Origin of the sequence: Bradyrhizobium sp. 149 (genome assembly GCF_023073915.1) — a bacterium.
Taxonomy (GTDB): domain Bacteria; phylum Pseudomonadota; class Alphaproteobacteria; order Rhizobiales; family Xanthobacteraceae; genus Bradyrhizobium.
In genome coordinates this window covers 1-57080 of record NZ_JADPKK010000004.1, presented here as the reverse complement: position 1 = coordinate 57080, position 57080 = coordinate 1, and the positions used below count along the sequence as shown (strand labels likewise).

50 protein-coding genes, 1 tRNA gene and 1 pseudogene (1 of these 52 running past the window's edge) are annotated in these 57080 nt (G+C 64.0%); 30 read left to right on the top strand and 22 right to left on the bottom strand.

The window, feature by feature from the left end:
* Nucleotides 1-2054 carry the 3' portion of a [protein-PII] uridylyltransferase gene (locus IVA88_RS00600; RefSeq protein WP_247495359.1) on the top strand. The gene continues 736 nt to the left of window position 1, outside the view, so only the last 2054 of its 2790 coding nucleotides appear in the window; its start codon lies beyond the left edge, outside the window; its stop codon occupies nucleotides 2052-2054.
* 9 nt (nucleotides 2055-2063) lie between these two features.
* On the opposite strand, the gene IVA88_RS00595 is transcribed toward IVA88_RS00600, so the two are convergent.
* Nucleotides 2064-2594: a methylated-DNA--[protein]-cysteine S-methyltransferase gene (locus IVA88_RS00595; protein WP_247495358.1), complete on the bottom strand. Its 531-nt coding sequence runs from the start codon at nucleotides 2592-2594 to the stop codon at nucleotides 2064-2066.
* Between the two features lie 72 nt (nucleotides 2595-2666).
* On the opposite strand from IVA88_RS00595, the gene IVA88_RS00590 reads away from it, so the two are divergent.
* Nucleotides 2667-3047, top strand: coding sequence for a DUF1304 domain-containing protein (locus IVA88_RS00590; protein ID WP_247495485.1), 381 nt, complete (start codon nucleotides 2667-2669; stop codon nucleotides 3045-3047).
* A gap of 135 nt (nucleotides 3048-3182) precedes the next feature.
* Nucleotides 3183-4424, top strand: coding sequence for an ABC transporter substrate-binding protein (locus IVA88_RS00585; RefSeq protein ID WP_247495357.1), 1242 nt, complete (start codon nucleotides 3183-3185; stop codon nucleotides 4422-4424).
* 72 nt (nucleotides 4425-4496) lie between these two features.
* On the opposite strand, the gene IVA88_RS00580 is transcribed toward IVA88_RS00585, so the two are convergent.
* Nucleotides 4497-4922, bottom strand: a complete 426-nt coding sequence (locus tag IVA88_RS00580; protein ID WP_247495356.1) for a DUF1330 domain-containing protein — start codon at nucleotides 4920-4922, stop codon at nucleotides 4497-4499.
* Nucleotides 4923-5090: 168 nt separating this feature from the next.
* Between IVA88_RS00580 and IVA88_RS00575 the strand changes: the two genes are divergently transcribed.
* Nucleotides 5091-7304, top strand: a complete 2214-nt coding sequence (locus IVA88_RS00575) for a penicillin-binding protein 1A (RefSeq protein ID WP_247495355.1) — start codon at nucleotides 5091-5093, stop codon at nucleotides 7302-7304.
* A 362-nt stretch (nucleotides 7305-7666) separates the two neighbouring features.
* Entirely contained in the window at nucleotides 7667-8332 is a 666-nt protein-coding gene (locus tag IVA88_RS00570; RefSeq protein WP_247495354.1) for a hypothetical protein, read from the top strand.
* A gap of 192 nt (nucleotides 8333-8524) precedes the next feature.
* Here IVA88_RS00570 and IVA88_RS00565 read toward each other — a convergent pair whose 3' ends face one another.
* The 4 genes from IVA88_RS00565 to IVA88_RS00550 all read right to left on the bottom strand — a co-directional run bounded on the left by IVA88_RS00565 (nucleotide 8525) and on the right by IVA88_RS00550 (nucleotide 12786).
* Complete coding sequence (locus tag IVA88_RS00565; RefSeq protein ID WP_247495484.1) at nucleotides 8525-9364, bottom strand: SprT family zinc-dependent metalloprotease; 840 nt, start codon at nucleotides 9362-9364, stop codon at nucleotides 8525-8527.
* A gap of 217 nt (nucleotides 9365-9581) precedes the next feature.
* Entirely contained in the window at nucleotides 9582-10910 is a 1329-nt protein-coding gene (phaZ, locus tag IVA88_RS00560; RefSeq protein WP_247495353.1) for a polyhydroxyalkanoate depolymerase, read from the bottom strand.
* 121 nt (nucleotides 10911-11031) lie between these two features.
* Nucleotides 11032-11850 carry an ABC transporter permease gene (locus IVA88_RS00555; RefSeq protein WP_247495352.1) on the bottom strand — a complete coding sequence of 273 codons (819 nt, stop codon included), beginning with the start codon at nucleotides 11848-11850 and terminating at the stop codon, nucleotides 11032-11034.
* 132 nt (nucleotides 11851-11982) lie between these two features.
* Nucleotides 11983-12786 (bottom strand): ABC transporter ATP-binding protein, encoded by an 804-nt coding sequence (locus IVA88_RS00550; RefSeq protein ID WP_247495351.1) that lies wholly within the window; start codon nucleotides 12784-12786, stop codon nucleotides 11983-11985.
* Between the two features lie 105 nt (nucleotides 12787-12891).
* Between IVA88_RS00550 and IVA88_RS00545 the strand changes: the two genes are divergently transcribed.
* Nucleotides 12892-14202 (top strand): ActS/PrrB/RegB family redox-sensitive histidine kinase, encoded by a 1311-nt coding sequence (locus IVA88_RS00545; RefSeq protein WP_247495350.1) that lies wholly within the window; start codon nucleotides 12892-12894, stop codon nucleotides 14200-14202.
* Nucleotides 14203-14305: 103 nt separating this feature from the next.
* Nucleotides 14306-14860 carry an ActR/PrrA/RegA family redox response regulator transcription factor gene (locus tag IVA88_RS00540; RefSeq protein ID WP_247495349.1) on the top strand — a complete coding sequence of 185 codons (555 nt, stop codon included), beginning with the start codon at nucleotides 14306-14308 and terminating at the stop codon, nucleotides 14858-14860.
* Between the two features lie 99 nt (nucleotides 14861-14959).
* Here the strand turns inward: IVA88_RS00540 and IVA88_RS00535 are convergent, their stop codons facing one another.
* On the bottom strand, nucleotides 14960-15451 hold the full coding sequence (locus IVA88_RS00535; RefSeq protein ID WP_247495348.1) for an MmcB family DNA repair protein: 492 nt from the start codon (nucleotides 15449-15451) through the stop codon (nucleotides 14960-14962).
* 236 nt (nucleotides 15452-15687) lie between these two features.
* On the opposite strand from IVA88_RS00535, the gene IVA88_RS00530 reads away from it, so the two are divergent.
* Entirely contained in the window at nucleotides 15688-17385 is a 1698-nt protein-coding gene (locus IVA88_RS00530; protein ID WP_247495347.1) for an alpha-amylase family protein, read from the top strand.
* A gap of 18 nt (nucleotides 17386-17403) precedes the next feature.
* On the opposite strand, the gene IVA88_RS00525 is transcribed toward IVA88_RS00530, so the two are convergent.
* A complete protein-coding gene (locus IVA88_RS00525; protein WP_247495346.1) occupies nucleotides 17404-19005 on the bottom strand; it encodes an alpha-amylase family glycosyl hydrolase in 1602 nt (533 codons plus the stop codon).
* 172 nt (nucleotides 19006-19177) lie between these two features.
* Here IVA88_RS00525 and IVA88_RS00520 point away from each other — a divergent pair, with 172 nt between their 5' ends.
* On the top strand, nucleotides 19178-19858 hold the full coding sequence (locus IVA88_RS00520) for an MBL fold metallo-hydrolase (RefSeq protein WP_247495345.1): 681 nt from the start codon (nucleotides 19178-19180) through the stop codon (nucleotides 19856-19858).
* A 3-nt stretch (nucleotides 19859-19861) separates the two neighbouring features.
* Here IVA88_RS00520 and IVA88_RS00515 read toward each other — a convergent pair whose 3' ends face one another.
* On the bottom strand, nucleotides 19862-20179 hold the full coding sequence (locus tag IVA88_RS00515) for a helix-turn-helix domain-containing protein (RefSeq protein ID WP_247495344.1): 318 nt from the start codon (nucleotides 20177-20179) through the stop codon (nucleotides 19862-19864).
* Between the two features lie 195 nt (nucleotides 20180-20374).
* Between IVA88_RS00515 and IVA88_RS00510 the strand changes: the two genes are divergently transcribed.
* Nucleotides 20375-20677, top strand: coding sequence for an antibiotic biosynthesis monooxygenase (locus tag IVA88_RS00510; RefSeq protein WP_247495343.1), 303 nt, complete (start codon nucleotides 20375-20377; stop codon nucleotides 20675-20677).
* Between the two features lies 1 nt (nucleotide 20678).
* Here the strand turns inward: IVA88_RS00510 and IVA88_RS00505 are convergent, their stop codons facing one another.
* Nucleotides 20679-21839 (bottom strand): PHB depolymerase family esterase, encoded by a 1161-nt coding sequence (locus IVA88_RS00505; RefSeq protein WP_247495342.1) that lies wholly within the window; start codon nucleotides 21837-21839, stop codon nucleotides 20679-20681.
* Nucleotides 21840-21980: 141 nt separating this feature from the next.
* Entirely contained in the window at nucleotides 21981-23393 is a 1413-nt protein-coding gene (locus IVA88_RS00500; RefSeq protein WP_247495341.1) for an MFS transporter, read from the bottom strand.
* 230 nt (nucleotides 23394-23623) lie between these two features.
* Here IVA88_RS00500 and IVA88_RS00495 point away from each other — a divergent pair, with 230 nt between their 5' ends.
* Nucleotides 23624-24856, top strand: coding sequence for an LLM class flavin-dependent oxidoreductase (locus IVA88_RS00495; protein ID WP_247495340.1), 1233 nt, complete (start codon nucleotides 23624-23626; stop codon nucleotides 24854-24856).
* Between the two features lie 64 nt (nucleotides 24857-24920).
* The gene (locus tag IVA88_RS00490; RefSeq protein WP_247495339.1) at nucleotides 24921-26297 is read left to right on the top strand and encodes a cytochrome P450; all 1377 of its coding nucleotides are present in this window, start codon (nucleotides 24921-24923) and stop codon (nucleotides 26295-26297) included.
* A gap of 118 nt (nucleotides 26298-26415) precedes the next feature.
* Here the strand turns inward: IVA88_RS00490 and IVA88_RS00485 are convergent, their stop codons facing one another.
* Nucleotides 26416-27258, bottom strand: coding sequence for a glucose 1-dehydrogenase (locus tag IVA88_RS00485; RefSeq protein ID WP_247495338.1), 843 nt, complete (start codon nucleotides 27256-27258; stop codon nucleotides 26416-26418).
* Nucleotides 27259-27449: 191 nt separating this feature from the next.
* Between IVA88_RS00485 and IVA88_RS00480 the strand changes: the two genes are divergently transcribed.
* The 13 genes from IVA88_RS00480 to IVA88_RS00420 all read left to right on the top strand — a co-directional run bounded on the left by IVA88_RS00480 (nucleotide 27450) and on the right by IVA88_RS00420 (nucleotide 45097).
* The gene (locus IVA88_RS00480; protein ID WP_247495337.1) at nucleotides 27450-28415 is read left to right on the top strand and encodes a sensor histidine kinase; all 966 of its coding nucleotides are present in this window, start codon (nucleotides 27450-27452) and stop codon (nucleotides 28413-28415) included.
* Between the two features lie 201 nt (nucleotides 28416-28616).
* Entirely contained in the window at nucleotides 28617-30353 is a 1737-nt protein-coding gene (locus tag IVA88_RS00475; RefSeq protein WP_247495336.1) for an EAL domain-containing protein, read from the top strand.
* Between the two features lie 149 nt (nucleotides 30354-30502).
* Entirely contained in the window at nucleotides 30503-31945 is a 1443-nt protein-coding gene (locus IVA88_RS00470; protein WP_247495335.1) for a sigma 54-interacting transcriptional regulator, read from the top strand.
* A gap of 195 nt (nucleotides 31946-32140) precedes the next feature.
* Complete coding sequence (locus tag IVA88_RS00465) at nucleotides 32141-33451, top strand: MFS transporter (RefSeq protein WP_247495334.1); 1311 nt, start codon at nucleotides 32141-32143, stop codon at nucleotides 33449-33451.
* A 114-nt stretch (nucleotides 33452-33565) separates the two neighbouring features.
* Complete coding sequence (locus IVA88_RS00460; RefSeq protein WP_346657547.1) at nucleotides 33566-35602, top strand: acyl CoA:acetate/3-ketoacid CoA transferase; 2037 nt, start codon at nucleotides 33566-33568, stop codon at nucleotides 35600-35602.
* A 105-nt stretch (nucleotides 35603-35707) separates the two neighbouring features.
* Complete coding sequence (locus tag IVA88_RS00455; RefSeq protein WP_247495332.1) at nucleotides 35708-36892, top strand: substrate-binding domain-containing protein; 1185 nt, start codon at nucleotides 35708-35710, stop codon at nucleotides 36890-36892.
* A 165-nt stretch (nucleotides 36893-37057) separates the two neighbouring features.
* A complete protein-coding gene (locus IVA88_RS00450; protein WP_247495331.1) occupies nucleotides 37058-37849 on the top strand; it encodes an ABC transporter ATP-binding protein in 792 nt (263 codons plus the stop codon).
* Nucleotides 37846-38568, top strand: coding sequence for an ABC transporter ATP-binding protein (locus tag IVA88_RS00445; protein ID WP_247495330.1), 723 nt, complete (start codon nucleotides 37846-37848; stop codon nucleotides 38566-38568). The genes IVA88_RS00450 and IVA88_RS00445 overlap by 4 nt, the downstream gene beginning before the upstream one ends.
* Nucleotides 38565-39575: a branched-chain amino acid ABC transporter permease gene (locus IVA88_RS00440; RefSeq protein WP_247495329.1), complete on the top strand. Its 1011-nt coding sequence runs from the start codon at nucleotides 38565-38567 to the stop codon at nucleotides 39573-39575. Before IVA88_RS00445 ends, IVA88_RS00440 begins: the two co-directional genes overlap by 4 nt.
* A complete protein-coding gene (locus IVA88_RS00435; protein WP_247495328.1) occupies nucleotides 39572-40657 on the top strand; it encodes a branched-chain amino acid ABC transporter permease in 1086 nt (361 codons plus the stop codon). Before IVA88_RS00440 ends, IVA88_RS00435 begins: the two co-directional genes overlap by 4 nt.
* A 136-nt stretch (nucleotides 40658-40793) precedes the next feature.
* Nucleotides 40794-43904, top strand: coding sequence for an EAL domain-containing protein (locus tag IVA88_RS00430; protein ID WP_247495327.1), 3111 nt, complete (start codon nucleotides 40794-40796; stop codon nucleotides 43902-43904).
* Nucleotide 43905: 1 nt separating this feature from the next.
* Nucleotides 43906-44961, top strand: coding sequence for a diguanylate cyclase (locus IVA88_RS00425; RefSeq protein WP_247495326.1), 1056 nt, complete (start codon nucleotides 43906-43908; stop codon nucleotides 44959-44961).
* A gap of 59 nt (nucleotides 44962-45020) precedes the next feature.
* Nucleotides 45021-45097: transfer RNA gene (locus tag IVA88_RS00420), tRNA-Arg, on the top strand.
* Nucleotides 45098-45147: 50 nt separating this feature from the next.
* On the opposite strand, the gene IVA88_RS00415 is transcribed toward IVA88_RS00420, so the two are convergent.
* Nucleotides 45148-45357, bottom strand: a complete 210-nt coding sequence (locus IVA88_RS00415; protein WP_247495325.1) for a hypothetical protein — start codon at nucleotides 45355-45357, stop codon at nucleotides 45148-45150.
* A 123-nt stretch (nucleotides 45358-45480) separates the two neighbouring features.
* Here IVA88_RS00415 and dinB point away from each other — a divergent pair.
* Nucleotides 45481-46579 (top strand): annotated as a pseudogene (dinB, locus tag IVA88_RS00410) (DNA polymerase IV).
* Nucleotides 46580-46675: 96 nt separating this feature from the next.
* Here dinB and IVA88_RS00405 read toward each other — a convergent pair.
* Nucleotides 46676-46969 carry a hypothetical protein gene (locus IVA88_RS00405; protein WP_247495324.1) on the bottom strand — a complete coding sequence of 98 codons (294 nt, stop codon included), beginning with the start codon at nucleotides 46967-46969 and terminating at the stop codon, nucleotides 46676-46678.
* A gap of 211 nt (nucleotides 46970-47180) precedes the next feature.
* The gene (locus IVA88_RS00400; RefSeq protein WP_247495323.1) at nucleotides 47181-47867 is read right to left on the bottom strand and encodes a DNA-3-methyladenine glycosylase I; all 687 of its coding nucleotides are present in this window, start codon (nucleotides 47865-47867) and stop codon (nucleotides 47181-47183) included.
* Nucleotides 47868-48070: 203 nt separating this feature from the next.
* Here IVA88_RS00400 and IVA88_RS00395 point away from each other — a divergent pair, with 203 nt between their 5' ends.
* Entirely contained in the window at nucleotides 48071-48898 is an 828-nt protein-coding gene (locus tag IVA88_RS00395; protein WP_247495322.1) for a metallophosphoesterase, read from the top strand.
* On the opposite strand, the gene IVA88_RS00390 is transcribed toward IVA88_RS00395, so the two are convergent.
* From IVA88_RS00390 to IVA88_RS00370, 5 genes are all read right to left on the bottom strand, one after another.
* Complete coding sequence (locus IVA88_RS00390) at nucleotides 48837-49322, bottom strand: cyclic nucleotide-binding domain-containing protein (protein WP_247495321.1); 486 nt, start codon at nucleotides 49320-49322, stop codon at nucleotides 48837-48839. The genes IVA88_RS00395 and IVA88_RS00390 overlap by 62 nt on opposite strands.
* A gap of 58 nt (nucleotides 49323-49380) precedes the next feature.
* Nucleotides 49381-49929 (bottom strand): GNAT family N-acetyltransferase, encoded by a 549-nt coding sequence (locus IVA88_RS00385; RefSeq protein WP_247495483.1) that lies wholly within the window; start codon nucleotides 49927-49929, stop codon nucleotides 49381-49383.
* Between the two features lie 121 nt (nucleotides 49930-50050).
* Nucleotides 50051-50791 carry a di-trans,poly-cis-decaprenylcistransferase gene (locus IVA88_RS00380; protein ID WP_247495320.1) on the bottom strand — a complete coding sequence of 247 codons (741 nt, stop codon included), beginning with the start codon at nucleotides 50789-50791 and terminating at the stop codon, nucleotides 50051-50053.
* 27 nt (nucleotides 50792-50818) lie between these two features.
* Nucleotides 50819-51193 carry a transcriptional regulator gene (locus tag IVA88_RS00375; protein WP_247495319.1) on the bottom strand — a complete coding sequence of 125 codons (375 nt, stop codon included), beginning with the start codon at nucleotides 51191-51193 and terminating at the stop codon, nucleotides 50819-50821.
* A complete protein-coding gene (locus IVA88_RS00370; RefSeq protein WP_247495318.1) occupies nucleotides 51180-51797 on the bottom strand; it encodes a hypothetical protein in 618 nt (205 codons plus the stop codon). The genes IVA88_RS00375 and IVA88_RS00370 overlap by 14 nt, the downstream gene beginning before the upstream one ends.
* 199 nt (nucleotides 51798-51996) lie before the next feature.
* Here IVA88_RS00370 and IVA88_RS00365 point away from each other — a divergent pair, with 199 nt between their 5' ends.
* Nucleotides 51997-53250: a serine protease gene (locus IVA88_RS00365; protein WP_247495482.1), complete on the top strand. Its 1254-nt coding sequence runs from the start codon at nucleotides 51997-51999 to the stop codon at nucleotides 53248-53250.
* Nucleotides 53251-53326: 76 nt separating this feature from the next.
* Here the strand turns inward: IVA88_RS00365 and IVA88_RS00360 are convergent, their stop codons facing one another.
* Both IVA88_RS00360 and IVA88_RS00355 read right to left on the bottom strand, forming a co-directional pair.
* A complete protein-coding gene (locus IVA88_RS00360; protein ID WP_247495317.1) occupies nucleotides 53327-53605 on the bottom strand; it encodes a DUF3551 domain-containing protein in 279 nt (92 codons plus the stop codon).
* Nucleotides 53606-53753: 148 nt separating this feature from the next.
* Complete coding sequence (locus IVA88_RS00355) at nucleotides 53754-54728, bottom strand: tripartite tricarboxylate transporter substrate binding protein (RefSeq protein WP_247495316.1); 975 nt, start codon at nucleotides 54726-54728, stop codon at nucleotides 53754-53756.
* 125 nt (nucleotides 54729-54853) lie between these two features.
* On the opposite strand from IVA88_RS00355, the gene IVA88_RS00350 reads away from it, so the two are divergent.
* On the top strand, nucleotides 54854-55264 hold the full coding sequence (locus tag IVA88_RS00350) for a VOC family protein (RefSeq protein WP_247495315.1): 411 nt from the start codon (nucleotides 54854-54856) through the stop codon (nucleotides 55262-55264).
* A 98-nt stretch (nucleotides 55265-55362) separates the two neighbouring features.
* Complete coding sequence (locus tag IVA88_RS00345) at nucleotides 55363-56940, top strand: ATP-dependent acyl-CoA ligase (RefSeq protein ID WP_247495314.1); 1578 nt, start codon at nucleotides 55363-55365, stop codon at nucleotides 56938-56940.
* Nucleotides 56941-57080: the final 140 nt, after the last annotated feature.

Below are 57080 nucleotides of genomic sequence, written 5' to 3'. Positions count from 1 at the left end.
TGCGCGACCTGCACACGCTGTTCTGGATCGCGAAGTACGTCTACCGCGTGAGCGACACCGATGAGCTGGTCGAGCGCGGCGTGTTCGACGCGCAGGAATACCGCAGCTTCCGCCGCTGCGCCGACTTCCTCTGGTCGGTTCGCTGCAATCTGCACTTCTACTCTGGTCGTGCTGAAGAGCGCCTCTCCTTCGATCTTCAGCGCGAGATCGCGGTCCGGCTCGGCTACACCTCACATCCCGGCATGCAGGACGTCGAGCGCTTCATGAAGCACTACTTCCTGGTCGCCAAGGAAGTCGGCAACCTCACCGCCATCCTCTGCGCCAAGCTCGAGGACCAGCAGGCCAAGCCCGCGCCGGTGCTCAGCCGGATGATGGCGCGGCTGCGCCCCACCGCGGTGAAGCGGCGGGTGCCCGAGAGCGACGACTTCATCGTCGACAACAACCGCATCAACGTCGCCGCGCCCGACGTGTTCAAGCACGATCCGGTCAATTTGATCCGCATCTTCCGCCTGGCGCAGAAGAACAATCTCGCCTTCCACCCGGACGCGATGCGCGACGTAACGCGCTCGCTCAATCTGATCAACGCGCAGATGCGCGAGAATTCCGAGGCCAACCGGCTGTTCATGGAGATACTGACGTCCGACAACGCGGAAATCGTGTTGCGGCGGATGAACGAGACCGGCGTGCTCGGCCATTTCATCCGCGCCTTCGGCAAGATCGTCTCGATGATGCAGTTCAACATGTATCATCACTACACCGTCGACGAGCATCTGATCCGCTGCATCGGCTTCCTCCAGGACATCGAGCGTGGCGGCAGCGATGAGTTTACGCTCGCCAGCGACCTCATGCGCAAGAGCCGTCCCGAGCATCGGTCGGTGATCTACATCGCGACGCTGCTGCACGACGTCGCCAAGGGCCGGCCCGAGGATCACTCGATCGCCGGCGCCAAGGTGGCGCGACGGCTCTGCCCGCGGCTCGGCTTCAGCCCGGCCGACACCGAGCTCGTGGCCTGGCTGATCGAGGAGCATCTGACGATGTCCACGGTCGCGCAGTCGCGCGATCTCTCCGACCGCAAGACCATCGAGAATTTCGCCGCCGTGGTGCAGTCGGTCGAGCAGATGAAGCTCTTGACGATCCTCACCACCGCCGACATCCGCGGCGTCGGGCCCGGCGTGTGGAACGGCTGGAAGGCGCAGCTTTTGCGCTCGCTGTACTACGAGACCGAGCCGGTGCTGACCGGCGGCTTCTCGGAGGTCGATCGGGGAAAACGCCTCGCATCCGCACACGCCGAATTCCGCATCGCCTTCGCCGAATGGCCGACGGAGGAGCTCGACGCCTATATTGGCCGGCACTATCCGGCCTACTGGCTCAAGGTCGAGCTGCCGCGCAAGATCCGCCACGCCCGCTTCGTCCGCTCCAGCGAGCAGGCCGGCCACAAGCTCGCGATCAATGTCGGCTTCGATGAGGTGCGCGGCGTTACCGAACTCACTATCTTCGCGGCCGACCACCCCTGGCTGCTGTCGATCATCGCGGGCGCCTGTGCCTCGGCGGGCGCCAATATCGTCGACGCTCAGATCTACACCACGACCGACGGCCGCGCGCTCGACACGATCTCGATCTCCAGGGAATACGACCGCGACGAGGACGAAGGACGGCGCGCCACGCGCATCGGCGAGATGATCGAGGATGTGCTGGAAGGCAAGCTGCGTCTGCCCGAAGTGGTGGCGCGGCGCACGGTGCGCAGCAAGGCGCGGCCGTTCGTGATCGAGCCGGAAGTGACCATCAACAACCAATGGTCCGACCGCTACACCGTGATCGAGGTCTCCGGCCTCGACCGGCCGGGCCTGCTCTACGAGCTGACCACCGCGATCTCGAAGCTCAACCTCAACATCGCCTCGGCCCATGTCGCGACCTTCGGCGAGCGCGCCCGCGACGTGTTCTACGTCACCGATCTCCTGGGCGCACAGATCAGCGCGCCGACACGCCAGGCCGCAATCAAGAGCGCGCTGACCCACGTGATGGCCGGCGACAAGGCGGTTCAGCCTGCGGCGTGAGCGAGAGACCTAGACCGCCACCCCTTCATGCCGCAGCAGCCAGCGCTTGCGCTCGAGGCCGCCGCCATACTTCACCAGAGAACCGTCGGCGCCGATCAGGCGGTGGCACGGCAGCACCACGCTGATCGGATTGGAGCCGTTGGCATGGCCGACAGCGCGAATGGCTTTGGGCGTGTCGATCCTGGCGGCGAGCGCGCCATAGCTGAGTGTGGTGCCGACAGGGATTTGCACCAACGCGTTCCAGACCTTCTGCTGGAACGGCGTGCCGGCGATGCGCCATGCGATGCCTGAGAGCTGGCCGAGATCGCCGTCGAAATAGCCCGCCAGCGCAATTCGCAGGGCCGCAGGCGCGGGCTGGTCGCTCAGATCCACCGCACCGTAGTGCAGGCGCAAGAGCTCGCGCATGCGGTGCTCGTAGTCCTCCCAGTCGAGCGCGCGCAAGGCGCCCTCGGCGTCGGTGACCAGCAGCGCGATCCCGATCGGGGTCGCCAGGCGATCGAGGCCGAAGCGTACAGATGGTTTGGTCGGTCGCGCGGGCATTGCAGCACCATGGCATCGAAACACGCCATCGCACTTGCCACGCCTGCTGTGCTAACGTCCACCCGAAAGCTGATGCTGGGGGAGCTCAACTTGATCTGGATCGCGAATATCCTGGTGGCGCTGGTCGCCGCACTGCACGCTTACTTCCTGATCCTGGAGATGTTCCTCTGGGACAAGCCGCAGGGCTTGAAGGTTTTCCGCAACACGCCGGAGAAGGCCGAGATCACGAAGGTGCTGGCCGCCAACCAGGGGCTTTATAACGGCTTCCTGGCCGCCGGCCTGGTCTGGGGTCTGGTGCACGGCAATCCGGCCTTCGCGTTCCAGATCAAGGCGTTCTTCCTGCTCTGCGTGATCGTGGCCGGCGCCTATGGCGCGGCGACCGTCAGTACGCGCATCCTGATGGTGCAGGCCCTGCCGGCGGCGATCGCGCTGTTAGTCTTGTTCCTGACCTGAGACGCTAAAGCGCAGCGCCGCGATCCTTGCGCGTCGCCTGCCCTTCCTCCACAATCTCCGACAGCGATGGCGACCGTTGGCAATCAACGGAAAAAGACCGTCGGCCGGAAATTCCGTCAGGAGGAACAACCCCACATGAGCAATCGCACAGCCTTCATAGCTGCCACGGCGGCGCTCGCCTTCACGTTCTACACCAGCCAAGCCTTCGTCAGTGAAGCCCTCGCCCAGAAGAAGTACGACACCGGCGCGAGCGACACCGAAATCAAGATCGGCCAAACCGTGCCGTTCTCCGGCGCCTACTCCGTCTACGCCAACATCGGCAAGACCCAGGCCGCCTACTTCAAGATGATCAACGATCAGGGCGGCATCAACGGCCGCAAGATCAATCTGATCCAGTATGACGACGCCTATTCGCCGCCGAAGACGGTCGAACAGGTGCGCAAGCTGGTCGAAGGCGACGAGGTCCTGTTCACCTTCCAGATCATCGGCACCGCCGCGAACGCCGCCGTGCAAAAATATCTGAACGGCAAAAAGATCCCGCAGCTGCTGGCGTCCACGGGCGCCGCGCGCTTCAACGATCCGCAGAACTATCCCTGGACCATCGCCTATAATCCCAACTATGTGTCCGAGGGACGCATCTACGCCAAGTACATCCTCAAGGAGCATCCGAACGCCAAGATCGGCGTGCTCTACCAGAACGACGACATGGGCCGCGACTATCTCGCCGGCCTCAAGAGCGGCCTTGGCGACAAGGCCGCCGGCATGATCGTCGGCGAGGTGTCCTACGAGGTCACCGATCCGACTGTGGACTCGCAGGTGGTCAAGCTGAAGTCGCTGGGCGCCGATCTCTTCTACGATGCCTCGACGCCGAAGTTCGCGGCGCAGGCCATCAAGAAGGTGGCCGAACTCGGCTGGAACCCGGTGCACATCCTCGACATCAATGCGAGCCCGATCTCGGCGACGCTGAAGCCGGCCGGCCTCGACATCTCCAAGGGCATTATCTCGACCCAATACGGCAAGGAGCCCAGCGATCCGCAGTGGAAGGACGATCCGGGCGTGAAAGCATTCTTCGCCTTCATGGACAAGTATTTCCCCGAAGGCGACAAGCTCAACACGGTCAACACCTATGCTTATTCCGTCGCCGAGCTGCTGACGCAAGTGCTGAAGCAGTGCGGCGACGACCTGTCGCGTGAGAACGTCATGAAGCAGGTCGCCAACATCAAGGACTTCACGCCCAGCTTCGCGCTGCCCGGCATCAAGATCAACACCGGGCCGAACGACTACCGCGTCAACAAGCAGATGCAGATGATGCGGTTCAACGGCGAACGCTGGGAGCTGTTCGGCCCGATCATGGAGGATGCAGGTCCGGCGGGTTAGTTCTCCTCGCGAGGTGGGTTACGCTTGGCGGACTGCGCTTACGCGCAGCCGCAGGGCTAACCCACCCCATGCCTAAGCAGGTATCTCGCCAAAGTTCTTTCCCACCGGCAGCACCGCATGCCTGATCAGGCGTGAATCCTCCACTGCGGCCTGCCGGTGCTTCACCGCTTCGCGATAGACGGGATCGCGGATCATCTCGACGAAGGCGGCGACGCTTGGGTATTCGGCGATGAAGCAGTGGTCCCAGCGCTCAGTCTCGGGGCCGATCAGCATCAGCTCGAACTTGCCCTGCCAGACGATGCGGCCGCCGAGGCGTTCGAACACCGGGCCGCTCTCTCGGCCATAGGCCGCATAGGCTTCCGCGCCGCTCGCCTTGCGTCCGTCGGGATAGGCCGCCTCCCTGCGCAAGCGCACCAGGTTGAGCATGTGGATCGGGCCGGGGCGGTCATTGTCCCGGAACTGCGCGAAAATCTCCTTGGTCGGATCGATGTGGCCCATCTGAGTTCCCTGTTGTTTTATGCCGGCGATCCTAGCTCTGCTGTCCACCCAGCGGAACTGCGGGCAGCGAATGCCGCACCTCCTAATCGCGCGTTAAGCTCTGGGTAACCGGGCCTTAAACAGCGACCGCTAGCGTGCGGCGGGGCGGGCTGACCGGGCGTTTTGCGTATGGGATTGGGGAAGAAAAAGGGTGGGCGGAAGGAGCCGTTGTTCGGCTTGCCTGCGGCACTCGCCGATCTGCGCCTGACCGCGGCGGACCGTGTCCCCGGCGGCGACGACAAGCCGAAGAAATCAACCAAATCATCTGCCAAGCGCAAGAGCGAGGATGCCGCCGACGAGTCGCCGCGCGAGAGGAAGGCGCCGGCCGGCCGCGGCGGCGCCAAGCGGCGATCCAAGTCGCGCATCGGCGTTGGTCTCGGCCGCCTGGTCTATTGGAGCGCGGTGCTGAGCCTGTGGGGTGCGATCGCCGTGATCGGCGTCGTGATCTATGTCGGCGCTCACCTGCCGCCGATCCAGTCACTGGAAATCCCCAAGCGGCCGCCGACGATCCAGATCGTCGGCATCGACGGCAGCATGCTGGCGCAGCGCGGCGAGATGGCCGGTGCCAACGTCTCGCTGAATGATCTGCCGCAATATCTGCCCAAGGCGTTCATCGCCATCGAGGACCGCCGCTTCTATTCGCATTTCGGCATCGACCCGGTCGGGATCCTGCGCGCGCTCGTCACCAACGTGCTCCATCGCGGCGTGTCGCAAGGCGGGTCGACGCTGACGCAGCAACTGGCGAAAAACCTGTTCCTGACCCAGGAGCGCACCATGCAGCGCAAGCTGCAGGAAGCGGAGCTCGCGATCTGGCTGGAGCGCAAGCATTCCAAGAACCAGATCTTGGAGCTCTATCTCAACCGCGTCTATTTCGGCTCCGGGGCCTATGGCGTCGAGGCCGCCGCGCAGCGCTATTTCGGCAAGTCGGCCAAGAACGTCAACATCGCCGAGGCCGCGATGCTGGCCGGCCTCGTCAAATCACCATCGCGCCTTGCGCCGAACCGCAACCCCGAGGGCGCGGAAGCGCGCGCGAAAATCGTGCTCACGGCGATGGCGGATGCCAAATTCATCACCGACGCGCAGGCGCAGGCTTCGATCGGCCATCCCTCCTACAATGTGAAGCCGGTCGGCGCCGGCACGGTCAATTACGTCGCCGACTGGATCGGCGAGGTGCTGGACGATCTGGTCGGCCAGATCGACGAGAGCATCAAGGTCGAGACCACGATCGATCCGAAACTCCAGAGCGTGGCGGAAGCCGCCATCATCGACGAGTTGGCGGCCAAGAGCGTGAAGTTCAATGTCAGCCAGGGCGCGCTGGTGGCGATGACGCCTGACGGCGCGGTCCGCGCCATGGTGGGCGGGCGGAACTATTCCGAGAGCCAGTACAACCGCGCCGTCACCGCAAGGCGCCAGCCCGGCTCCTCGTTCAAGCCGTTCGTGTACCTGACCGCGCTCGAGCAGGGGCTGACGCCCGGCACGATCCGCCAGGACGCGCCGATCGAGGTCAAGGGCTGGAGACCTGAAAACTACACGCACGAATATTTCGGCTCCGTGACGCTGACGCAGGCACTGGCGATGTCGCTCAACACCGTTGCGATCCGCCTCGGCCTCGAGGTCGGGCCGAAGAACGTGGTGCGCACCGCGCACCGGCTCGGCATCTCCTCAAAGCTCGAGCCCAACGCCTCGATCGCGCTTGGCACCTCCGAAGTCTCGGTGGTCGAGCTGGTCGGCGCCTATGCGCCCTTCGCCAATGGCGGCTTCGCGGCAGTGCCGCATGTCGTGACGCGGATCAGGACACTCGGCGGCAAGCTGCTCTACATGCGCCAGGCGGACGAGCGCAACCAGGTGATCGACCCGCGCTATGTCGGCATGATGAACACGATGATGCGGGAGACGCTGATCTCTGGCACGGCCAAGAAGGCCGAGATTCCGGGCTGGGCGGCGGCCGGCAAGACCGGCACCAGCCAGGACTACCGCGACGCCTGGTTCATCGGCTACACCGCCAGCCTCGTCACCGGCGTGTGGCTCGGCAATGACGACAACTCGCCGACCAAAAAGGCGACCGGCGGCGGCTTGCCAGTCGAAGTCTGGTCGCGCTTCATGCGCACGGCGCACGAGGGCGTGCCGGTCGCGGCCTTGCCGAGCTCTCCAGGTGGCTGGGGCCTGTCGAATCTCGCGCAGGCAGCCTCGCAGGTGTCGCCGCCGACAGTGGCAGCAGCCGCACCGGGACCGACTAGCAACGGCGGCTATCGCCCGCCCCCCACGCGCGCCAATGCGCGGCCAGAAGCAGCCGCGGGACTCGATGGCTGGCTGATGGACCGGCTGTTCGGCGGAAATCGCTAGGTTCGGTCTGAGGTCTCGATGACCTCTAAACAAAAACTGCGAAAACAACCCCATGCACAGTAGCCGGCCATGTCCGGCGCGACGCGCGGCGGATGGTGCGAACTCATTGACGCGTCGGATCATTCGGTCGCCGTCGCGCAAGGCGCGCCGACAGCATCGCATTTGGCGATTCAGCGCAATGAATGCGGCTGCGATGCAGCGCACTCGGAGGGGCAAGTCCTCCCAACGCCGGCACGAATTACCGAGGCCAGGGAATTCGTGAAGGCCAAAACATCAGTCTTTTCAAGTCCCCGCCAGTGGTCCAGGATTTGCTTCCCTAGGTTGAGCCTTAGTGAATCGGGTTTAGTGCCAAGGGGCGTTTGATGATGTCAGGTTTATCCGGTGCGGCGTTGCCTTATCTGCGTCCTGTATCAACGTCGAGCTCACATGCGACCTCGACATCCGGCGCCCTGCCGGAAGCACCACCTGCGACCGACGCCGCGACCAGCAGCTCCGGCATTAAAGTCTCCCAACTCAAGCCGCTGCAAGGCGCCAAGGCGATATCGGCGGCGGATAATCCGGTCCTGCGCGACCTCATGGCAACGAACTGGCTGACGACCCACGGCGCGAGCGCTACTCAACCGGCCGTCTCGGACGATGCGCCGGAGAACACCTATGCTCAGGTGAAGGTTGCCGGAAAGGTGGTCGCCACTCTGTACAATGGCGGGTCCTCGACGATGACCAACGAGGCGGCCGCTGAGATCGGCAGGCTGGAGGATCCTCCAGGTCTGGGCGGTCCCGATCTGGCGCAGTGGCGGGCCGACAGATACGCCGAGCGGCTTGGCGGCACCGTTGAAAAAGCTTCCACCGCGATCTCGCAATCGCAATGGACACCGCGTCAAAGCAGTTCTCCAACCTACAGCCGCGATGAACTCGACGCGGCCTTCCAGGCGATGCTGGCCGAGGGCCAGAAGGCGGCCGCGCAACTGCAATCGTCCTATCTCGCCTCGCGCACGCAGCCGGGGACAAGCGCGGATTTCAAGGCTTGACCACGGAGATGGATTAGACGGGCGGACGTCGCCGCCTTCTCGACTGGCATGCCCCGCGAAAACCGGGAATCCAGTACGCCCGCGGCCTCTCGGTTCAATGACAATCGTCTCGGAATACCGGATCGCCCGCTCCAGTACGCAACTGCGCACAAGGCGGGCGATGACAGCTTCCGTATTGCTAACGGCGAGGGCTTAGTCCTCGACCCCGTACCGGTGCAGATCATTGCCGTACGTGTCGAGCCACTTCTTGGCGCGCTCCATCGACGGGCAGACCCTGCCGCAGACGCGCCAGAATCGCGCCGAGTGGTTCATCTCGACGAGATGGGCGACCTCGTGGGCGGCGAGATAGTCGAGCACGAAGGGCGGCGCGAGGATCAGACGCCAGGAGAACGACAACGAGCCGGCCGAGGTGCAGGAGCCCCAGCGACTCGACTGATCGCGGATCGAGAGCCGCTTCACCTTGACGCCGAGCTCGGCGGCATAGGCTTCCGCGGCGCGCTGAAGGTCGCGGCGCGCCTCGCGCTTGAGGAAGTCGCTGACGCGACGGTCCGCATGCTCGACGCCGCCGGCGACGCAGAGAATGCGTTCACCGCTATCGCGCACTTCCGTCCACACCGTACCGCGCGTGCCGGCGCGATGAACGATGCGATGAGAAACGCCGCGAAGCGGTATCACTGTGCCAGGCTGGAACGGCGCGGCCTTCGGCAAACGGCCGAGACGTGCCGCGATCCACGCGCCGTGGCGCTGCGCGAAGTCCTTTGCTTCGGCGAGCGTGCCGCGCGGCGGCATGGTGAGGATGGCTTCGCGATCGCTCGGATGAATTCTGAGCGTGTAACGGCGCGCGCGGCGATGCCGGCGCAGTCGAATCGCAAAAAATTGCGATCCGTGGGTGATCAGGAGGGTCTTCGGTTCGTGGGGCCGCCGATAAAGGAGTGCGCGAGTGGCCATGTCTGTCAGTCCGGGGGGCAGGAGGGCGCCCGGATTCTGCCATAACCGCCGCCAGGGAAAGCGCTCGGCGCAAAAACAAATCATTTGCCCAATATACAGGGGTCTGGCGTCCGGGAGACCCCACAGACTGGGGTTGGAACCGGCTTTTTTCGCCTCCGCTGGACGCATGCGGCACCCCCAAGGGGTGAGCTAGGACTCACTCCTACAGAGCTACCACAGTACCGCGAATCTGGAGGGAACTCGCCCCTGTCGGAGCCCCCGACAGAGCCTCGATTTTCGACGGGAAAGCCGAAAAACGCGATTATTCAGCCGCGAGAGCCTGCAACGAGCTCGGATTCGCCGCCGAGACCATGAAGTCATGGATACGCGGCACGATTTCCGACTTGAAGCGCGAGCCGTTGAACACACCGTAATGTCCGACGCCCTTCTGGACGTAATGAACGCGGCGATGATCGGGGATCGAGCTGCACAACGTGTGCGTTGCTTCGGTCTGACCGAGACCCGAGATGTCGTCGTTCTCGCCTTCGACCGTCATCAAGGCGACGCGCGTGACCTTGGAAGGATCGACGCGTGTTCCACGATGGGTCATCTCGCCCTTCGGCAGCGAGTGCTTCACGAACACGGTGTCGACGGTCTGCAGATAATACTCGGCGGAGAGGTCCATCACCGCGAGATATTCGTCGTAGAAGTCGCGATGCTTGTCGACGAGGTCGCCATCGCCCTTCACCAGATTGGCGAACAGCTGCTTGTGGGCATCCATATGCCGGTCGAGATTCATGCTGATGAAGCCGTTCAGCTGCAGGAAGCCCGGATAGACGTCGCGCATCATGCCCGGATGTGGGAACGGCACCTTGGTGATGACGTGATTGCGGAACCAATCGATGCCGCGCTCCTGGGCAAGGTCGTTCACCCCGGTCGGGTTGCGGCGGGTGTCGATCGGGCCACCCATCAGCGTCATCGAGGTCGGCACGAAAGGATCGCGCCGCGCTTCCATGATCGAGACGGCGGCAACGACGGGAACGGAAGGCTGGCACACCGCCAGCACATGCGTGTTGCCGCCGAGGACATGCAGCATCTCGATGACATAATCGATGTAGTCGTCGAGATCGAAGCGGCCGTCGCTGAGTGGCACCATGCGGGCGTCGGCCCAGTCGGTGATGTAGACCTCATGCGCCGGCAGGAACGCCTCGACCGTGCCGCGCAGGAGCGTCGCATAGTGGCCGGACATTGGAGCGACGATCAGCACGCGCGGCTGCGGGCTCCGCAGCGGGCGGGTGAACTTGCGATCGAAGTAGAGCAGGCGGCAGAACGGCTTTTCCCAGACCGAGCGGACCTCGACAGGGACGCGGATGCCGTTGACCTCGGCGTCATTGAGACCCCATTCCGGCTTGCCGTAGCGCCGTGTGGTGCGTTCGAACAATTCGCAGGCCGCGGCAACCGACTTGCCGACCTCGGTGCGGGCCCATGGGTTCAGCGGATTCTGAAACAGGAGCTTGGTCGCGTCGGTGACCGCACGCGCCGGATTGAGAGAGGCCTGCGCCATCTCGTACATCCAGTACATCGGCGTCGTCAGGACCGGACTGCCTTCGGCCACCAGGGGCGGCGCGCCGCCAAACTCACCAATCGGCATCGTTATCTTCCTCTTCGCATCGCAGCATACTGCCGAATGCGTAATATTGCGTCAATGCATGGTTCCGTACATCTACGTGGCCGAGGTGCCCAAATCGGGCTGAATCCACGAGAAAGTGACGTTATTCGCCGCCTGACAGCAGCGAGCCCTGCTTCCTGGCGCTGCACAAAAGGGCAAGGAATGCCCCAAAAGATGCAACCAGCAGCACCACGTTCATGGCCAACGCACTCAGCATCAGATCGGTCCTGAACGTGTTTTCGATCAGCAGCGCGCGCATTCCTTCGAACACGTAGGTCGGCGGCAGCGCCCAGGCGACATATTGCAGCCAGACCGGCAGCACGCTGACGGGATAGTAGACGCAGGCGAGCGGCATGATCGCGAACATCAAGGTCCAGACGATGCTCTCGGCGCCAAGTCCGTTTCGCAGCACCAGGCCGGAGACGAAGATGCCGACCGACCAGCTCGTGAAGATCAGATTGCAGAAGAACGCGATCAGCGGCACGCCGAGTGCATAAACGTTGAAGTGAAACAGGAACAGCGCGAGCAGCGTCATCGGGATGACGCCGATCGCGAGCCGGATCAGGCTCATGATCATCAGCGACAGCAGAAATTCGATCGGCTTCAACGGGCTCATCATGAGATTGCCGAGATTGCGCGCCCACATCTCTTCCAGGAACGAGATTGAAAAGCCGAGCTGCCCGCGAAACAGGATGTCCCAGAGGATGACGGCGCCGATGAGGGTGCCGCCGGCACGCGCGAAGAAGTTGGCATTCTGCGCGATATAAAGCTGAAGAAAGCCCCAGGTGATCACCTGGAGCGCCGGCCAGTAGAGGAGCTCGAGCAGCCGCGGCCAGGACGACATCAGCAAATACCAATAGCGCAGGATCATTGCGCCGATGCGATGGAGGGAAATGCCGCGATGGAGGGAGGAATCAGTCATGGCCGCTCCGGGATCTGCACGCACCGTCATTGCGAGGAGCCCTTGCGACGAAGCAATCCAGAATTCTTCCGCGGAGAGATTCTGGATTGCTTCGCTTCGCTCGCAATGACGAAAGCAACGCCCCCGGCTCGGTCATCGCGCCGCCTCCTTCGCGCCATTCACCCGGCCGCGCGCGACGTCCAGGAACACCTCTTCCAGCGTGGTTCGGTTGTAGCGGGCCATGATGGCTTCGGGCGTATCGTCGTCCTCGATACGGCCGCGCTTCATGATGATGACGCGGTCGCAGAGCCGCTCGACCTCGAGCATGTTGTGCGAGGCCAGGAGGATCGTGGCGTTGTTCGCCCTGCGATAACGCTCCAGATGACCCCGGACCCAGTCGGCGGTATCAGGATCGAGCGAGGCGGTCGGCTCGTCCAACAACAGCAGCTCGGGATGGTTGATCAGCGCCTTGGCGAGCGCAACGCGCGTCTTCTGGCCGGCGGAGAGCTTGCCGTTGGCGCGGTCGATGAACTCGGTGAGATCGAGATCGTCGGCGAGCGTCGCGATGCGGTCGGGGAGGTTCTTCACCGCATAGAGCTTGCCGAACACGGTGAGGTTCTGACGCACCGTGAGCCGCATCGGCATGTCGACATAGGGGCTCTCGAAATTCATCCGCCCCAGCACGGAAGCGCTCTCCTCCGGCATCCGATGCCCGAGCACCTGCACGCGGCCGGAGGTCGGCAGCACGAGGCCCATGATCATCGCAATCGTCGTGGTCTTGCCGGCGCCGTTGCCGCCGAGCAGCCCGGTAATGCTGCCGCGCGGAAGCGAAAAGGAGATGTCGTCGACGGCGCGGGTCTGCTTGTAGACCTTGACGAGGTGATCGACCGCGATTGCCGCGGAGGGGCTGCGATCCGCGACAGTCGGCCAGCTTGAAGCCTTGTCATTCTCGGTCATGCTGGGCGTTCTTCTGCTATTGCAGCGGAGAGCGCAAGGCTTGTAATCCGGTGGTTCCGCGAGCCGCGCGCTTGAGATCGAGAAGGCACCGCCCCATTGGCCGAAATGACCGAACTTGCCGCTTCCGACTTTCGCCCCGCGCAGCGGCATATCCGCCTGGACACGATCCTGCGGCTGCGCTGGCTCGCGGTGCTGGGCCAGCTCGCCGCGATCTTCATCGTGGCCCAAGGATTGGAATTCAACGTCGAGATCGTCCCCTGCGTCAGCATCATCGCCCTGTCGGCGGCGCTCAACCTGGCGCTCCAGACCGTGTCCAATCCGCTGCAACGGCTGCAGCCGACACAGGCGGCCGGACTGCTCGCGCTCAATATCGTGGAGCTGGCAGGTCTCCTGTTCTTCACCGGCGGACTCCAGAACCCGTTCTCGTTCCTGTTTCTCGCGCCCGTGCTGATCTCGGCCACCGCGCTGCCGGCCCGCGTCACCTTCGGCCTCGGCGTGCTGGCTGTCGCCTGCGCCTCGGTCCTGTTCTTCTTCCACCTGCCGCTGCCTTGGGATTCCGACGATCCGCTGGTGCTGCCGCCGATCTATCTCGTCGGCGTCTGGCTCTCGATCGCGCTCGCGATCGGCGTCACCAGCCTCTACTCGTTCCAGGTCACCGAAGAGGCGCGCAAGCTCGCCGACGCGCTGGCCGCGACCGAGCTGGTGCTGACGCGCGAGCAGCATCTGACCCAGCTCGACGGCCTGGCTGCGGCCGCAGCGCACGAGCTCGGCACGCCGCTCGCGACCATCTTCCTGATCTCGCGCGAACTGGAAAAGACGGTGAAGGAGCCGGTCTTTGCCGCCGACCTGAAGACGCTGCGCGAGCAAACGCAGCGTTGCCGCGACATATTGAGCAAGATCACCCAGCTCTCCTCCACCGGCGCGCCGTTCGACCGCATGAAGCTGTCGGAGCTGATAGAGGAGGTGGTGGCGCCGCACCGCGATTTCGGCGTCGATATCAAGGTACGCATTGCCGTCGCCATCGTGACCGAGCCCGTCGGTTCGCGCAATCCGGCGATCCTCTATGGCGTCGGCAACATCGTCGAGAACGCGGTCGATTTCGCCCGCACCACCGTCGAGGTGAATGCTTGGTGGAACAAGGACACGATCGAGCTCGTGATCTCCGACGACGGTCCCGGCATTCCGCCCGACATCCTCAACCGGATCGGCGAGCCGTATCTGTCGCGGCGGCGCAGCCAAGACGCAGGCGGCGGCCTTGGACTTGGCGTGTTCATCGCACGCACTTTGCTGGAACGCACCGGCGCCAAGGTCTCGTTTACCAACCGGACTTTTCCGGACCATGGCGCGGTGGTTCAGATCACGTGGCCGAGAGTGCGTTTTGAGGCTATCGAGACCTTTGAAGAAACAATAGGATAGGCCGCGACCTTGCGTCGCACAACGGGGCCGATCGACCATTGGCGGCCTTGGCACCGCCCGATTGCGCCGCCATATGTAGACGCGTTGGAGAGAGGACGACACCTTGAACGCCATCGCCGAACTGAACGAACAGACCGACCGCTCACTCCTGATCGTGGAGGACGACAAGCCGTTTCTGGAGCGGCTGTCGCGCGCCATGGAAACGCGGGGCTTTGCGGTGACGTCCTGTGACACCGTCTCCGACGGTCTTGCGCAGATCGGCAAGTCGGCACCGGCATTCGCCGTGGTCGATCTGCGGCTCGGCGACGGCAATGGTCTCGACGTGGTCTCGGCGCTGAAGAAGAAGCGCCCCGACGCCCGCGCAATCGTGCTGACCGGCTATGGCAACATCGCCACCGCCGTCACCGCGGTGAAGATGGGCGCGATCGATTATCTCTCCAAGCCCGCGGACGCCGACGACGTGGTCGCGGCGCTGCTGTCGACCGGCTCGGACAAATCCGAGCTGCCGGCGAACCCCATGTCGGCCGACCGCGTCCGCTGGGAGCACATCCAGCGCATCTACGAGATGTGCAACCGCAACGTCTCGGAAACGGCGCGGCGCCTCAACATGCACCGGCGCACGTTGCAGCGGATCCTGGCGAAGCGCGCGCCACGGTAATCTGAGATCCGTAGGGTGGGTAGAGCGAAGCGAAACCCACCTTCTTCGCACGTTGCATCGAAGTGATGGGTTTCGCTTCGCTCTACCCATCCTACGACTTTACTCCCAAAAATCCGCATGCCCCTGCGGATCGACCAGCCGGTTGATCCGCAAGGCCGCCGCCATGCCAAATCGCACCGTCATCTGCTTGCGCGTGGCCGCAGCGAGCTTGTGCTCCGGCGCCTCGCACTGCAGGTGCGCGCCATAGGTATCCGCGATGATCAGGCCAGTGTCTTGCGGAAAGATCTCGCAAGGCAGGTCCTGCGTGAAGGCAAAGAACAGCCGGTCGCAATGCGCGCGGTATTCGTGCCATTTCTGATCGGCGCGCAAATCCTCCACCGACGACTTGATCTCGACGATCCAGATCTCGCCGCGCTCGTTCAGCGCGACGAGATCGGCGCGCCGCCCCGACGGCAGCGGCAATTCGCTGATGCAGGTGAAACCGAGCGAGCGCAACAGGCGCGCCGTGCCGCGCGCGATCGCCAGCGCCGTCTCGGATTGACGGCGGTCCGGCGGCGGCACGAGGGTGATGGTGCGGGCGGTGTTGTCCATGGGGGGAGGATAGCCGATTCCGTCATCAGTGTCGTCCCGGCGAAGGCCGGGACCCATAGCCACAGGGCCACGTTTGGCAAGGATTCGTCGTTCGGTACTTCTGCCACCCAATCGATAGATCACGCGGTATGGGTCCCGGCCTTCGCCGGGACGACATTGTGGGTGGGAACCTGACCTTCCCAAAACACTTATCACGCAGCCGCCGCACCTCGGCGGAACCACCGAGGCTGCGGCGCATGATCGACGATCTCTGGTACAAGAATGGCGTGTTCTATTGCCTGTCCATCGGCACCTATATGGATGCCAACGGCGACGGCGTCGGCGACTTCAAGGGCCTTCTGCGCCGGCTCGATTATCTGCATGGGCTCGGCATTACCGCAATCTGGCTGATGCCGTTCCAGACGTCGCCCGGCCGCGACGACGGCTACGACATCGCCGATTATTATAACGTCGATCCCCGATACGGCACGCTCGGCGACTTCGTCGAGTTCGCCCATGGCTGCAAGCAGCGCGGCATCCGCATCATCATCGACCTCGTGGTCAACCACACTTCGGACCAGCATCCCTGGTTCAAGGAGGCGCGGCGCGACAAGAACTCGCCCCATCGCGACTGGTATGTGTGGTCCGACAAGAAGCCCGCCAACGCCAACGAGGGCATGGTGTTTCCGGGCGTGCAGAAATCGACCTGGACTCGCGACAAGGAGGCCGGCGCCTGGTACTTCCACCGCTTCTATGATTTCCAACCCGACCTCAACACGTCGAACCCGCAGGTGCAGGCCGAGATCCTCAAGATCATGGGTTTCTGGATCCAGCTCGGCGTCTCCGGTTTCCGCATGGATGCCGTGCCGTTCGTGATCGCGACCAAGGGCGCCAAGGTGAAGAAACCTGTCGAGCAATACGACATGCTGCGCGCGTTCCGCGAATTCCTGCAATGGCGCCAGGGCGACGCCATCATCCTCGCCGAAGCCAATGTGGTGCCGAAAACCGACATGGAATACTTCGGCCGCGATGGCGACCGCATGCACATGATGTTCAACTTCCACGTCAACCAGCATCTATTCTATGCGCTGGCCTCGGGCGACTCGCGTCCGCTGGCGAAGGCGCTGAAGGCGACCAAGCCGCGGCCGGCCTCGGCGCAATGGGGCCTGTTCCTGCGCAATCACGACGAGCTCGATCTCGGCCGCTTGACCAAGGCGCAGCGCGACGTCGTGTTCAAGCGCTTCGGTCCCGACAAGGACATGCAGCTCTACGACCGCGGCATTCGCCGCCGCCTCGCGCCGATGCTGGGCGGCGACCGCAGGCGGCTCGAGCTCGCCTACAGCCTGATGTGCACGCTGCCGGGGACGCCCGTGATCCGCTATGGCGACGAGATCGCGATGGGTGAGAATCTATCGCTGCCCGAACGCAATTGCGCACGCACGCCGATGCAATGGTCGACCGAGCCGCATGGCGGCTTCACCACCAGCGACAAGCCTGCCAGCCCGGTCATCGACGAGGGGCCTTACGGTTTCGAACACCTCAATGTCGCAAAACAGCGGCGCGATCCCAATTCCATGCTGAACTGGACCGAGCGCATCGTCCGCATGCGCAAGGAGGTGCCGGAGATCGGCTGGGGCGATTTCGCCATCGTTGCGACGCGCGATCCCGCCGTGTTCATCATGCGTTACGACTGGCGCAACAATTCCGTGCTGTTCGTGCACAATCTGGACGAGGTGCCGCGCGAGATCGCGTTCTCGGCAGGGCTGCCCGGCGATGTCGGCAAGCACCTGATCAACCTGCTCGCGGAAGATCATAGCCACGCCAACCAGCGCGGCCAGCATCGCGTCGTACTGGAGCCCTACGGCTATCGCTGGTACCGCGTCGGCGGGCTCGATTATCTGTTGAAGCGGAGTGATATCGACAAGACCGTGCGGGGCAACAAGCATCCGGCCTAGGTCCCCGCACACCAACGATTAGGATGGCGGCATCACCACCACGCCCTCATTGCCGCGCAAATCCAGCACGCCTTCGAGCCGCTCCCCCTCGCGATCCAAAAACGTCGACAACAATATCTCGCTGCCAAACTTTACCGCGCTGGTGGTGACGGCGATCGGCTCAGGACCGAGATTGAGCACCACGATCACCGCCCTGCCCTTGGCCTCGCGGCGATAGACCAGGAGATCGCCTTGCGCCGCGACCGAATGATAGTCGCCCGCGACCAGCGGCGGACATGCCCTCCGCAACGCGATCAGACGCTTGTAGAGCGTGAGGATCGAACGTGCGTCGGCTTCGAGATCGACGACGTTTTCGCGGATATGATCCTCCGGCAGCGGCAGCCACGGCCTGACGTCCGAGAAGCCGGCGAAGCCGGACGAATCCCACTGCATCGGGGTGCGGCAACCGTCGCGGCCGACACCGATGCCGGGGACGTTCTTCTCGAAGGGATCGCGCACGTCCTCGGGGGCGATCGCGAGCTGATGCATGCCGATCTCGTCGCCGTAATACAGCGTCGGCGTGCCGCGCAGCGTCAGCAGCAGCATGGCGGCGACGCGGGCCTGCTCCGGTCCGACGCGGCTTGCGACGCGCGGGCGATCGTGATTGCCGAGCACCCAGTTCGGCCAGGCGCCCTTCGGCAGCGCCTTCTCGTAATCCCCGACGATCTTCTCGATCGAGCGCGCGCTCCAGAAGGTCGAGAGCAGCGCGAAGTTGAACGGCATCTGCGCGCCGGCGAGATCGTTGCCGTAATAAGCCATGAGGCGATGCAGCGGCAGATAGATCTCGCCGATCAGGACGCGGGCATCATAGGCATCCGTGACGCGGCGCATCTCGGCGATGACGTCGTGCACCTCCGGCTGGTCGGTGGAATATTGCGTGAGGATCCTTTCGTTCGGCGGCCGGCCCTCGACATAATGCGGGTTTGGCGGATTGTCGCGGAATTCGGCGTCCTTGATCAGGTGCCAGATCACGTCGACGCGGAAGCCGTCGACGCCCTTCTCCAGCCAGAACCGCATCACGTCATAGATCGCCGCGCGGACATCGGGATTGCGCCAGTTGAGGTCGGGCTGCTGTGCGAGGAAGGCGTGATAATAGTATTGACCGGTCGTCTCGTCGAACTGCCACGCGCTGCCGCCGAACTCGGACAGCCAGTTGTTCGGCACGCCGCCATCCTCGGCCGGGTCGCGCCAGATGTACCAGTCGCGTTTGGGATTGTGGCGCGAGGAGCGGCTCTCGACGAACCAGGGATGCTGGTCCGAGGTGTGGTTCGGCACCAGGTCGAGGATCAGCTTGAGCCCATTGTCATGCGCGGCCGCAAGAAGCGCATCGAAATCCGCCATCGTGCCGAACAGCGGCTCGATGCCGGTATAGTCGGAGATGTCGTAGCCGAAATCGGCCATCGGCGACGGGAAGATCGGCGACAACCAGATCGCGTCGACGCCGAGAGATTTCACATAAGGTACGCGCTTAAGGATCCCGGCGAGATCGCCGACACCGTCACCATTGGAGTCCTGAAACGAGCGCGGGTAGATCTGATAGAAGATGCCGTCGCGCCACCAATTGTCGCCGATCTGAGCCATGCGGGAAACCACCTGAAAATCTTGAGTCTCGCGCAAGAGAACGCGAGAGCAGCGCCCCGGTTCAAACCAGCGGGCGAATTGGGACGGCCGTGTGACGGCAGCTGCCGCTGTTCCCCGGTCAGGGACGAATCTTTTGCTTGGCGGCATGGCAAAAATCGGCATTGTGAGCCCCATGAGCGAGCACAATGAGACACAAGCCAAGGCGGGCGCGAAGGCGGGCGCGATCATCGTTCCCGTGACGCTGTTCGAGCAGAATTGCACCATCATCTGGGACGAGCCTTCCAAGAAGGCCGTGGTGATCGATCCCGGCGGCGACGTGCCGAAGATCCTGGACGCGATCAAGCAGACCGGCGTCACCATGGAGAAGATCTGGCTGACCCACGGCCATATCGACCATGTCGGCGGCGCGGCCGAACTCCGCGATGCGCTGAAGGTGCCGATCGAGGGCCCGCACGCCGCCGACAAGTTCCTGCTCGACAACGTCGTCGAGAGCGGCGCGCGCTTCGGCATGACGGGCGTGCGCAATTTCGAGCCGGACCGCTGGCTCGACGAGGGCGATAGCGTCGCGATCGGCGACCTCCGGTTCGACATCTATCATTGCCCCGGCCACTCGCCCGGCAGCGTGGTGTTCTTCAACAAGGAGCTGCGCTTCGCCCATGTCGGCGACGTCCTGTTCGCCGGCTCGGTCGGGCGCACCGATTTGCCCGGCGGCAGTCATGCGACCCTGATCGACTCGATCAAGACAAAGCTGCTGCCGCTCGGCGACGATGTCGGTTTCATCTGCGGCCATGGTGCGGGCTCGAGCATTGGCCAGGAGCGGATGACCAATCCGTTCATCACCGGCGAGATGTGAGCTTTACTCCGCGGCGTGCGCCAGCGGCGCCATGTCACTGAGGTTGCGCTCGCCCCAGTCGCGGATCGCGGCAACAACCGGCACAAAGCTCTTGCCCTTACGGGTGAGGCGATATTCGACCTTTGGCGGCACCTCGCCAAAATCGTTGCGATCGATCAGGCCGCTCGCCGTCAGCGCCTTCAATTCGCGGCTGAGCACGCGGGGCGTGATCTCCGCGCTGCCTTCCGTGCCACGCAACAGGCCACTCCTGATCTCGCCATAGCGGCGCGGGCCATCCTTGAGGTCCCAGACGATGCGCAGCTTGTACTTGCCGCTGATCATCTTTTGAAAGGCGCGCGACCGGACAGGCGCGCGCCGGAATCGCCTTTGCCCTTTCCTTGGCCATGTCGTCTCCTCCATGTTCGAGGAGACGATAGGAGCAACGCCGGAAAAGTCCATACTATCAATTTTGTCCATACTTGCAGGATCGCATCCAGCACGCAGATGATGACGCACAACACGAACAGGGAGCGTCACATGAAGCACTTCATGATCCGGTACGAATTCAAGAACGGCACGACGGAGGCCTGGCACCAGGAGGTTGGCCGCTTCATCGAGGCGATCGACGGCGATCCGGACCTGAAGGGGCGGATCCGCTATCGTGTCCTGAAGAACCGCGACGACGGCGGCTATTTTCATCTCGCCAGCGTCAGCGAGGATGCCGCGCAGAAAACGCTGCAATCGCGCGACTTCTTCAAGGCCTATCAGGAGATGACGCGGAAGGTCGCCGGCGGCGAGGTAACGGTGACGCCGATCGAATGGATCGGCGCGACGGCCTGAGTTATTTCATCAATCCCGCGGCCGTGAGCGCGCGCGTGATGATCTGGCCGAGATCGAAGCTGCGGGCCTCCTCGCGTTTCGGCTCGGCCGGTTCTTCGGCGACCGCGGCGCGGATCGAGCGTGCCAGATGCGGCGCGGACGTCAGCGCCGGCTTCGCCTCCGCCTTCCTGGCCGCGTCGGGAATCCAGCTGGTCAGGCCGAAGAATGTTGCGATGTGATAGGACGAGGAGATGCCGGCCTCGATCAGGAACGCGCCTTCCACGCCATAGCGCTGGTCGTTGTCGGCAAGGCCGAGCGGCGTGCCGTGTGCCATGTCGGTGATGGCGTAGGACTCGACGAGCGTCTCGCCCTCCTTGTTCCACCAGGTCTGGCGCGGATATCCGTCGACATTGGTTTCCGCCATCGGGGCCTCAGGCAGATCATGCAAATCGAGCCACTGCTTGACGATCTCGTTGGCATTGCCGGGATTGACGGTGCGGTCGGCGCTGCCGTGCCACACCGAGATCTTCGGCCACGGCCCGCGATGGTTCGAGGCCCGCCGCACCAGATCGCCGAGCTCGCGCGCGGGCCGCGCCGGGGAGTGAAACATGCCGTCGAGCGCCTCGCGCAGATTCGTCGCGATGCCGTAGGGAAGTCCCGCGATGACCGCGCCGGCCGCGAAGATTTCAGGGTAGGTCGCGAGCATCACCGACGTCATGCCGCCACCGGCCGACAGGCCTGTGATGAAGATGCGCCGGGGATCGATGCGATGCGTTTCGATCATGTGCGCGATCATCTCGCGAATCGAGCGTGCCTCGCCGCTGTCCCGCGCCGTGTCTTCCGGATTGAACCAGTTGAAGCAGGTGTTGGTGTTGTTGACGCGCTGCTGCTCGGGCATCAACAGCGCAAAGCCGTAGTGCTCGGCGAGCGTCGACCATCCGGCACCGAGGTCGTAGCTTGCTGCCGTCTGGCCGCAGCCGTGCAGCACGACGACGAGCGCGCGCGGCTTCTGCAATTGCGGCGGCACGAACGCGAACAGGCGCAGATTGCCGGGATTGTCGCCGAAGCTCGTAACCTCTTGCAACGGACTGGCCGCATCGGCGCTGCGGCCGAACTCGGCGAAGCGCAATCCGTCCAGCTTCGGCAGACGTCTCAAGAGATCGACATTTCTGGTTAACGACACGGCAACTCCCGGCAGGCGACGTTCAACGTCCACCCAAACCAAATAGTTGCTGCAGCGCAAAATAAAAAGACCGTGTGCTGTCGATGATCCCTTAAATCACGGGAAAACCTGCAGGAATCCGCATGTATTAGCCGCAATGCCTCAACTTCGTGCAGATGCACGGCGCATCCACGCCAGGAATGCGGCGCAGATCATGATTAATGTCACAAACAGCGCGAGCGAGACGAGAAATCCTGCGCGCGCTGATTGCAGTGCTTCGATTGCAAAGAACACCGCGCCGATTGCGGCCACTCCGGCCGCATTTCCGATCTGCGCCGTGGTGCCGTACATGCCGGAGGCAGAACCTGCGGCCGCCGACTTCACCGTCGAAAGCACCGCGCCGGAGAGCGGCGCCATCACCAACCCCTGGCCGTAGCCGAAGATGATCATGGTGAGCGCGAGCAGGAATCCGGACGGCGCATCGACCGAGAACGCGACAAGCGCAAGCGCGGCGAGGCCCGCGATCTGAAGCGCGCATCCCTCGATCAGAACCTTGGTGCCGCGATGGCGCGCCCGCGCGCCGCTATGGCGCGAGGCCACGACGAAAGCGAGCGCGAGCGGAAGAAAGGCCATGCCGGCCGCGAGCGGCGGAATTTTCAGCCCGCGCTGCATGAAGAGCGTCATGACCAGATAGAACGAAAGATTGGCAAAAAAGAAAAAGAACGCCGCGCCAAGGCCGCGCAGGAAAGCGGCGTCCGCCAGCAGCGACAGATCAACCAGCGGCATGCCGCCGGCACGTGCCACCGCTTGCTCCAGCTTTGGGAATGCCAGGAGGATCACAGCGCCGATCGCCATCACCATCCACAGCCACGGTGCCCAGCCGAGATCGTGACCGAACAGCAGCGGACCGATCATGCCCAGCAATCCGGCGAACAGGACGACGCTGCCCTTGATATCGAGCCGGGTGCCGGCGCGACGCGGCACCGAGGGCATGATGCGCCAGGCCGCTGCCGCGATCACCAGACCCCACGGCACATTGACGAAGAAAACCGAACGCCAGCCGGTGCCGGCGAGATCGATCGTGACCAGGAGCCCACCGAGCAGGAAGCCCGCGGCGCCCGCGAGCCCCAGCACAATGCCGTAGATGGCGAAGGCGCGATTGCGCTGTTCATCGGTGAACAGGAGATGCAGCGTCGCCAGCACCTGCGGCACCATCAGCGCGGCGGTCGCGCCCTGCGCCAGCCGCGCGATGATCAGCTCCGCACCGGATTGCGCCAATCCGCACCACAGCGACGTCAGGGTGAAGCCGAGCAGGCCAGCCAGAAACACGTTCCTGGTGCCGTGGATGTCGCCGAGCCGGCCGCCGGTGACGACCAGCGTGGCATAAGCGATCAAATAGATCGCGATGACGGATTCGATCTGCGCCGGCGACGCCTTCAGCTCGACCGCGATGGTGGGAATGGCGACGTTGACCACGAAGGCATCGACGCCAAACATGAACTGGGCGGCGACGACGATCGCCAGCACCCACCAGCGGCGCGACGAATCGATCTGCCTTGTGACGGTTTGATGCATCGGCGCGCGACCCTTCGGATGTCGTTGCCGATAATCTCAGACCCTGAGCGGTGCCGCGATTACCTCAGAGGTAGGATGCGCGTTCCGCCTCTCTCCGCGTGCAGGGAGAGGGAGACGACAGACGCATGGCTGCATTCCGCCGCGCGGGACATCGCGCGATTGCGTTCGCTGTCTCCAGCACGTAGCTTCGCGCACCAAACAAACAAAAAATCAACGCCGGAGAGAACGCCATGGCGCGCCTGAAGTTCGGAGCCTTCCTTGCCCCGCATCATCCGATCGGGGAGCATCCGATGCTCCAGTTCCGGCGCGATCTCGACCTGGTCGAGCAGTTGGATAGCCTCGGCTATGACGAGTTCTGGTGCGGCGAACATCATTCCTCCGGCTGGGAGATGATCGCCTCCCCCGAGATGTTCCTGGCTGCGGCCGGCGAGCGCACCAAGCGGATCAAGCTCGGCACCGGCGTGGTGTCGCTGCCCTATCACCATCCCTACAATGTCGCGCAGCGCATGGTGCAGCTCGACCACATGACCGGCGGCCGCGCCATCTTCGGCTCCGGCCCCGGCGCGCTCGCCTCCGACGCGCATACGCTCGGCATCGATCCGATGACCCAGCGCGACCGCCAGGACGAGGCGATCGGGGTGATCCGCCGCCTCTTCGACGGCGAACGCGTCACCGCCAAGAGCGACTGGTTCACCATGAACGACGCCGCGCTGCAGCTCCTGCCGCTGCAGGAAGAGATGCCGTTCGTGGTGGCCTCGCAGATCTCGCCCTCCGGCATGACGCTCGCCGGCAAATACGGCATCGGCATCATCTCGCTGGGTTCGATGACGACGCAGGGCCTGATGTCGCTGCAGCAGCAATGGCAGTTCGCCGAGGACGCCGCCCAGAAACACGGCACCAAGGTCGATCGGGCGAACTGGCGCGTGCTGCTGACCTGGCACATCGCCGAGACGCGCGAGCAGGCCCGCCGCGAGGCCGGTCCCGGCCTGATGCGCTGGCACAATGAATATAACGTCGGCACGCTGCAGCGGCCGGGCCTGACCGCGTTCGCCTCACCCGACGAGGCCGTGGACAAGACCGCCTTCGTCGAGGGCGCGGCCTCCGTCATCGGCACGCCCGACGATCTCGTCAAGATGATCAAGAATGTGATGCAGGTGTCCGGCGGTGTCGGCGCCGTCATCGGCTTCGTGCATGACTGGGCCAATCCGGAGAACACGCGCCGAAGCTGGGACCTTGTCGCGCGCTACGTGGTGCCGGAGATCAACGGCTATATCGACGGGTTGCGCAAGTCGCAAAAATTCGTGATCGAGAATCGCGCTATCTTCGAACGTGCGGGACAGGCCGTGATGGCCAAGATCATGGAAAACGAGAAGGCTGCCGAGGCGTTGAAGGTGACCGGCGCCGGCCGCGTTGCGATTCCGGCCGTCAACGCGCCGGATTTGAAGGAAGCGGCGAAACGGTAAGCGCAGAGTCATCGTAGCCGGATTGTGCTATGTTGGCTGGGTCCAGCCAACCGGAGCAATCGTCATGTCGATGCAGAATGTGGCCGCCCCTGCGCTCGGCTTCACTCCGCCCAAGCGCAACGAGCTGACACACATCCCCGGTGACGAAGGCTGGCCGATCATTGGCAAGACCTTTCAGGTGCTCGCCGACCCCAAGGGGCATATCGAGGCGAACGGCGCCAAATACGGCCTGGTCTATCGCACGCATTTTTTCGGCGAGACCAATGTCGTGCTGCTTGGCCCCGAGGCCAACGAGCTCGTGCTGTTCGACCAGCAAAAGCTGTTCTCCTCGACCCATGGCTGGAACAAGGTGCTCGGCCTGTTGTTTCCGCGCGGATTGATGCTGCTGGATTTCGAGGAGCACCGGCTGCACCGCAAGGCGCTGTCGGTCGCGTTCAAGTCCGGACCGATGAAGTCGTATCTGAGCGATCTCGACCGCGGTATCGCCGCACGCGTCGCGCAATGGAAGGCGAAGCCCGGCGAGATGCAGCTTTATCCGGCGATGAAGCAGCTCACGCTCGATCTCGCCGCCGCGTCCTTTCTCGGCGCCGATATCGGGCCGGAGGTCGACGAGATCAACCGCGCCTTCGTCGACATGGTCGCCGCCGCCGTCGCTCCGATCCGCCGACCGCTGCCCGGCACGCAGATGGCGGCCGGCGTCAGGGGACGCAAGCGCATCGTCGCTTATTTCCGCGAGCAGATTCCGCTGCGACGCGGCAATCAGGGCGGCGATGATCTGTTCTCGCAGCTCTGCCGCGCAACCCATGAGGACGGCGCGCTGCTCTCGGAACAAGACATCATCGACCACATGAGCTTTCTGATGATGGCGGCGCACGATACGCTGACCTCGTCGCTGACGTCATTCATCGGCGAGCTCGCGGCAAATCCCGACTGGCAGGACAAGCTTCGCGCGGAAGTCATGGCGCTGGGGCTCGCCCCTGATGCGCCAAGCAGCTTCGACGACCTCGAAAAGATGCCGCTGTCTGAGATGGCGTTCAAGGAAGCACTACGGATCAGGCCTCCGGTGCCCTCGATGCCGCGCCGCGCCATGCGCGATTTCACCTTCAAGGGTTTTGCGGTTCCGGCCGGCACTGCGATCGGCGTCAATCCGCTCTACACCCACCACATGAAGGACATCTGGCCGGAGCCGGACCGCTTCGATCCGCTGCGCTTCACCGAGGAGGCTCAGCGCAACCGGCACCGCTTTGCCTGGGTGCCGTTCGGCGGTGGCGCGCATATGTGCCTCGGCCTGCATTTCGCCTACATGCAGGCCAAATGCTTCGCGCGGCACTTCTTGCAGAACATCGAGGTGTCGCTCGAACCCGGCTACAAGCCGGACTGGCAGATGTGGCCGATCCCTAAGCCGCGCGACGGATTGCGGGTACGGGTGAAGGCGGTGTGAGCATCCCGATCGTCATTGCGAGGAGCGAAGCGAAGCAATCCAGACTGCCTCCGCGGAAGCGGCCTGGATTTGCTTCGTCGCTTCGCTCCTCGCAATGACCAAACTCGCGATGACGAAACTACCCGGCCCCCTGATCGAACGCCTTGCGCAGGGCCACGTAGCCCTGCTGCTGCTGGCTCCAGTTGCGGCCGCCGGTCATGGCGCCGTCGATGACGAGGTCGTGGCCGTTGATGAAGCTGGATTCGTCGCTGGCCAGGAACACCGCGGCATGGGCGATGTCATCAGGGAGGCCGGCGCGCGGGATCGGCTGCGCGGTCTTGTAGACCTCGCGCATCACCGCCGGCGTCTTCTCCGCCGCATCGGTCGATAGCCCAAGCGCCTTGCCGAAAATGCCGGTCGCGATCGCGCCGGGCGAGATCGAGTTGACGCGGACGTTGGATTCGCCAAGCTCCATCGCCACGCATTTGGTGAGGTGGATCACCGCGGCCTTGGCCGCCCCATAGACCATCGAGGACGAGAAGCCGGCCAGACGGCCCGCGATGCTGCCGTTGTTGATGATGCTGCCAAAACCCTGCTTCTTCATGGTGGGCGCGGCGTGCTTCATGCCGAGCATGACGCTGCGCACCAGGGTTGCCATCGCCGCGTCGAAGCGCTCGACCTCGAGGCCTTCGATACCGCCGGTCTGCGCCGGGCCGCCGGCATTGTTGAACAGGCAGTCGATACGGCCGAATTTGTCCACCGCGAGCGCGATCAGCGCCTGCATCTGCGCTTCGACCGTCACATCGGTCTGGCGGAAGACGCAATTCGCCCCGAGCTGCTTCGCCAGCGCCTCGCCTTCCGGTATACGCCGGCCCGCGATCACAATTTTGGCACCTTCGGCAACGAAGACTTCCGCAGTCCGCAACCCGATCCCGCTCGTCGCGCCCGTGATCACCGCGACCTTGCCATCCAGCCTGCCCATGGAATGTCCCTGTTTTCGAACCCCTTGACGCCTGATAGCGGACACCGATCGACGGCGCCGCGACACTCGGCGCCGCAGCAGGCACTATTCCTGCCGGCTATCACCAAGGCAAGCTTTGCTTGCGCCGACGACCTGCGTAACATTCCTGGCGACCGCTCGATTGTCGAACGCATATCGCGACCGGACTGCGCATGGGGAAGCTGATCGACGAATTCCGCAAAGGCTGGCAGGGCGTGGCACCGCCATCGCTCGGGCTGAGCCTTGCGTTTGCGGTCGCCTGCCTGCTGGTTGCGACGCTGGCGCGCTGGGCTCTCGCCCATGTGCGGCCCGACGTCTATTTCACGCCGTATTTCCCGGCCGTGTTCTTTGCGGCCGCGTTCGGCGGCTTCCGCATCGGCATCATCACGGCGCTGGTCGGCGGCGTGCTCGGCGTCGTCGTGAATTTCGGCGATGCCTTTGCCGATCACGCGCGGTTCGCCCTGCTGGCGCTCTATTGGGCGGTCTGCGCGCTCACCATCTGGGGCGTCGAGCACTATCGCTCGCTCCTGGTCGAGCAGCGCCGGATTTCCAGACGGCTGATCGAGGAAGAAGACTACCGCAAGCTGCTGGTCGACGAGCTCCAGCACCGGCTGAAGAACAAGCTGTCGACGGTGCATGCCGTGCTGCATCAGGTGCTGCACGATCAGCCGCAAATCTGGGCCCGGATCGATCCGCGGCTGCGGTCGCTTGCCGCGACCGACGACTTGATTTCGCGGATCGACAAGGCCGGCTGCGACATTCGCGACCTCCTGATCTCCGAGCTCGGCCCTTACGGCCATATCCGCTTCACGCTCAACGGCGACCGGCTGTTCCTGCCGCCGAAGCTTGCGGTCACGCTGTCCCTGATGTTTCACGAACTCGCCACCAATGCGGGTAAATATGGCGCGTTCTCCGCGCCGCGCGGCTTGTTGCAGGTGTCATGGACCGTCAGCGACGATCGCCTGACCGTTACCTGGGATGAAACCGAGGGCCCGAGCATCGACAAGGTCTCCGAGCCGGGTTTCGGCACCAAGCTGTTGAAGTCGGCGCTGTCGGCCTTCGACGGCAAGACGGAGGTGTCCTATCTCAGGACCGGACTTCATTGCACCATGCAATGTCGCATTCCCAAAAGCGGTTAGACACAACGCAACAAAACCCGATCGCGCGCTCGCGGTTTCGCCGGGTGCGTTGACCCTCTGTTAATGACGATGGGCTGCGCGCGTCGCATCGCCGCAAAACACCCCCGTATTTCTCCGGACCCCTTAACCAAACCTAAGAGGCAACCGCGCAAGATCGCGGTCATTGCAACGCGCGCTGAAAAAACAAGATTCATGACTTCTATGAACGACAACAAATATTCCGGCGCGAGTGAAGCCGAACTCGGATTTCTCAAGGAAATCGTTAGAATGCTGCCTGCCGGGCTGACCGTGCAGGACGCGCAAGGCGAACTTCTCCTGGTCAACGATGTCGCGTGCGCCCAGCTCGGCATGGACGGCAGCCGTCCCTCCCGCGATCTCGCGCCGCGCCGGGAGGCCTGCCGGCAGGCCCTGAGTTCCGGCCGTACGGTCGTCGCCGAGGAAGCGCTGCACGACGGAGCCGCACGCCAGGTGCTGCTGACCACGCATCATCCGGTCCGCCTCGACGGACGCGAGCTGCTGATCTCGGCGTCCTCCGACATCACCGAGCAGAAGAATTTCGAGGACCAGCTGTTCCGTTCAGCCTATTTCGACGAGCTGACCGGCCTGCCCTCGCGGCGCGTGATCGAACATCGCGCCACCAGCCTGCTCGCGCAGGGTCGCACCGGCGAGCGCTTTGCGCTCGCCTTTCTCGACATCGACAATTTCAAGCACATCAACGACTATTACGGCCACGCGGTGGGCGATGCCCTGCTGGTCGAACTGTCGAAGCGGCTCGGGCGAGACTTGCGCGATTCGGATATGCTGTCGCGCATCTCCGGCGACGAATTCCTGCTGCTGCTCTCTCCGATCCAAAGCCAGGAGGAAGTCGCCGAGTTCATGCAATCGACGCTGCAGCGGCTGACAGCACCGTTCTTCATCGACAATTCGGAGGTCTTCGCCTCCACCTCGGTCGGCATCAGCCTCTATCCCGACCACGGAAGCAGCTTCGAGACATTGCGTCAGAACGCCGACATCGCGATGTACAGCATCAAGAATGACGGCAAGGGATCGGCGGCCTTCTTCGACTCCAGCATGGAGCGCGAGGCCCTGGCGCGGATGAAGATCGAGCAGTCGCTTCGGCAGGCTATCCTGGAGAAGCGCTTCTGCTGCGCCTTCCAGTCCAAGGTCGATATCCGCACACAGGACGTAAAGGGCATTGAGGCCTTGGTGCGGCTGCGCGACGATGAGGGCGTGATCCAGGCGCCCGGCTCGTTCATCAATCTCGCCACCGAACTCGGGCTGATCGACGAACTGACCCATCTGGTGCTCGGCGAGATCGTCAAATCGATCGACCTGATCAACGAGACCTTCGGTGCGGAAGCGTCCATCAGCATCAATGTCGCGGCCAAGCAGGCCGGCAACCTCGAATTCATGCGCAGCTTTGCGCAGGCGCTCGACGACACCGGCTTTCCGCAGCGCTTCATGATCGAGGTGACGGAAGACGCCTTCGTTGCCAAGAATCATTTCCAGGCCGAGATCCTGCCGATGTTCCGCAAGCTCGGCGTCGGCATCTCGATCGACGATTTCGGCACCGGCTATTCCTCGCTTTCGGCGCTCGCCGACATCACTGCGGACGAGATCAAGATCGACCGCTCCTTCATCACCGATATCCATAAGCGCCCACGCAACCAGGGGATCTTGCGCGCGATCGAATCCCTGAGCGAAGCGCTCGGCATGACCGTGATTGCCGAAGGCATCGAATCCTACGAGGAGCTCACCTATCTCCAGGCTGCGACCAAGATCCGTTACGCGCAGGGCTATTATTTTGCCCGGCCGATCTTCCTGGAGGAGCTGAAGCTCGCAACGCCCCTCTCCAGCGAAGCACGCGCCGGCGTCACAAGCCGCCCGACGCAACAGAACCGGCAGGGCTATTCCCGGGCGAACGGGTATCGGCGGTAGGGGGCGCGAGGTCGGCGCAACAATCTCCGGGGCGTCCTAGCGAAATCCAGGACGACGGCTGAGAGCGTATCGATGGCCCAAGCCCGTTTTCACTCTTTGATATTGCTCGCCTTTTGGTAATAAGCAGGCGGACTTCCCCGAGGTATGTGATGTCTGCCTCTTCCTCCTCCATTAGCGATCCCGCCTATCTCCGTGCGCGCGCGATGGAGACGCTGTTCGAGCGGCTGGAAAACCTCTGCGAGGGCGCCATCGCGATCGATCGCGGCGGGCGGGTGGTCTATGTCAACGAAAAATATCTCGCCTCCCTCGGCCTCAAGCGCACCAGTGAAGCGATCGGCCGGCCGATCGAGGAGGTCATTCCGAACAGCCTGATGCGGAAGGTGGCCGAGACCGGCGAGCCGATCCTGCTCGACATCATGGAGCTCGGCGGCGAGCAGCTCGTCGTCACCCGCATGCCGATCGAGGACGAGAACGGCCAGGTGATCGGCGCGATCGGCTTCGTGCTCTACGACCACCTCGAAAGCCTCAAGCCGTTGCTCGCCCGCGTAGCCCAGCTCGAGAGCGATCTGCGGCTGGCGCGGCGGCAATTGTCCAATCCCCGCGCGGCGCGCTTCACCTTCGCCGACTTCGTCGGTACGACGCCGGGAATCGCGCAGGCCAAGGAGCTTGCAAGCCGCGCGGCGCGGCAGAGCGTCACAGTGCTCCTCACCGGCGAGACCGGAACCGGCAAGGAGATGCTGGCCCAGGCAATTCACAACGCCTCGTCCCGCGCGGAAAAGCCGTTCGTCAGCGTCAATGTCGCGGCGGTCCCCGACACGCTGATCGAATCGGAATTCTTCGGCACCGCGCCGGGCGCCTATACCGGCGCCGACCGAAGGGGGCGCGAGGGCAAGTTCCGCCTCGCCGACGGCGGCACGCTGTTCCTCGACGAAATCGGCGAGATGCCGTTGCAATTGCAGGCCAAGCTGCTGCGTGTGCTCCAGGAGCGCGAGATCGAGCCGCTCGGTTCGGACAAGATCTCCAAGGTCGACCTGCGCGTGGTCGCCGCCACCAATGTGGACCTGCGCAAGCGCGTCAGCGACGGTGCGTTCCGGCCCGACCTCTATTATCGTCTCAACGTCCTCTCGATCGATCTGCCGCCGCTGCGCCAGTGCCTCGATGATCTCCCCGAGATCTGCGCCCGCCTGCTCGAGGACATCAGCGCATCCGGGGACTACGTCAGCGCCAGGATCACGCCGAGCGCACTCGCCGCGCTCGCGCGCTACGATTGGCCAGGAAACGTGCGCGAGCTCCGCAACATCCTGGAGCGCGCGCTGATCCTCAGCGATTCCGGACGGCTGACCGGCGACGATTTCGCCCGCATCCTCCCCGTCGGCACCGAGGTCAGGCTGGCATCGCCCGCACGTCCGGGCGGACTCGTCGTGCCCTATGCCGAAGCCGAGGCCGAGTTCGAGAAGCAGACACTCGAGCAGGCGCTCGCCGCCAGCAACGGCCAGATCTCCGAAGCCGCGCGGATGCTGCGGATCTCGCGCGCGACTTTCTACAAGAAGCTCGCCAAGTTCGGCCTCGCCTCGGGGCCGGCTTCCGTCTGAGTTTCGAGACACGGAACTGTCCGGAGTCTCGGATTCCGTACACGGCGCATCGCAACTCTTCTCGGGCGCGAATGCGGGAATTGCCGTCTTTTCAGCCATTTTGCGCAAACCGTCCGCATCTGGCGCGGACCTTGCTCTTCGCTTTGCACAATGACGCGTGCTGCACATGCGCATTCGCAACCAGGGAGGACGCAAATGAGTGAAGCGCTCACGGTCCATCGGCTTCGGGCCAAACAGCCCTCGCACGTCACGGTCGCCACCGCGAGCCTGATCGGCACGGCCATCGAGTGGTATGATTTCTTTCTCTACGGCACGGCCGCGGCGCTGATCTTCAACAAGCTGTTCTTTCCGAACTTCGACCCGATGATGGGGACGCTGCTGGCATTCGCGACCTACGCGCTCGGCTTCATCGCGCGCCCGCTCGGCGGCGTCGTATTCGGCCATTACGCCGACAAGATCGGCCGCAAGACCATGCTCTATCTGACGCTGCTGATCATGGGCGCGGCGACCGCGGCGATCGGATTCCTGCCGACCTACGAGACTGCCGGCATCTGGGCCGCGATCCTGCTCGTCACCTGCCGCTTGGTCCAGGGCTTTGGCCTTGGCGGCGAATGGGGCGGCGCGGTGCTGATGGCGGTCGAGCATGCGCCCGCGGACAAAAAGGGCTTTTACGGCAGCTGGCCGCAGCTCGGCGCGCCGCTCGGGCTCGTGCTCGGCACGTTGGTGTTCTCGGTGGTGTCCTCGATGCTGACCGACGCGCAGCTCCTGGCCTGGGGTTGGCGCATCCCGTTCCTGTTCTCGATCGCGCTGGTGCTCGTCGGTCTGTGGATCCGCTTCACCATCGCGGAATCGCCGGAGTTCCAGAAGGTCAAGGACAGCAAGCAGGACGTCAAGATGCCGATCCTCGAGGCAATCCGGATGTATCCCAAGAACATCCTGCTGGCGATGGGCGCGCGCTTTGCCGAAAACGGCTTCTTCTACATCTACGCGACCTTCGTGCTCGCCTATGCGACGCAATCGCTCGGCATGAACAAGCAGGACATGCTCAACGGCGTGCTGATCGGCGCGGCGATCGAGACCTTCACCATTCCGGCCTTCGGTGCGCTCTCCGACCGCATCGGGCGGCGCCCGGTCTACATTTTTGGCGCGGTGTTCTCGGCATTGATGTCGTTCCCGCTCTTCACGCTGCTGGCGACCAGGAATCCGCAATATGCCTGGATCGCGATCGTGCTGGGTCTCGCCATCGGTCATGCCGCGATGTACGGCCCGCAGGCGAGCTTCCTGTCGGAGCTGTTCGGCACCAAGGTGCGCTATAGCGGCGTTTCGCTCGGCTACAATCTCGCCTCGATCTTCGCCGGTGCGCTCTCGCCGCTGATCGCAACGGGCCTGATGACGGCCTACGCGCCGGCGACCTGGCCGATCTCGCTGTACATGATCGCGCTGGCGATCATCACCATCGTGTCGGTCTATTTCGCCACCGAAACACGCAAGATAGTTCAGGCCTGAACGTCCCGACGATGCCCTCTGTCGCGCGGAGCAAGCTGTTCCAGAGCTGCTCCTCGCGATAGGATCAACGCACAACAAAAACGGCAAGCGGTCGAAATGATCGGGAGGAACGCCGTGAGTCATCACCCAGCGCTGCCTTACCTGCGCAATTCCGAGAAAGGCAAGGTCGTCACGGCGGCCGAAGCGGTCATGTTGATCCGCGACGGCGATACGGTGGCGACCGGCGGCTTTGTCGGCATCGGCTTTGCCGAGGAGATCGCGATCGCGCTGGAGGAGCTCTACCTCGCCAACGAGGGCGATGCGCCCTACACGCAGGGCAAGCCGCGCAATCTGACGCTGGTCTACGCGGCGGGCCAGGGCGACGGCAAGCACAAGGGCCTCAATCATCTCGCGCATGAGGGCCTGGTCCGCCGCGTGATCGGCGGGCATTGGGGCCTTGCGCCGAAGCTTCAACAGCTTGCGATCGCCAACCAGATCGAGGCCTATAATCTGCCGCAGGGCGTCATCACGCATCTGTTCCGCGACATCGCCGCGCATCGTCCGGCACATATCACCCGCGTCGGCATGGGCACGTTCGTCGATCCCAGGCACGGCGGCGGCAAGCTGAACGCGCGCACCACCAAAGAGCTGGTGGAGCTGATCACGATCGGCGGCGAGGAGTGCCTGCTTTACAAGACGTTCCCGATCGATGTCGGCATCATCCGCGCCACCACCGGCGATCCCGACGGCAATCTCACCATGGAGAAGGAGGCGCTGACGCTGGAGGCGCTCGCCATCGCCATGGCCGCGCATAATTCCGGCGGCATCGTCATCGCCCAGGTCGAACGCGTCGCCGACGCCGGCAGCCTCAATCCGCGCCAGGTCAAGATTCCCGGCATTCTCGTCGACTGCGTCGTCGTGGCGAGGCCGGAGAACCACTGGCAGACCTTTGGCACGCAATATAATCCTGCCTTCTCGAGCGAGATCCGCGTCCGTGCCACCTCACTGCCGGTGATGCCGGTCAGCGAGCGCAAGATCATCGCCCGGCGCGCCGCGCTCGAACTCAAGGCCAACAGCGTCGTCAATCTCGGCATCGGCATGCCCGAGGGGATCGCCTCCGTCGCCAACGAGGAGCGGATCATCGATCTCATCACGCTGACGGCGGAGCCGGGCGTGATCGGCGGCATCCCCGCGAGCGGAATCGATTTCGGCGCGGCGATCAATACACAGGCGGTGATCGACCAGCCCTATCAGTTCGACTTCTACGACGGCGGCGGTCTCGACGCCGCCTTCCTCGGTCTCGCCCAGGTCGACCGCGCCGGCAACCTCAATGTCAGCAAGTTCGGGCCGAAGCTCGCCGGTGCCGTCGGCTTCATCAACATCAGCCAGAACGCCAAGGAGGTGGTGTTCGTCGGCACCTTCGGCGCGGGCAAGCAGCGCATCGCGGTGAATGACGGCAAGCTCGTCATTCTCGAGGAGGCGACTTCGCGCAAATTCGTCGACAAGGTCGAGCACGTCACCTTCAGCGGCCCGTTTGCCGCCGCGCGGCGGCAACGCAAACTGTATGTCACCGAGCGCTGCGTGTTCGAGCTGCGGCCTGACGGACTCGAGCTCACGGAAGTTGCGCCCGGCATCGACATCGAGCGCGATATCCTGCGCCTGATGGATTTCAAGCCGCTGATCCCGCGCGATCCCGCGGCGATGGATGGCCGCATCTTCCGCGACGGCCTCATGGACCTGCGCGAGCGCCTGCTCACCATTCCGCTCGATCAGCGCTTCACGCTGGACGAACAGCAGAACCTGTTCTTCGTCAATCTCGAACGCTACCCGCTGCGCAGCAAGGCCGAGATCGACACCATCGCGGCGATCGTCGAAGCCAGGCTGGGCCCGCTCGGCCGCCGGGTCTACGCCATCGTCAATTATGACAATTTTTCCATCCTGCCGGAACTGATGGACGAATATTCCGCTATGGTCCGCAATCTCGTCGACCGCTTCTATTCCGGCGTGTCGCGCTACACCACGTCGGGCTTCCTGCGCATCAAGCTCGGCCAAGCCCTGGAGAAGCGCGGCGTTGCGCCGCATATTTTCGAGAGCGCGGACGAGGCGCAGGCGGACCGGCGTCAGGTCGAGGGAGCCGGCGCGGCGCGCGCCACGCGGCAGGCCCAAAAATGATGCATGCTCGAAAGCTCACCCGCTCCATCGGAAGGTTCAATTGCAATGTTCGCAAGCTTGTGCAAATCGCTGTTGCCAAGAGAAATTAAATCAGGAGGGACCATCGTGCGTCGATCACTCATCATAACAACAACCATCCTCGCCTTCGCCGCGGGCACCTCCGCACAGGCCGACGATCTCAAGGTCGCGCTGATCTACGGCAAGACCGGTCCGCTCGAGGCCTACGCCAAGCAGACCGAGACCGGCCTGCAAATGGGTTTTGAATACGCGACCAAGGGCACCATGACGCTCGACGGGCGCAAGATCGTCGTCATCACCAAGGACGACCAGGGCAAGCCGGATCTCTCCAAGGCCGCGCTCGCGGAAGCCTATCAGGACGACAAGGCCGACATCGCGATCGGCACGACCTCGTCGGCCGCAGCGCTCGCGATCCTGCCGGTCGCCGAGGAGAACAAGAAGATCCTGATCGTCGAGCCCGCGGTCGCGGATCAGATTACCGGCGAGAAGTGGAATCGCTACATCTTCCGCACGGCGCGCAACTCGTCGCAGGACGCGATCTCGAACGCGGTCGCGATCGGCAAGCAGGGCGTCACCGTGGCGACGCTGGCACAGGATTACGCCTTCGGCCGCGACGGCGTCGCCGCCTTCAAGGAGGCGCTCGCCAAGACCGGCGCGACGCTCGCCGCCGAAGAATATGCCCCGACTTCGACCACCGACTTCACCGCGGTCGGCCAGCGCCTGTTCGATGCGCTGAAGGACAAGCCGGGCCGCAAGGTGATCTGGGTGATCTGGGCCGGCGCCGGCAATCCGCTGGCAAAGCTCCAGGACATGGATCCGAAGCGCTACGGCATCGAACTGTCCACCGGCGGAAACATCCTGCCGGCGCTGGCGGCCTACAAGGGCCTGCCCGGCATGGAAGGCGCGACCTACTATTTCTACGCGATCCCGAAGAACCCGGTAAATGACTGGCTCGTCGCCGAGCACCAGAAGCGCTTCAACGCGCCGCCGGACTTCTTCACCGCGGGCGGATTTGCGGCCGCGATGTCCGTCGTCGCCGCCGTCACCAAGGCGAAGTCGACCGACACCGAGAAGCTGATCACGGCCATGGAAGGGCTGGAGTTCGACACGCCGAAGGGCAAGATGATGTTCCGGAAAGAGGACCATCAGGCGCTCCAGAGCATGTATCACTTCAAGGTCAAGGTCGATCCGAACGTCGCCTGGGCCGTGCTCGAGCCGGTGCGCGAGCTGAAGATCGAGGACATGGACGTTCCGATCAAGAACAAGCGCTGATCGTTTCACCTCTCCCATAGGGAGAGGTCGGCGCCAAGCGCCGGGTGAGGGGTACCGCCCTCTCGTGGGACCTGAGCCCCCTCACCCGATTTGCTACGCAAATCGACCTCTCCCCTCCGGGGAGAGATGAACCGCCCAGCCGAGACACCCGAGACACCTCAGTCAATGCCGCTCTCCCTCGAAACCCGCGACCTCACCATCCGCTTCGGCGGGCATGTCGCGGTCAACAACGTTACTTGCACGTTTCGTCCCGGCGAGCTCACCGCCATCGTCGGGCCGAACGGCGCCGGCAAGACCACCTATTTCAACCTGATCTCCGGCCAGCTCCGCGCATCGAGCGGCAGCATCCTGTTCGACGGCACCGACATCACCCAGCACTCGGCGCCGATGCGGACGCGCGCAGGCCTGGGGCGCGCCTTCCAGCTCACCAATCTCTTTCCAAACCTCTCGGTGGAGGAAAACGTCCGCCTCGCCGTGCAGGCAGCCGACGGCACCCATTACGACTTGCTGCGGCCCTGGACGGTGCGCCGTGACCTGATCGCCCGCGCCGATGCTATCCTGGATCAGGTCGCGCTCGGCGGCCGCCGCGGCGTCGCCGCGACCGCACTGTCGCATGGCGACCAGCGCAAGCTCGAGGTCGCGTTGATGATGGCGCTCGAGCCGAAGGTCTTCATGTTCGACGAACCAACGGCAGGCATGAGCATCGACGAGGTGCCGGTCGTGCTGAACCTGATCGCGCAGCTCAAGCAGGACAAGAGTAGGATCATTCTCCTCGTCGAGCACAAGATGGACGTCGTGCGATCGCTCGCCGACCGCATCATCGTGCTGCATAACGGGCAACTCGTTGCGGACGGTCCGCCGGCCGAGGTGATCGCCTCGCCGATCGTGCAGGAAGCCTATCTCGGCGTCGCGCCCAAGAAAGCTGCAGGCGAGAAGGCTGCAGGGAGCGCAGCATGACCGATCTGTTAAAGCTCTCCGGTGTGCACACCCATATCGGCCGTTATCACATCCTCCAGGGTATCGATCTCGCCGTCGCGCAGGGGCAGACCACGATGCTGCTCGGCCGCAACGGCGCCGGCAAGACCACGACCTTGCGCACCATCATGGGCCTCTGGCAGGCCTCCTCCGGCGAGATCAGCCTCGCCGGTGAGCGCATCGAGAGCCGTGCGACGCCCGATATCGCGCGGCTCGGCGTCGGCTACGTGCCGGAGAGCATGGCGGTGTTCTCCGACCTCACGGTGAAGGAAAACCTGGTGCTGGCAGCGCGCGACGGACCGCTCGACGACGCCCAGCTCGACTGGATTTTCGGCTTCTTCCCCGCGCTGCGCCGGTTCTGGCTGTCGCGCGCGGGAAGTCTCTCGGGCGGACAGAAGCAGATGTTGTCGATCGCCCGCGCCATCGTCGAACCGCGCAAGCTCCTGCTGATCGACGAGCCGACCAAGGGACTGGCGCCCGCGATCGTGATGGCGCTGATCGAGTGCCTGAAGGAGATCAAGCGCAAGGGCGCCACCATCCTGCTGGTCGAGCAGAATTTCTTTGCCGCCCGCGAACTCGGCGACAACGTGCTGGTGATGGACAACGGCACCATCGTCCACCGCGGCGAAATGGCGGCACTCGCCGCCGACGTGCCGCTGCAGGAGCGGCTGCTCGGCCTGAGCCTGGAGGCGCATCAGTGACTGAACTCGCCGCGACCGATCCGCTGCCGAAGCCCAAGCGCGACATCGCGCCGATCCTGCTGCCGGTCGCGGTCGCCCTCGTGATGATCCCGCTGATCGGCTCCCCCAGTACATGGCTGACGCTGACCGCCGCGAGCCTCGCGATGGGCATGATGATCTTCATCATGGCCTCCGGGCTCACACTCGTGTTCGGCCTGATGGACGTGCTCAATTTCGGGCATGGCGCCTTCATCGCGGTCGGCGCCTATGTCGCGACCCTGGTGCTGGCGCCGTTCGCGGCCTCGCTTCAGGCCGATTCGCTGTGGATCAACCTCGCGGTGCTGGCGCCGGCGGCATTGCTGTCGATGGCGGTCTCCGGCGCGCTCGGCCTGATCGTCGAGCGGGTGCTGATCCTGCCGGTCTACGGCCAGCATCTGAAGCAGATCCTGATGACGACCGGCGGCCTGATCGTCGCCGAGCAGACGCTCTATGCGGTGTGGGGGCCGCAGATCATCCCGACCCCGCTGCCGACGTCGTTGCGCGGCTCCTTCATCCTCGGCGACGTCGCGATCGCGAAATACCGCGTGCTGGCGACGCTGATCGGCCTCGCCGTCTTCATCGCGATTCAACTCGTGCTCAACCGCACCAAGCTCGGGCTTCTGATCCGCGCCGGCGTCGAGAACCGCGAGATGGTCGAGGCGCTCGGCTATCGCATCCGCCGCCTGTTCCTCGGCGTGTTCATGACGGGATCGGCGCTGGCCGGCCTCGGCGGCGTGATGTGGGCGCTGTATCGCGAGCAGGTCCACGCCTCCATGAGCGACGATCTCACCGTCTTGATCTTCATCGTCGTCATCATCGGTGGCCTCGGCTCGATCGGCGGCTGCTTCATCGGGGCGATCCTGGTGGCGATGATCGCCAATTATGGCGGCTTCCTGGTGCCGAAACTCGCCCTCGTTTCCAACATCCTGCTGATGGTCGCCATTCTGATGTGGCGGCCGCGCGGCCTCTATGCGGTGACCAGCCGATGATGATCCTGTCAGGCGATCCGCCGCGCAGCCGCGTGCTCACGCTCGTTCTCGTCCTCATCATCCTGGCGCTGGTGGCGACGCCGTTCCTGTTCCCGGGCGCCAAGGCGCTGAACGTCGCGGCCAAGATCTGCGTCTTTGCCGCGCTGGTCGCCTCCTACGATTTGCTGCTCGGCTATACCGGCTCGGTGTCGTTCGCGCACACCATGTTCTACGGGATCGGCAGCTACGCGATCGCGATCGCGCTGTACGGGATGGGCCCGAATTGGGGCGCGGTTGCAACCGGCATCGTGGTCGGCCTGCCGCTTGCCGCGCTGCTTGCGCTTGCGATCGGACTGTTCTCGCTGCGGGTCGCCGCGATCTTCTTTGCCATGATCACGCTCGCGGTCGCCTCCGCCTTCCAGGTGCTGGCCTCGCAGCTGTCCTGGCTGACCGGCGGCGAGGACGGCCGCAGCTTTCAGCTGCCTGAGCTGCTCAGGCCCGGCACGGTGCTGATCTCCAAGAACCTCATCGGGTTGGAGGTCAACGGCCGCATCCTGACCTACTATCTGGTGTTCACCGTCTCGGCCCTGATGATCCTCGCTCTGCTGCGGGTGGTGAACTCGCCGTTCGGGCGCGTGTTGCAGGCCATCCGCGAAAACCGCTTCCGCGCCGAGGCGCTCGGCTTCCGCACCGTCTTCCACCTGACCTACGCCAACTGCCTCGCCGCACTGGTGGCCGCCGGGGCCGGCATTCTCAATGCACTGTGGCTGCGCTACGCCGGGCCCGATACCTCGCTCAGCTTTTCGATCATGCTGGACATTCTCCTGATGGTCGTGATCGGCGGCATGGGCACGATCTACGGCGCGATCATCGGCGCCACCATCTTCATCCTCGCCCAGAATTATCTGCAGTGGCTGATGGGCGTCGCCTCCAAGGCGGCGTCGGAGGCCGGCCTGCCGCTGCTGCCGGGGTTGTTGCATCCCGACCGCTGGCTGCTGTGGCTCGGGCTGCTTTTCATCGCCAGCGTCTACTTTTTTCCGACCGGCGTCGTCGGACGGCTGCGCAATGCCGGCGGCGACAAGAGCGCGGGCGGATCGCATTAACGCGCGGTTCATGATGCAGCGCAGCGGCTCGCTGGTCACGACAGTGATCGCGCAACGAGATTAATGCTCAGGTAACTGGCTTTGCTAAGGTTTACGCCATTTGTGCGGTGTATTCCTGTCTCTCCAGGGAGGGGGAATGCGCCAGGTCTTTGCAAGAATTGCAGCCGGAATGTTCCTAGCCGCGAAGAACGGCTGGGAGGGAGCCATTCGGCGCGGACCCGTGCTGTGGCTGACCCTGTGCGGCGTGTTGCTGATCGCGGGGATATTCGCCGTGACAGCCATGGCCACCGGCGAATTTCGCGAACGTACCCTGGCCAACCGCGAGCGCGAGCTGGAAAACACGGTGCAGCTGATCGCGCGGCACTTCGATCAGCAATTTGAAGATTCCGACGTCGTAGCCGCCGATGTGATCGGGCAGATGAACCTGCCGGAGATCAGTTCGGCTGCGATGTTCCGCGAGCGCATGTCCGGACCTGCGACGAACCAGATGCTGCGCAGCAAGATCAGCTCCGTGTCTTACCTCGGTGACATCGCCATCTACGATGCCGACGGCGAGCTGATCAACTGGTCGCGGGCGCAGCCGTTGCCCAAGATCAACGTCTCCTCGCGAGCCTACTTTCAGACGTTCAAATCGAATCCGATGGCCGAACCGGTGGCGCTGGAGTCGGTCCGCAGCTTCATCATCGGAAAATGGACCACGATTGTCGCGCGTCGACTGAACGGCGCAGACGGCAGCTTCTTAGGCGCGATGGTCCGTCGGATCGATCCGGACAGCTACCAGAGCTATTTCGCCTCCGTTGCGCTTGCGGAGGGCACGGCGATCTCGCTGTTCGATCGCGAAGGCACGATGCTGGCGCGCTACCCGCATGTCGAAGAGCTGATCGGCAGGAACTTCAAGGACGCGATGCTGATGCGCAAGATGCTGGCAGAAGGCGGCCGGCACACCCTGCGCGTCAAGGGCCCGATCGACGGCGAGGATCGCCTCGGCTCCGGAGCCTCGCTTTCGCATTTCCCGCTGGTCATCGTCGCGACTAACACCACGAGCTCCGCGCTCGCCGACTGGCGACAGCAGACCGGTTTCATGGTCACCACCGCCGCGCTTTCGGCCACCGTGATTGCGCTCATCCTGTTCCTGATCGTTCGCCAGATCAACCGGCAGAACCGCGAGGCGCAGCAACGGCTGGAAGCGGAGCGGGAGCGGCTCGACACCGCCCTGAACAACATGTCGCAAGGGCTGATCCTGTACGATGCGGGCGGATACATCGTCACCTGCAACCGCCGCTACGCCGACATGTTCGGCCTGTCCACCGACGTCATCAAACCCGGCTGCCATATCCATGAGGCGATGCATCATCGCAAGGAGCGCGGCGCATTCAATGGCGACGTCGAGGCGTTTTGCGCCGACGTCATGAGGATCGTCGCCGAAGGCACGATCTCCACCAGAATCCACGAGATGCCCAACGGCCGCGCTTTCCAGGTCATCAACACTCCGCTTGCGCAGGGCGGATGGGTGGCCACGATCGAAGACATCACCGACCGCCGCAATCTGGAGCAGGAACGCGATCGCAATTACATATTCCTGCGCGAGATTATCGACCACATCCCGTCGCAGATCACCGTGAAGGATGCTCAAACGCGGCAATATCTGTTGGTCAACCGGACGGCCGAGGAGCAGTTCGGCCAATCGAGCGAAGACATCGTTGGCAAGACTCCCTTCGACATGTACGCGGATGCTACCGCCAGGGTCGTCACCGACGACGACAGCAAGGCGCTGCGGATGGCCAAGGGATTGTTCAAGGCGGAACATGCCTGGCAGAGCCAGGTCAAGGGGCTGCGCTACATCACCTCGACCCGGATCGGAATCCGCGACAAGTCCGGCGAGCCGCGCTACCTCATCAATGTCGTCGAGGATGTCACCGAACGGCGGCGTGCCGACGAGAAGATCGCGCATATGGCGCATTACGATGCGCTCACCGACCTGCCCAACCGGGCGCTGTTTCGCGAGCAGATCGAGCGCGAACTGGAGAAGGTCGGCGGCGGCAATCAGTTCGCGCTGCTCTATATTGATATCGACGAGTTCAAGGGCATCAACGATTCGCTCGGCCACCATGTTGGTGATGAGCTGTTGAAGGCGATCGCGAGCCGCATTCGGGGCTGCCTTGGACAAGGCGACCTGATCGCGCGGCTCGGCGGCGACGAATTCGCGGTGATCCAGACCGGGATCAGGTCATCCGGCGAAGTGGTGTCATTCGTGACGCGGATCTTCGAGGCGATCCGCCGGCCCTATCACTGCTTCGGTCATCAGCTTTCCACCGACGCCAGCATCGGCATCGCGCTGGCTCCGCAGGACGGCACCGATCTCGACCAGCTCATCAAGAATGCCGACCTCGCGATGTACGGCGCCAAGGCCGAAGGGCGCCGCACCCACCGCTTCTTCGAGCCGGAGATGGATGCGAGCGCCAAGGCGCGCCTGTCGCTGGAGCAGGATTTGCGCCAGGCCTTGGTGAATGGCGGCTTCGAGATTCACTATCAGCCGCTGGTCGACCTGCGCACCAACGAGATCTCGGGCTGCGAGGCGCTGCTGCGCTGGCGGCATCCCCAGCGCGGCATGGTGTCGCCGGCAGAGTTCATCCCGATTGCCGAGGACACCGGCCTGATCAACGAGCTCGGCGACTGGGTGCTGCGCATGGCCTGCAACGAGGCCGCGACCTGGCCGGCGTATGTGCGTATCGCGGTCAACGTCTCGCCGGTGCAGCTCAAATGCGATACGCTGGCGCTGCGGATCGCCGGCGCGCTCGCCGCTTCCGGACTCGCTCCCTCCCGGCTCGAGCTCGAGATCACCGAGGCCGTGCTGATCCGCGACGACGAGGCCGCGCTCTCGATCCTGCACCAGCTCCGCGCCATCGGCGTACGCATCGCGCTCGACGATTTCGGCACCGGCTACTCCTCACTCAGTTATTTGAAGCGCTTCCCGTTCGACAAGATCAAGATCGACCGCTGCTTCGTCGCGGATATTGCCGAGGCGAGCGGCGCGCCCGTGATCGTGCAGGCGGTGGTGAACATCGCTGCCGCCAGCAACATGACCACGGTCGCGGAGGGCGTCGAGACCGAGGCGCAGCGCGAGATGCTGCGCGCGCTCGGCTGCACGGAGATGCAGGGTTATCTTTTCAGCAAACCGAAGCCGGCCAGCGAAGTGCGAAAGCTGTTCGGTCCGAGCCACGGCTTGCCGGTGGCGGCGGTAGCCTGAGATGGCAAAACCGAGGAAAACTTCAGCAAGAACGGTCGACGTTGCGGATTCCTACGCCGTGCGGCTGATGCAGCACCTGGTGGTGCCGACCTTCGTGATCGACCCGAAGCGCCGCGTCGTGATCTGGAACAGGGCCTGCGAGCGGCTGACCGGCGTCCCCGCCTCCGAGGTGATCGGTACCAATAAGCACTGGCAGGCCTTCTACGAGACCAGGCGCCCCTGCCTCGCCGACCTCGTCGCGCTCGACCGTCCGGAGCAGCTGCCGGAGTTCTATTCGGAATATGCCGCGCGTGGCCATAACGGGCTCGGCTTCAGCGCCGAGAACTGGTGCGTGATGCCGAAGCTCGGCAGCCAGCTCTATCTCGCCATCGACGCCGGCCCCATCCACGACGAGGCCGGCCATCTGATCGCGGTGGTGGAGACGCTGCGCGACCTCACCGACCAGAAGCGCGCCGAGATGGCCCTGAAGGAGCTCGCCACCAAGGACGGGCTGACCGGCCTGTCGAACCGCCGCGCGTTCGACCAGATGCTGATGAGCGAATGGGCCCGCGCCCAGCGGACGCAGAAACCGATGGCGCTGCTGTTCGGCGACGTCGATCATTTCAAGCTATTCAACGACCGCCACGGCCATCAGAGCGGCGACGAATGCCTGCGCGCAGTCGCTTCCGTCGTCAGCAAGCATGCCGTGCGCCCGCTCGATCTTGCCAGCCGGTATGGTGGCGAGGAATTCGCGCTGATCCTGCCGGAGATGGATTGCGATGCCGCCTGCGCCGTCGCCGACGAGATCCGCCGCGCCGTGATGGCCTTGCGGATCGCCCATGGCGCCGACGGGGCCGGTGACCACGTCACCCTGAGCGTCGGCGTCGCCAGCCACATTCCGGGCGAGGCCGACGGCAGCCCCGACCGGCTGCTCGGTGCGGCCGACGAGGCGCTCTACGCAGCCAAACGGCTCGGCCGCAACCGCGTCATCGGCGCCGAACGGCTGCTCGCCGAGTTCGCCGGCCTCGGCCGGGACATCCTGCCGGTTCCTGGCCGCATCGCCCGTAAATCAGCCTAGCCGAAGACGGTGGAAGCGGTTGCCCGCCTCCCGCCAATCGGCTAAATGAACCTCGACTAGCACCCGTAGCTCAGCTGGATAGAGCGTTGCCCTCCGAAGGCAAAGGTCACACGTTCGAATCGTGTCGGGTGCGCCAGTCTCTTCCGGTGTGCGCTGGAGTCATCGCCTGCTCAGCCGAGGCCACGCTCACGTCAGCATCGAGATGATTGCCTGGATCTGGTCGGAAGCCGACGTCACCAATCCGTCGTACGACGTCTGGCCGTGTGCGGCCGCCTTCAGGATGCATTCGGCTACGGCCGCTTTCAGGCCAAAGACCGACCGATCGGCCGGCACGCTCGCCATCACGGTCTCTAGCGCCTGACGCATGGTCTGAATGAGCTCGGAGCTGTATTGCATTGGCTGTCCTCCGCAGGCTCATATTAGATCGTGTGCCCATGCTTGCCACTCACAAGCCTGAGATGGCTCTGTGAATCACACCTCACCTCGCGCTTGCCATCGCTCAAATGGTATCGTCTTTCCATGAGCGAATCCGACACGGTGACGGGCGGGGCCTCGCCCGTGCGCAAGATCATCCATATCGACATGGATGCCTTCTATGCGTCCGTGGAACAACGCGACAATCCCGACCTGCGGGGAAAGCCGGTCGCAGTCGGAGGCTCTGCGGAACGTGGCGTGGTCGCCGCCGCCAGCTATGAGGCCCGCGAGTTCGGCGTTCGCTCCGCCATGCCATCCGTGACTGCGAAGCGACAATGTCCCGATCTGGTCTTCGTCAAGCCGCGCTTCGAGGTGTACAAGGCGATCAGCAGGCAGATCCGCGACATCTTCGCAGAGCACACCGCGATTATCGAGCCGCTGTCGCTCGACGAGGCCTATCTCGACGTGACGGAAAACCTGCAAGGCATTCCGCTGGCGCGGGATATTGCGCTCCGGATCCGCGAGAGGATCAAGGCCGAGACCGGCCTCAACGCTTCGGCGGGCATCTCGTACAACAAGTTTCTGGCCAAGCTCGCCTCCGACCATCGCAAGCCAACGGTCAGTTCGTGATCTCACCGCAGATGGGACCCGCCTTCGTCGAGACGCTGCCGGTCGGAAAATTCCATGGGATAGGCCCGGCGACGGCCGCGAAGATGAATGCGCTCGGCATGTTCACCGGCCTCGACATTCGTCGCCAGACGCTGGAGTTCATGAATGCGAATTTCGGCAAGTCCGGCGCCTATTACTATTGGATCTCGCGCGGTGTCGACGAACGGCCGGTCCGAGCCAACCGGATCCGCAAGTCGATCGGCGCGGAGACCACCTTCTCAAACGATCTCACCGAATTCGACACGCTGGTCGCCGGGCTCAAGCCGCTCGTGGACAAGGTGTGGCGCCATTGCGAGACGACCGACAGCCGTGGCCGCACCGTCACCTTGAAGATCAAATTTGCCGATTTCGAGATCATCACGCGCAGCAGGTCCGCCGCTTCGCCGGTTGCACGCCGGGACGATCTGGAGCGGCTGGCTTGCGGCCTGCTCGAAGCCGAGATGCCGCTGCCCAAGCGCGTCAGGCTGCTGGGGTATCGCTGTCTTCCCTTCAGGCCGGTGACGATGCGGGGCCGCAGCTCACCCTTGGCATCTGAACCATACTGACGGGGCGCACAGAGCGCGCGCGCTTTCGCGGAGAGACGGTGGCGGGATCTTTGGACTCGCCACCGAAGGCCGATCCGCTCGGCCGATCAATGCCTCACGTGCTCGAACACCACGATGACGCCGGTCGGCTCGGGCTCGTGCGCCATCAGGCGGGTCAGCTCGGCATCGCCCCAATCGGCGAGGCTGACGACTTCGCCGCTCTGGCGCTCGACGCCGGGCGGCGCCGTGGGCTCGACCACCTTCAGCCCCGCCTCATCGACGAAGAAAGTATGATCGCCGAACATGCTGTTGAGCTGCGGCATGGCGGGATGCTCGTCGGGCAGCACCTGAGCGCCGAGCTGGTTGACGGTCTGCTTCACCTGTTCGGATGTGAGCTTCATGAGCTGCTCCGTTCTGTGGGTTTCGTTGAGCTGAGCCAGAGCACGCGTTCCCTGCGCAGATGTTCGCCTGGCTCAATCTCCCGAACAGGTGCTACGCACAAATGTTCCGGAGAAATGCATTTCGTGATCAGGCGGTCGCGTCTGCCGCGCTTGCAGCACGAGATCGCCACAGGACGCACATGATTCGGCACGATGCGGAGAGCCGAACCTGCTACTCGCCTCTGTTCTCGCCGACCGAGAGCGCGCAGATGCGCGACAGATATGTGTAGGACAGTCCGGTCTCCTCGGCCCAGGCGTTGAACTGCGCCTGCACCTTGGCAAGATCGCCCTTCGACTTGACCTCTTCGGCAATGTCGAGACCGGCATCGCGCAGGCAGGCGACGACGTCCCTGGACGTCACAAAACCGTCCCAGCCGACGAAACGCAGCAGCATCTGGCCGGTGTTACCACCCAACCGGCTGCCGCGCTTGCTCAGGAGATCGAGCAAGCCGACCTGGTCGGACGGCGGCCATTTCGCCAGAAAGCTGCCGAAGCTGCCGTGCTCTTTCGCGATCTCCTGCACGAATGCGGCGTTGTCGCGCACCGACATGATCTTGGCACCGTTGCGCACGATGCGCCTGTCGCGCAGCAGGCCCTCCCAGTAATCCTCCGGCTGGAAGGTGAGCTTGGCCGGCTGGAAATGCAGGAAGGCGTCTTCAAACCCGTCCCATTTCGTCTCGATCACGCTCCAGGCAAAGCCCGCGCAAAACACCCGCTTCGTCATCTCGGCGAGGATGCGGTCGTCGCCGAATTTTGCGAGACCCTTCAGGTCGGGCTTTTCGGGCATCAGCTTTTCGAGCGCGCTGGGCCCGCCTTTGCGCTTTTCGGCGCTAGCACGAATGGTCTTGAAGGAGGTCATGCGGACACGAGTGGTTGAGGACACGCCACGACATCAGAATTCGATGATCCGGTCCAGCCCGGCGACGCTTCGATGCTTGCACCCGCGGATGCGCCGCAGCATAGTGCCCGTGTTGAATTGGCGAGAGATGCGGCTGGTCTGCTTCTTGCGTTCAGATATTTTGCAATTCCCGATCATTTTGACGTCTCACCCGTGGATTTAAAATGCGCTGTCTGGTCGTGGCCGATCTGCATTATTCGCTGCCGCAGCTCGACTGGCTCGTCAGCGCGGCGCCGCAATTCGACCTCGTGATCTTCGCCGGCGATGCACTCGACATCGGCTCGATGGTGGATTTTCGCGCGCAGATCGTGGTGGTGAGGAAGTACCTTGCGCTGCTTGCCGGAAAGACCCGCGTGATCCTCTGCTCAGGCAATCACGACCTCGACGAGCGCAATGCGGAAGGCGAAAAGATCTCGCGCTGGATCTCGGAGGTGCGCGAGTTGGGGGTTGCGTGCGACGGTGACGGCCTCACCGTCGGCGACACGCTGTTCACGGTGTGCCCATGGTGGGATGGGCCGCTGGTCAAGCAGCGCCTCGTCGCGCAGCTCGGCGCCGCCGCGGCCGGCCGGCCGCAGCGCTGGATCTGGGTCCATCATGCGCCGCCGGCGGATTCACCGACGAGCTGGGGCGGCAAGCGCTTCTTCGGCGACGTCGAGCTGGTGCAATGGATCATGCAGTACCAGCCCTCGGTGGTGATCTCGGGCCATGTGCATCAGTCGCCGTTCATTACCGATGGCTCGTGGTTCGACCGGCTGGGCCAGAGCTGGGTCTTCAACACCGGTCTGCAACCCGGCCGTCCTCCGACCTACATCGTGCTGGACCTCGATGCGGACGAGGCGTTCTGGCTTGCGGCCGGCGAGGCGCAATGGATCGATCTTGGCGCCCCGCTGAAGCGGCCCGCCGCTCCGATCGAGGCGCCGCCCGACTGGCTCACATTCTTGGATCGGATTGCCGATCCGAGCCTGGCGAGACCTCAAGCGGCGGCAGGTTGATCATGCTCTGGAGCACCTCGCCGACCATGGCCAGGTGCGTGCCGTGGCCGGCATATTGCTGCTTGAGATCGGCAAGATAGGTGTTGGCGACATTGAGCCGCTGCGCCAGCATCCTGGCGATCAGAAGCGCCACGCCCGCCTCCTGTTTGAGGAACGAGGCGGCATCCTCGAATTCGTAGACGACTGAGTCGGTGCAGGCCCGCACCGTCGCAGTGTGCGGCTGCCCCAGCAGCACCGACATTTCACCCAGCACCGCACCGGGCTCGACGACGGTGGCGACCACCATCTCGCCCTTGAGTACTTCCAGCTTGCCCTGCATCAGCACGTAGAGATGGCCGGTGGTGCCGCCCTCGGTGACGATAAGCGTGCCGGCCGCAACCTGGCGCTCCGTCCCACCGGTGCAATAATCCAGAACTGCGCGCATCCAACCAAAGCTCCCGTCGCGGGGAGACACTAGAGCACGATCGGCGCCACGCGCTTGCTCAAATTTGTGGCAGGCCCCGCGACCGCGACAGGCGCTTTGCGAGATGGACCGACTGCCAGTCTCCGAGACCGGTGTCCTCGAACCCCGTCTTCTTCGCAAGGCCGCGCATCTCGGCGTTCACGCGCGCAGTCTCGGCCGCAATCATCTCGTGACCGAGATCGCTCGCGTGCCTCTCCATCGCCGTCATCATCTGCAGGCCTACTCCCTTGCGCTGAAAGACATCGGCAACGGAGATGGCGAAATCACTATGCCGTGCGGCCGCATCGTAGGCGCATCTGGTTTCGCCGATGATCGTGCCTTGCCCTTCCTGCCTGATCTCGGCGAGCAAGGTGAAATGATCGGGATGGCTGGCCCTGGCGACGCATTCGGCCGCGACCACGGCAAGGTCCGCTCGCGCGCCCATGAAGCGCTTGTTGCGCGATGTCGTGGAGAGGCTCGTGAAGTAGATCGAGAGGCTCTCGACATCGGATGCACGGGCGGGCCTGATACGGACCGTGCCGTTTGCTTCGGCTAACTCGACAACGGCATCCAGCGACAACTGTGACATGCGCGAGGCTTTCGGCAGGTTGCGTGGATTGCACACATAGCCGAAGCAGCGGATGGGCCGCTTGGACATTGCTGCCAATCTTGCGGCCGAAAACGAACAGCTCGTTGCCCAGTACCGGGCGTCACACGCGAGAGAGTGAAGGCACCTCCTCCGGCACGATCGCCTGCAGGCCGCCGAAGCGACGCTCGCGGCCGTGGAAGGAGACCAGGGCCGCGGCAAGATCGCCCGCGTCGAATTCGGGCCACATCCGCTCGGTGAAGTGCAGCTCGGCATAGGCACCTTCCCAGAGCAGGAAGTCCGACAGCCGCTTCTCGCCCGAGGTGCGGATGATGAGATCGACGTCGCGCAAACCGGCCTCGCCGGTGACGAGCTGCGAGAACGCCTCGCGGGTCAGGCTGGTCAGCGCCGCCGCCTTCGCCGCCGCGTTGAGGATGGCGTCGCGCGCGGAATAGTCGACGGCGATGCGCAATTGAAGCGTGCTGCCCTGCGCGGTGGCGTCTTCCGCACGCCCGATTGCATTGGCGATGCCGTCGGGCAGACGGTCGCGGCGGCCGATCACGGTGAGACGCACGCCGTTCTTGACCAGGCTCTGCACTTCGTTGGCGAGGTAGAACCGCAGCAGCGTCATCAACGCGGCGACCTCGGCCTTCGGCCGGCGCCAATTGTCAGTGGAGAAGGCGTAGAGCGTCAGCGTTCCGATACCCTGCTTGGGCGCGGCTTCGACGATGCGGCGGATCGCCTCGACGCCGGCCTCGTGGCCGCGCACGCGCGACAGGCCGCGCCGCGTCGCCCATCTGCCGTTGCCGTCCATGATGATGCCGACATGAAGCTTCTCGTTCTGGGACGTGACGTCACTTTGCATTGCAAAGTCTCCGGTCAAAAAAGGGGATCAGGTCGAGACGATATTGAGGCGGCCGAGCGGCGCCGCCTCGCGGCCGGCGGCCTTGGCGGCGTCGCGCACCAGGCGCTCGAGCACGGCGAGATAGTCGAGGAAGCGGCGGCGGCCAGCCTTGGTCAGGCGGCAGGTCGTGTGCGGGCGATTGCCCTCATAGCCCTTGGTCACCTCGACGAGCCCGGCCTCCTGAAGCACGGCGAGATGCCGGCTGAGATTGCCGTCGGTGAGGCCGCAGAGCTGCTTGAGATCGGCGAACGCCAGACCCTTCGGATGCGCCATCAGCGAGGTCAGAAGTCCGAGTCTCGCCTTCTCGTGGATCACGCGGTCCAGTCCTTCATAAGAGAAGGGCGCGCTGTCAGTCTTCGACATCATGGCCTCCGGACGCGAAATACAGAATGCCCGCCATCACCGACTGCCCGATCACGAAGGGCAGGCCCATGGTCCATGGCGACAGCGTATGGGTTTGGCTCGCGAGCACCACCACCGCAAAGCCGGAGATGAAATACCAGGCGCCGGCGAGCGCCACGGTGCGCGGCAGCGAGCGGACGGAGGCGAAAATGCCGAGCGACACCAAGATCTGCCACAGGCCCGGCAGCAGCCACAGCGTTTCGCCTGCGAACTTCCACATCACAACCGCGAGCAGCACACCGGCAACGCCTGCGGGCAGGAACTGCTCGACTGCCTGGTGGATCATGGCATCGGCGAGACCCGAATGATGGCGGTGCGAGCGCGCGCGCATCTCGATCCCGATCATCAGGCCGGAGAGCGCGGCGGCAATGAACCAGCCGAAGAAGAAGCCGAGCGGCTCGCCGGTGGGATCCCCGAGCAACCAGAACTGCAGGATTGCGGTGAGAAGCGCGACTGCACCGGTCGCGGCCATCGTCGCCGGGCCGTAGCCGCGGAATGCCGTGCCGGCCGCAATCTGGCTGCGGATCGCCACGATGTCGGCCAGTGCCTTGTCGAGATCGCGCATTGGCAACGCCAAAACCTCGCTCCGCCCATGCTTGCCGGGAGTATTGGTCCCGCTACTTTGTATTGCAAAGTATATAGGACCGCAAAGTAAAGGCAAGCCCGAAGGTCGCCCCGACGACACCGGCGCTCGCCAGACAACTGCCGGTTGCGCAGCACCTCCTCTCGCAGATAAGATGCGCGCGAATGCTCCGGGGGAAAGTATGTGGCTTAAGTCATTTGTCGTTGGGTCTTTATTGCCGGTGAGCGTCGTCATCGCAGCGCATGCGGCCGGGCCGTTCGGAAGCGTCAATGTAGGCAACTGGAGCGGCGGCGCGTTCAGCAATGACGAAACGGGAGCCTTCTCGCATTGTGCCGCGACGGCGCCTTATGCCAACGGCGTCATTCTCGTCGTCGGTCAGAATGCCGGGGGCTCGTGGATATTGAGCTTTGCGAGTCCCAGCTACCGCTTCAAGCAGGGCGAGAACGCCGCGATCGACGTCATCTTTGACGGACAGGAGCAGGCCAGACTGTTCGCCACGGCCAACCAGACGAACATGCTCAGCTCCGTCATGCCTGCCAACGTGGTACGAACGTTTCAGAAGGCGAGCCTGATGGTGGCGACGAGCGGCCGCACCGTCCTGAACTTCGACCTGACCTCGGCCGGGCCCGTGATTGCGGCACTGGCCCATTGCGTCACCAAGGTCAAAGCCGACGGGCTGAGCAAGGCCGGAGACTTTACGAAGGTCGCGGCGAAGCCGCAGGCGCCCGACAAGCAGGCGTCCCCGCCGGCCAGCAAGCCCGCCAGAGCCAAGAGCGGCACCGGCTTTGTCGTGAGTGCCAGCGGACACGTGGTCACCAATAACCATGTGATCAATGGCTGCGTCGGCGACATCAAGGGCAATCTCACGGGCGAAGCCGGGATGGTTTTGCGCGTGGTGTCGAGCGACGCCAACAACGATCTCGCGTTGCTGCAGGCGCCGTCGACAACGACATTCAAGGATTTTGCGCGAATTCGCGACCGCTCGATCCGCTCCGGCGATTCCGTCGTCGCGATCGGCTTTCCCTTCCATGGGCTGCTGACTTCGGACTTCACCGTGACGACGGGGATCGTGAGTTCGCTCAGCGGCATGCGCAACGATTCGCGTTTCCTGCAAATCAGTGCGCCCGTGCAACCCGGCAATAGCGGCGGCCCGCTGTTCGACACCACCGGGCAGATCGTGGGCGTCGTTACGGGAAAGCTGGACGGATTGCGGGTCGCGGCTGCGACCGGCAACATCCCCGAGAACATCAACTTCGCGATTAAGACCGGCGCGCTGCGCGATTTCCTCGACAACAGCGTGGTGCCCTACCAGACCACCGAGCCCAAGGGCGAACTCAAGGGCGAGCTCAAGACCACCGATATCGCCGGCAACGCGCGGCCGTATACGATGCTGATCTCATGCAACGGCACGGAGCAGGCCGAGGCGAAGCGATAGCGGCAACGCAGGCCGCGTCCGCGCGGCCCGGATGGCGCGAAACGCAATCCGGGCCACCAGCCAAATCGCGAGTTCCTCAATACGGCGCAACGGGCCTCGTGCGCCGGGACAGCCGGGGTTGCGGCAGAGGGGCCTGACCGTAGGCCACGAGCGGATTGGCTCCACAGGCCATGAGCCGGCCCGACACACTGGCCTGGCATTGTTCATAGGTGCTGTAGGTGCAATCGCCGGGATACTCGTAACCGCCGCCCTGGGCGCACCAGGGATAGTCGCGCGCCGCGGCGGGCGCGGCCGCGGCGAAGCCGGCGAGGATTGTCGCACCGAGGCCCAGCAGTGCCAGTTGCGTCTTGCGCATGATCCCGACTCCTCTCCCCACAGCGCGAGATACGCGCCATATAACATCAGGTTTCGTCACGCCGTTTTATTCCAGATCAATCGGCACGGCACCCAAGAAAAAAGCCCTGCCGAACGGCAGGGCTCCCTTCCTGGACATCACAAGATCGCTACTCGACCTTCAGGCCGGCGAACTCGACGACCTTCTTCCATTTCTCAGTCTCGGCCTTGATCTCCTCGCCGAACGCCTCGGGCGTCTGCACCCGCGGCTCGCCGCCGAGCTCGACCAGGCGCTTGGCCATGTCCGGTTCCTTTATCAGCGTGTTGATCTCGCTGTTGAGCTTGGCGATGATCTCCTTGGGCGTGTTCTTCGGCGCCCCCATGCCGAACAGCGCGCTCGCCTCGTAGTCCTTCACGGTCTCGCCGATCGTCGGCACGTCGGGCAGCTGCGGCGAGCGCTCCGCCGTGGTGACGCCGATGGCGCGGAGCGAGCCGGAGCGGATGTGCTGGATGATCGAGGGCATGTTGTCGAAGATCACCTGCACCTGCCCGCCGAGCATGTCGGTGATCGCCGGCGCGGCGCCGCGATAGGGCACGTGCTGCATCTTGCAGCCCGTCAGCGCCATGAACATCTCGCCGGACAGATGCACCGAGGTGCCGTTGCCCGAGGAGGCCATGTTGACCTTGCCGGGATTGGCCTTCACGTATTCGATGAACTCGGCGACGGTCTTGGCCGGCACGTCCTTGTTGACGGTCATCACGTTCGGCACGCGCTGAAACGAGGCGATCGGCGCGATGTCGCGCACGAAGTTGAACTTCAGATTGGTGTAGAGCGAGGCGTTGATGTAGTTGGCCGGATTGACCAGTTGCAGCGTGTAGCCGTCGGGCTCGGCGTTGATGACCGATTCGGTGGCGATGTTGTTGCCGGCACCCGGCTTGTTCTCGATCACGAATTGCTGGCCGAGCTTTTCCGACAGCCGCTGGCCGATCAGCCGCGCCAGGATGTCGGTGGCCCCGCCCGGCGGATAGCCGACCACCCATTTCACCGGGTGGGTCGGATAGTCGGCGGCAAGTGCCTTCGACAGCGGGCTGGCTGCAAGCGGACTGGCGGCGAGCAGGCTCAGCGCGGTACGGCGAGTGATCATCTCAAGGGTTCTCCCAACGTGTTGTTCTTGAAGCCAGATAGCTTGAAAGTGGCGTCGACGCGGTTGTAACAAAGCTTGCCGCAGGCGGAAAGTGCACGGGGCGCATCACGACGAAAGGATAAGGCATGGCGGTCAAGGTCAAAGCCCTCGATCATCTCGTGATCAACGTTGCGGACGTCGCAGTGACTGCCGAGTGGTACGGCAGGATTCTCGGCATGGAAGTCAAGGTGTTCGACCCCGGCGGCGGCAAAGCGCCGCGGACTTCGCTTCAATTCGGTAACCAGAAGATCAACGTCCGGCCGCGCGATGCCGACAAGGTGGAGTGGTTCACCGCGGACCACCAGACCGCCGGCAGCGAGGATCTCTGCTTCCTCACCTCCGCCAGCCCCGGCGAGGTGGTGGCGCATTTGAAGGCTCATGGCGTCGCGATCGAGGAAGGCCCGGTTCCCAAGCAGGGCGCCCGCGGCACCCTGCGCTCGGTCTATTGCCGGGATCCGGATGGCAGCCTCATCGAGATTTCGTCGTATCAGGACTGACCAGCGCATTTGCTCCCCACGCCATCCAATGGCAAAAGAGTCCCGGCACTAATGTGAAGACAGCCGCCAATCAGAAGCGGGCTGCACGGGGAGCAAACATGCCGAACGACACGGCCGCCGGAATCGTGGGCCCATTCGACGGGCTCGACGTGCCCTGGCTGCTGAAGATGCGGGCCGAGCTGCGCAGCTCACATCCGTTCCTGATCTGGGCGCCGTTCGACGGGCCGGCGCGGCGCTGGAGCTATGGCGAGTTTCACGATCGAGTCGGGGCGCTCGCGGCCGGCCTCGCCAAGCGCGGCGTGAAGCCGGGCGAATATGTGCTCATTCATCTCGACAATTGCATCGAGGCGCTGCTCTCCTGGTTTGCCTGTGTTGAGCTCGGGGCCATCGCGGTGACCACCAACACGCGCTCGGCACCGGCCGAGCTCGACTATTTCGCCGATCATTGCGGCGCGGTCGCCGCGATCACGCAGCCGGCCTATGCCGAGATCGTCGCGCAGAACTGCCGGAACATCCGCTGGATGGCGGTGACCTCGCATGATGCGGGCGCGGCGCCCGCGCAAGCAGTCTCGCGCGGCGACAGCTTTGAGGCGTTGTTCGCCGACAGTGCCGACCGTCCCACGCGTGCGACCGATCCGCTCGCACCGTGCAGCGTGCAATATACCTCAGGCACGACATCGCGGCCCAAGGCGGTGCTGTGGACCCACGCCAACGCGCTGTGGGGCGCCAAGATCAACGCCGCGCACGAGGACCTGCACGCAAGCGACGTGCATCAGGCCTATCTGCCGCTGTTCCACACCAACGCGCTGGCCTATTCGATGCTGGCGACGCTGTGGGTCGGTGCCACCTGCGTGATCCAACCACGCTTTTCCGCCAGCCGGTTCTGGGGCGCGGCGCGCGAGCACGGCTCGACCTGGACCTCGACCATACCTTTCTGCATGAAGGCGCTGCTCGAGCAGGAGGTCCCGAAGGATCACAAATTCCGTCTGTGGGGCACCGCGATCAACGAGCCGCCGGCCTTCGCCGCTTTCGGCGTCAAGATCATCGGCTGGTGGGGCATGACCGAGACCATCACCCACGGCATCGTCGGCGAGATCGACCAGCCTAACATCCCGATGTCGATCGGCCGCGCCGCGCCGGAATATGAAATCCGCATCACCGACGATGACGGTCGGCCGACCGCGGTCGGCGCCACCGGCAATCTCTCGATCAAGGGCATTGTCGGCCTGTCGCTGTTCGCCGAATATCTGCACAACGAGAAGGCGACACGCGAGAGCTTCGACGAGCACGGCTTTTTTCTCACCGGTGATCGCGTGGTGCGGCTGGAGAACGGCTATATTCGCTTCGGAGACCGCAGCAAGGACATGCTCAAGGTCGGCGGCGAGAACGTGGCCGCGTCCGAGATCGAGCAGGTGGTCGCACTCGTTCCCGGCGTGCGCGAGGCCGCCGTGGTGGCGAAGACGCATCCGATGCTGGACGAGGTGCCGGTCGTCTTCATCATCCCGCAAGGGGGCGTCGCCGGTGCGCGGCCCGATCTGCACGAGGCCGTGATGGCCGCCTGCCGCGCCGGCCTCGCCGACTTCAAGGTGCCGCGCGAGATCCGTTTCGTCGACGACATGCCGCGCTCGACGCTGGAGAAGGTGGCGAAGGCGGAGCTAAGGAAGATCGTGGGGTGACATCGTAGCAACCATTAAGAGCTAGGCTGCTTTTTCGGTCCAGGGCGTGCCGCGTTGTACGACAGTATTGGCATAGATCAGGAGCTTACGGGCGCAGGCGATCAGTGCTGCGTTGTGGGCTTTGCCCTTTGCCATGAGAC

What these genes read in the sequence shown, in the direction of transcription:
- IVA88_RS00360 (WP_247495317.1), bottom strand. Translation starts at nt 53,605, where the DNA reads ATGCGCAAGACGCAACTGGCACTGCTGGGCCTCGGTGCGACAATCCTC.
- IVA88_RS00415 (WP_247495325.1), bottom strand. Translation starts at nt 45,357, where the DNA reads ATGCAATACAGCTCCGAGCTCATTCAGACCATGCGTCAGGCGCTAGAG.
- IVA88_RS00530 (WP_247495347.1), top strand. Translation starts at nt 15,688, where the DNA reads ATGATCGACGATCTCTGGTACAAGAATGGCGTGTTCTATTGCCTGTCC.
- IVA88_RS00565 (WP_247495484.1), bottom strand. Translation starts at nt 9,364, where the DNA reads ATGATTTGTTTTTGCGCCGAGCGCTTTCCCTGGCGGCGGTTATGGCAG.
- IVA88_RS00470 (WP_247495335.1), top strand. Translation starts at nt 30,503, where the DNA reads ATGTCTGCCTCTTCCTCCTCCATTAGCGATCCCGCCTATCTCCGTGCG.
- phaZ (WP_247495353.1), bottom strand. Translation starts at nt 10,910, where the DNA reads ATGCCGATTGGTGAGTTTGGCGGCGCGCCGCCCCTGGTGGCCGAAGGC.
- IVA88_RS00375 (WP_247495319.1), bottom strand. Translation starts at nt 51,193, where the DNA reads ATGTCGAAGACTGACAGCGCGCCCTTCTCTTATGAAGGACTGGACCGC.
- IVA88_RS00590 (WP_247495485.1), top strand. Translation starts at nt 2,667, where the DNA reads ATGCTGGGGGAGCTCAACTTGATCTGGATCGCGAATATCCTGGTGGCG.
- IVA88_RS00550 (WP_247495351.1), bottom strand. Translation starts at nt 12,786, where the DNA reads ATGACCGAGAATGACAAGGCTTCAAGCTGGCCGACTGTCGCGGATCGC.
- IVA88_RS00395 (WP_247495322.1), top strand. Translation starts at nt 48,071, where the DNA reads ATGCGCTGTCTGGTCGTGGCCGATCTGCATTATTCGCTGCCGCAGCTC.
- IVA88_RS00520 (WP_247495345.1), top strand. Translation starts at nt 19,178, where the DNA reads ATGAGCGAGCACAATGAGACACAAGCCAAGGCGGGCGCGAAGGCGGGC.
- IVA88_RS00580 (WP_247495356.1), bottom strand. Translation starts at nt 4,922, where the DNA reads ATGGGCCACATCGATCCGACCAAGGAGATTTTCGCGCAGTTCCGGGAC.
- IVA88_RS00435 (WP_247495328.1), top strand. Translation starts at nt 39,572, where the DNA reads ATGATGATCCTGTCAGGCGATCCGCCGCGCAGCCGCGTGCTCACGCTC.
- IVA88_RS00380 (WP_247495320.1), bottom strand. Translation starts at nt 50,791, where the DNA reads ATGCAAAGTGACGTCACGTCCCAGAACGAGAAGCTTCATGTCGGCATC.
- IVA88_RS00370 (WP_247495318.1), bottom strand. Translation starts at nt 51,797, where the DNA reads ATGCGCGATCTCGACAAGGCACTGGCCGACATCGTGGCGATCCGCAGC.
- IVA88_RS00490 (WP_247495339.1), top strand. Translation starts at nt 24,921, where the DNA reads ATGTCGATGCAGAATGTGGCCGCCCCTGCGCTCGGCTTCACTCCGCCC.
- IVA88_RS00555 (WP_247495352.1), bottom strand. Translation starts at nt 11,850, where the DNA reads ATGACTGATTCCTCCCTCCATCGCGGCATTTCCCTCCATCGCATCGGC.
- IVA88_RS00345 (WP_247495314.1), top strand. Translation starts at nt 55,363, where the DNA reads ATGCCGAACGACACGGCCGCCGGAATCGTGGGCCCATTCGACGGGCTC.
- IVA88_RS00545 (WP_247495350.1), top strand. Translation starts at nt 12,892, where the DNA reads ATGACCGAACTTGCCGCTTCCGACTTTCGCCCCGCGCAGCGGCATATC.
- IVA88_RS00405 (WP_247495324.1), bottom strand. Translation starts at nt 46,969, where the DNA reads ATGAAGCTCACATCCGAACAGGTGAAGCAGACCGTCAACCAGCTCGGC.
- IVA88_RS00430 (WP_247495327.1), top strand. Translation starts at nt 40,794, where the DNA reads ATGCGCCAGGTCTTTGCAAGAATTGCAGCCGGAATGTTCCTAGCCGCG.
- IVA88_RS00400 (WP_247495323.1), bottom strand. Translation starts at nt 47,867, where the DNA reads ATGACCTCCTTCAAGACCATTCGTGCTAGCGCCGAAAAGCGCAAAGGC.
- IVA88_RS00510 (WP_247495343.1), top strand. Translation starts at nt 20,375, where the DNA reads ATGAAGCACTTCATGATCCGGTACGAATTCAAGAACGGCACGACGGAG.
- IVA88_RS00570 (WP_247495354.1), top strand. Translation starts at nt 7,667, where the DNA reads ATGATGTCAGGTTTATCCGGTGCGGCGTTGCCTTATCTGCGTCCTGTA.
- IVA88_RS00355 (WP_247495316.1), bottom strand. Translation starts at nt 54,728, where the DNA reads ATGATCACTCGCCGTACCGCGCTGAGCCTGCTCGCCGCCAGTCCGCTT.
- IVA88_RS00495 (WP_247495340.1), top strand. Translation starts at nt 23,624, where the DNA reads ATGGCGCGCCTGAAGTTCGGAGCCTTCCTTGCCCCGCATCATCCGATC.
- IVA88_RS00480 (WP_247495337.1), top strand. Translation starts at nt 27,450, where the DNA reads ATGGGGAAGCTGATCGACGAATTCCGCAAAGGCTGGCAGGGCGTGGCA.
- IVA88_RS00515 (WP_247495344.1), bottom strand. Translation starts at nt 20,179, where the DNA reads ATGATCAGCGGCAAGTACAAGCTGCGCATCGTCTGGGACCTCAAGGAT.
- IVA88_RS00450 (WP_247495331.1), top strand. Translation starts at nt 37,058, where the DNA reads ATGCCGCTCTCCCTCGAAACCCGCGACCTCACCATCCGCTTCGGCGGG.
- IVA88_RS00445 (WP_247495330.1), top strand. Translation starts at nt 37,846, where the DNA reads ATGACCGATCTGTTAAAGCTCTCCGGTGTGCACACCCATATCGGCCGT.
- IVA88_RS00350 (WP_247495315.1), top strand. Translation starts at nt 54,854, where the DNA reads ATGGCGGTCAAGGTCAAAGCCCTCGATCATCTCGTGATCAACGTTGCG.
- IVA88_RS00385 (WP_247495483.1), bottom strand. Translation starts at nt 49,929, where the DNA reads ATGTCACAGTTGTCGCTGGATGCCGTTGTCGAGTTAGCCGAAGCAAAC.
- IVA88_RS00595 (WP_247495358.1), bottom strand. Translation starts at nt 2,594, where the DNA reads ATGCCCGCGCGACCGACCAAACCATCTGTACGCTTCGGCCTCGATCGC.
- IVA88_RS00390 (WP_247495321.1), bottom strand. Translation starts at nt 49,322, where the DNA reads ATGCGCGCAGTTCTGGATTATTGCACCGGTGGGACGGAGCGCCAGGTT.
- IVA88_RS00575 (WP_247495355.1), top strand. Translation starts at nt 5,091, where the DNA reads ATGGGATTGGGGAAGAAAAAGGGTGGGCGGAAGGAGCCGTTGTTCGGC.
- IVA88_RS00475 (WP_247495336.1), top strand. Translation starts at nt 28,617, where the DNA reads ATGAACGACAACAAATATTCCGGCGCGAGTGAAGCCGAACTCGGATTT.
- IVA88_RS00585 (WP_247495357.1), top strand. Translation starts at nt 3,183, where the DNA reads ATGAGCAATCGCACAGCCTTCATAGCTGCCACGGCGGCGCTCGCCTTC.
- IVA88_RS00485 (WP_247495338.1), bottom strand. Translation starts at nt 27,258, where the DNA reads ATGGGCAGGCTGGATGGCAAGGTCGCGGTGATCACGGGCGCGACGAGC.
- IVA88_RS00525 (WP_247495346.1), bottom strand. Translation starts at nt 19,005, where the DNA reads ATGGCTCAGATCGGCGACAATTGGTGGCGCGACGGCATCTTCTATCAG.
- IVA88_RS00535 (WP_247495348.1), bottom strand. Translation starts at nt 15,451, where the DNA reads ATGGACAACACCGCCCGCACCATCACCCTCGTGCCGCCGCCGGACCGC.
- IVA88_RS00465 (WP_247495334.1), top strand. Translation starts at nt 32,141, where the DNA reads ATGAGTGAAGCGCTCACGGTCCATCGGCTTCGGGCCAAACAGCCCTCG.
- IVA88_RS00425 (WP_247495326.1), top strand. Translation starts at nt 43,906, where the DNA reads ATGGCAAAACCGAGGAAAACTTCAGCAAGAACGGTCGACGTTGCGGAT.
- IVA88_RS00500 (WP_247495341.1), bottom strand. Translation starts at nt 23,393, where the DNA reads ATGCATCAAACCGTCACAAGGCAGATCGATTCGTCGCGCCGCTGGTGG.
- IVA88_RS00365 (WP_247495482.1), top strand. Translation starts at nt 51,997, where the DNA reads ATGTGGCTTAAGTCATTTGTCGTTGGGTCTTTATTGCCGGTGAGCGTC.